This is a genomic window from Pseudoalteromonas sp. SWYJZ12 (genome assembly GCF_015864395.1).
Taxonomy (GTDB): Bacteria; Pseudomonadota; Gammaproteobacteria; order Enterobacterales; family Alteromonadaceae; genus Pseudoalteromonas; species Pseudoalteromonas arctica.
On record NZ_JADYXH010000001.1, the window covers coordinates 230,685 to 288,355 of the forward strand.

Genomic DNA, 57,671 nt, shown 5'->3' on the forward strand with positions numbered 1-57,671 from the left:
AATCTATCACCTAAGGCAATAGAGAAGTTCATAGCAGGGTCAACATCCTTTTCTGAAATACCTACATCCCAATCAAGCGATTGAATCAGGATTTTACGCTCAGCTAACGTAGTGTTTATATTGCCCTCAAGACCAGCATCACTGGTAAGCGCAGTAGTAAACACATCCGATAATGCTCGTGAACCATCATCTCGACCCATCCAGTCATCATCACCGCCACTGTAAAAGTAACCGGTATCGCTATTAGAAGTATTGTACGATGTACCCACTTGTACTTTTAATAAAAAGTCAGAAGGAATTGATTTAGTGCGAATATTTACATTACCACCACCAAAATGCGCTGGCATATCCGGTGAAAATGACTTTTGTACACTCAAGCTTTCAATAATTTCAGATGGAAATAAATCCAAAGGAACCACTGAGCGAGTAGGATCAGGACTTGGTACATACATGCTATTTAGCTGAGTACTAGAATAGCGTTCACCTAAACCACGCACATAAATAAATTTGCCGTCGACTAACGTTAAACCAGTAACACGACGAAGTGCAGAGGCGGCATCGCTATCACCAGTACGTGATATTTGGTCTGCACCCATAATATCAGCAACAAACGCTTGGTTTTGACGTTCTTGCAGTACAGCACCCGCACTGCCCTTTAATCGTTGCCCTACAGCAACAACTTCTTCTATTTCTTGCTCTTCTACTTGCTGCTCAGCAGCCGTGGCTGTATTTACTGATAAACCAAGTAACGCAGCCATTACAGCGTAGTTTAACTTTGATAAAGCAAGTGTAGAGGGTTTAAAAGATTTCATTTTTATACTCCGAAACAAAACAAGACATTAGCCGAGCTTTCGCTCGGCTATAATGTGGTTTGGGTTAAAGGCCTACTTTTACCCAACCTGCTGTCCAGTCTGTTTGTGCATCCATCGCACCAATGTAATCTACAGAATCAAAGTAACTATCTAAGCTTGATGAATCAAAGCCATTACCAAGTAATAACGACTCAGCAGTTGGCATATAGCCATTATCTGCTAGCCCAAGGTCAGCGGCTACTTGAACTGAATTGCCTGTTTGTCCTAAGAACCAAGATTCAACATTACCTGTACCAATTGCTTGTGTACCAAAGTTGTTAGCGGTTTCACACGCAACAACTGAGTGAGTAACAGTTAATGTACCGTCCTCTGCTCGCGGCGCTGAATCAGAGCCTACTCGTAAACAGTTTGAATAGTCTGCCCCGCCTGTAACCACTACGTTTTTAAGCATACCCGCAGTACCTGCACGTAAGCGGATACCATTTACACCCACATTACCAATAATTGTTACATTAGAGATAGTTGGCATTGTTAGTGGCGTTGCACTTGAATCAAACTCAGAGTTATCAGCTTCAATTGCATTGTCGCCCTCAGAGTCTGATTGTTTAATCAGTACATATTGCGCTTTACCCGTCCAACCGAATGACCAATCAAGTGAATCATCGCCTATGCTTGTTAAAACAAGGTGACTAATATTTGCAGTACCACCAAAAAATTCAACACCATCGTCTAGATTTTCATGAACGTGAATGTAATCTAGTTCAGTCTGACGACCAACACCCGCAAGTGTAATACCGTTAAGTTCATCGCCATTACCCAGCGTTTTACCCGCTTGCTTAACTGCAACATACTTTAGCGTACCTGAATTATCTTCAGGGTCATTACCACCGAACTGGCCTGCGTCACCTTCAGCAGACACACCACAGTTTGCAAGTTCATCTGCGGTAGCTTCACCTTGTTGGTCGCCACATGAGTTAGCAGGTGCATTACCCAATAATACTAAACCGCCCCATTGACCAATCGTAGTTTCGCCGCCCGTCATATCCTGGATTGACGTCATAGTAATTGGTTGATTTACACTGCCTACCGCTTCAATTTTAGAACCACGGCGAACAACTAAGAAGTCATCACCCGACTCACCAATTAACGTTGTACCAAACTGAACATAAAGTGTTGTGTTGTCAGCCCGGTCATTACCAACGGCTGTACGTCCTTTTAAAATCCAATGCGCATCGTTAGTCAGTGTTACATCAGATGTAAATACAACATCAGAGGTTAATTGATATACAGGTTTGTCTGTAATTGTAGGGAAGCTAGCAGAAACATCTGTTGCAAGTCCTTGTGCTAATGCATTAGCTATATCGTCAGGAAAGCTTGGTGTAATAGCAACTGTCCAACCATCCATCCAATTATTATCGCCATCGAATGCGCCGATGTAATCTGTTTTGGTAAAGAACGAGTCAAGCTCAGATGAATCCCCACCAGCACCTAATAAAGGTGAACCCGATTTTGGTGTAAAGCCGTCTGTCGCTAAATTAAGTGCTGAAGCCGTAAGCGTTAAGTTACCCGTTTGACCTTCAAACCAAGACTGCACATTGCCACTACCAATTGCTTGTGAACCAAAGTTATTATCTTCACTACATGCAACAGCTGAGTTTTCGATAGACAACTCACCCGATTCTGCATTAGCAGCAGAGTCTGAGCCTACACGTAAACAGTTTGAGTAACCTTCAGGGCCCGTTATAACAACATTTCGTAGAACGCCCGCTGTACCTGCACGTAAACGAACACCGTTAGTACCATCAGCACCTACAATTGTTACGTTAGAAATAAGCGGTTTAGTCAATGGTGTCGCATTTGAATCGAATTCTGAGTTATCAGCTTCTATTGCGTTATCACCCTCAACTGAACTTTGTTGAATATAGATATTTTGTGCACGACCCGACCAACCAAATGACCAATCGAATGCATCGTCGCCAATATCAGTTAGTACAATGTTACGAACATTAACTGTGCCACCAAAAAACTCAACACCATCATCTAGGTTTTGGTGAATTTGAATGTATTCAACTTTCGTTTGTGAACCAACACCTGCAAATGAGATACCGTTAAGTTCATCGCCATTACCCAGCGTTTTACCTGCATGTTTAACAACAATATAACGAAGAACACCTGAGTTATCATCGATAATATCACCACCAAACTGACCAGCGTCACCCTCAGCTGATACACCACAGTTAGCTAATTCTTCAGCTGTCGTTTCACCGGTTTGATCGCCACACGAGTTAGCGGGTGCATTACCTAATAATACTAAGCCGCCCCATTGACCAATCGTTGTTTCAGCGCCTGTTACATCTTGAATAGATGTCATAGTGATTGGCGCGGTTGCATTACCATTGGCATTAATTTGTGAACCACGACGTACAACTAAAAAGTCATCACCTGTTTCACCAATTAGCGTTGTACCCGCTTGAACATATAATATAGTTGCATCTGCACGGTCATTACCAACTGCAGTACGACCATTTAAAATCCAATGTGCATCGTTAGTAAGCGTTACATCTGCCGTGAACGTTGTATCTTCAGTTAAACGGTATACTGGTTTATCTGTAATTGCTGGAAATTCACTAGAAACATCTGATGCTAAGCCTTGTGCAAGCGCGTTATCAATATCAGTAGGGAAGCCGCCATTAATACCGACAGTCCAACCTTCCATCCAGTTAGTTGAACCATCAAAAGCACCAATTTGACCATTTGCGATAAGCGGTGAACCAGCAAGTGGCGTGTAACCGTCATCAGCAAGCATAAGCTCTGCAGGCGTAAGTACTTGGTTACCATCTTGTCCTTCAAACCAAGATTGTACATCGCCACCGTTAATTACTTCACTACCAAAATTATTTGCCGTTGTTTGACACGCCACAATAGAGTTTACAATCGTTAGTGTGCCATCTTCAGCGCGAGGAACTGAATCAGACCCTACACGTAAACAGTTTTCGTAAGTAGCAGGGCCCGTTACAAATACATTTTTAAGAGCGCCCGCAGTACCAGCGCGTAGACGAATACCATTATTACCTTCTGCACCGACGATTGTTACGTTAGATATAGTAGGCAGTGTTAATGGCGTGGCGCTTGAATCAAACTCAGAGTTATCAGCTTCAATAGCGTTATCGCCTACGTTAGCCGCTTGTTGAATGTAAACATTAGTAGCCGAACCCGTCCAACCAAAAGACCAATCAAGTGAATCATCACCAATGTTAGTCAGCACTACATTACTTACATTAACCGTACCACCAAAAAACTCGATACCGTCATCAAGGTTTTCATGAACCTGGATATAATCAACCGTAGTTGCAGAGCCAACACCGGCAAATGTAATACCATTTAACTCATCACCATTACCAAGCGTTTTACCTGCTTGCTTAACAAGTACATATTTTAGAGTACCTGAATTATCATCACTGATATTTCCACCGAACTGACCTGCATCACCTTCAGCTGACACGCCACAGTTAGCAAGTTCGTCTGCTGTTGCTTCACCTTGTTGGTCTCCACATGAGTTTGCAGGTGCATTACCAAGTAATACCAAACCACCCCATTGGCCAATTGCTGTCTCGCTACCCGTAACATCTTGAATTGATGTCATCGTAATTGGCTGGCTTGCAGTGCCGACAGATTCAATTTGTGAACCACGACGCACAACTAAAAAGTCATCCCCTGACTCACCAATAATCGTTGTACCTTGCTGAATATAAAGCGTTGTACTATCTGCGCGATCATTACCCACAGCAGTACGACCACTCACAATCCAATGTGCATCATTAGTTAGTGAAACATCAGCAATCAATGTTGTATCAGCACTTAAGCGATACACTGGTTTATCTGTTATTGCTGGAAATTCACTTGATACATCCGTTGCTAAGCCTTGAACAAGTGCATTGTCGATATCAGCAGGGAAACCCGTAGTTGCATTTTGCGAATCATCACGCGATGATTTTTCATCTACTGTACCACTGCCACCTTCAACAACATTAGTAACTGTGTCGCCTTCATTTATTGTTGTGTCGCCTTCAGATACTACTAAGTCACCACCACAACCCGCTAAAGATACTGCAGTTGCAATCAAACTAACTTTAAATAAGTCAGATAATTTCATTGTTCACTCCGTTAAAGTATTTAATTATTTTGTTAAGTGCTTTAAATAAACTCAAGTCACCTTAAAACATTAAGTAATGCTTTAAGGTCACTTGAGTTATCAGCAGCGCCTACCTTACGGTAGCTATATGACATTACAGTTACACTTTAATAAACATAAGATGACAAAGTTATTTACATAAAATTCAAGTAGTTAATTTATTAAAAACATAAAAAAACCACACTAAAAATAGTGTGGTTTGGATTTGCGATTATGAAATTATATTTAAACGTTATTACTAAAGCTTAAAGCAGTGCCGTTCTTAATGTTTCTGCATGCACTTTCTCGCGCTTTACATATTTAATCCATTGCTGCGCTAAACGCTGTGATTTTTTATGTTTTTCTGCCTGTTCGAACGCTAAAATTGATGCATCAAAATTTTGTAAGTTGTACTGAGCCATACCCAAGGCAACAAATGCATTTGATTCAAAATCAAGTGAGCCTTTATTAAGTGCTTTACGCGCTGCGTCGGCCGCTTCTTCATATTGCTCAGTATTAACATATACTTCAGCTAAGCGTTGGTCATACTTACCACTGGGTGATAAATCGGCTGCTTTTACAAAGTATTTTATTGATTTTTCGTCTTCTTTTGCTTGAATCATCGCCTCAGCTACAAAGGCATAGTTTTTAGCGTTTTGCTCTGCAATCCCTTTTTCAATCGCATCACTCATAACGTCTGCGGCTTTAAATGCTAAGCCGTTATATAAATACACTTGCGCTAATTGACGTAAATCAGACTTAGAGGTTAAAAATCCTTGCTGATAAGCCGCTTCAATTACCGCCAACTGCTGCTTTTCTTGCCCTGTTTCACCATACATACCTGATAACTGTACCCAATACTCAGGCTTGTTATAAAGCTTTACCATGCGCTCAAGTACTTCAACAACTTTGTCAGTTTGATTAAGTGAGTAGTACATGGCACGCTGTAGTACTAACCAATTTTCTTTAGGGGCTTTACCTTCGCTGTCGCTTAAAGCAATCACTTGAGATATGTACTCAAGGCCTTTTTTATAATCCTTTAACTGATAGTATGTTTGAGCCCTTAACAAGTAATAGCCTTCTGTTTTAGGCTTAGTGTTAATAGTGTCCCAGTCATCTAAAAATGCGATAACTTTAGTGTAATCACTATTAGCCATAGCTAGTTGCGCTAAACTAAAGGTAGTACTTAAACGAAGCGACTCAGGAATGGCTTCCTCTGCTACGACCTTTTCAAACGAAGCTATCGCTTTTGGTAAATCGTTTTCGTTGTAATAAATAAACCCATAAAAATTATGCATCATCGCAATTTCGTACGAGTTCATGCTCGATGAACGCTCATTAATGCTATCAAGCGCTTCAAGGCCTGCTTTAACATCGCCATCATCAGCGAGTTTTTGTGCACGTGCGAGTTGGCTGTAGACCTTTTCACGAAGCGCTGGTACACGTTTTGTTTTTTGCTCTTGCTCTGCATATGCCGTAGCTACACTTAGCCCTGGTATCAGGCTTAGAGCACTTGGTGTAACAATACTTGTACTGATCGCAGCGGTACAAAATAGTGTTAATTTAAAAAATTTAGCTGTAGGGCTTAATTTCATAACAGATTTAATAAATAGTTTCATAATCGCCTCGCATTACTGTCCGTATACTCGTGGTTAATTACTAAATTAACCGCTGATTTGGAAAGATATTTTGTTCTGAACACCCGCCACTTCAACGGCTTCACCGTTTACTACGCGGGGTTTATATTTAAATTTAAGGGCTGCATCCATCGCGGCTCTATCAAAGAGTGACTCAGGCTCTGCTTTAACCACTTGTGGGTCGCGTACAGTGCCTTGTTTAGTTACTATAAATTCAACAATAACGTAGCCTTCGATACCTCGCGATAATGCGCGACGAGGATAAACAGGCGCCACTTTAACAATGGGTAAATACTCACCATCACTTGTTTCAAGTGCTAACCCGCCGGCTAAATTTACATCCGCATCAACGTTTGCACCAAAGTCAAAGTTGTTAGCATTAGCTGTAGCATCACTATTTTGCATTTGCGGTGATTCCATTGGTGGTGGCGGCTCTTTTGGTGTTGGTGGCTTTTGTGGCTTACGCTCTTTTTTTTGTACGGTTTCTTCTTTTTTCAAGCGAACAAAATCAAGTACGTTCCCCTTTACCGGATCCGTCATAGCGCCTTCACCGCCAGTGATCAGTGCCTGCATGCCTAAAAACAACATAAAGGTCACTACACCGGCTATCACTAATGCAACTAAATATCGCAACATAACTAGCCCTTAAGACGCATCTTGTGCGGCAATTGATACATCAAATGCGCCCGCCGCGCGCGAGGCATCCATCACCTTTATTAACATTTCGGTAGTGGCTTTTTTATCCGCTTGAATCACAACGCTACCTTGTGGATTTTCTGCTTTTAAACGCTCGATATTGGCTTGTACTGCGCGTACATCAATTTGACGTTTATTAATCCAAATTTCACCTGTATCTGAAATCGCCACAAGGATATTTGCACGCTCTTTTTTAACCGCTGTTGCGGCTTCTGGGCGGTTAACATCAATACCGGCTTCTTTAACAAAAGAGGCAGTTACAATAAAGAAAATAAGCATGATAAATACAACGTCTAGCATTGGGGTCATGTTTATTTCTTCAGCTTCATCTTCTTGAAATAGGTTTCCTAACGGGGCTCTCATTTTTATTCTCCTAGGATGAGCGACTTTATATAAGCCGCTTATCAAAATTTTGCTTAATGGTCTAAAACCATGCTGTCTTGTAGTAGTTCTACTTCGCGCTTAGCTTTTCGTTGTAAATACGTTGAGGCAAATACCCCAGATAACGCACCTACCATGCCTGCCATTGTCGGGATAGTTGCTTTAGATACCCCTGACGCCATTGAGCGCGCACTCCCTGTGCCAGTAATTGCCATTACATCAAACACTTCTATCATACCCGTTACAGTGCCTAACAAACCAAGTAGTGGGCACAAAGCAACCATCACATTAATCAAAGAAAGATTGGTGTTTAAGCGCATACCTGCTCGCGATATCATCGCTTCGCGTATTTGCTCTGCATTCCAGCTATCACGTTCTGCACGGTTAATCCAATTGGCTTTTAGAGCATGTTTATAGCTTCGAAAACCGTTGAAAAAGTAAATAAATCGCTCGAGTATCAATAACCACATCGCGAAGATTAACACCCCGATGACCAAGAGAACTTGGCCACCAGTGTCGAGAAAATCACGGATAGCATTGATTGAGTCAATCAATAGCACCATGGTTTATGCTCCCTTCTCGCTTCGCTCTGCAATAATACCGGCGCTCTGCTCTTGAATAGTTAACAAAATATTTTTAGCGCGCGTATTAAGTAAGGTGTATAAAAATACCGTTGGTATTGCTACCACTAAGCCTAGTACCGTTGTTACTAGTGCTTGAGAAATACCACCCGCCATTAATTTAGGGTCGCCGGTACCAAATAAGGTAATTGCTTGGAATGTATTGATCATGCCTGTTACCGTACCTAATAAACCTAACAGCGGTGCAACAACAGAGATGATTTTGATAAGTGTTAAATTACGCGTCACTTTTGGCATTTCACGTAAAATAGCTTCACTTAATTTAAGCTCCAGTGTGTCGTGTGAAACACTTGGAAATTGATCTTTTACTTTCATTACGCGTCCAAGCGGATTGTCATCACGTGCAACTGAATCTTTAAGTTGACGACGAATTTTACCGCCCATAATCAATAATGAGAAAAAACGCTCTAGTGATATAAGGAGTGCAATAACACCCACGCCTAAAATCACATAACCCACTGTGCCACCTTGATGAACACGTTCTTGTGTATCAGGTGCTTGTACTAATAAACCAAGAATAGATCCACCTGTTGGGTCAAGTGCAAATTGCACTACACCACTTTTAGTGCTTTGTAGCTCTTCTGCTGTTGCAGTAAAGCGCGATACAGGTTGGCGTGTTAATTCACTCAAAGAATTAGTCGAGGAATTAAACTCTAAATATTTACCGTTTGATATAAGGTTAAATGCGCCCACTCGCACAACTTCTTGCTGTGCTTTAGTACCGCCTTCAACAATGACACTTGCGTTAAAACGACTTACTTTGCCTTGCTCGGTCATTTCGCGCTGTAGTTCAAACCATACTTTCTCAATATCTTCTATTGAAGCAAGTTTTGAAGTTGAACCCATTTTTTGAGCAAGGTCATCCATAAACGTACTACGCCCAGCAATCTGGGAAGATATAATTGATGTCGCAAACTTATTACTAGAATCACCTGCTACTTGCTGTAACACGCCAAACAATTCTTTAAGGGAACCCATTCGTTTAGAAAGCGTGTCTGTTAAGTTAGCAAGTTTTACTTCATTTTCTTCAAACTGCGTTTCTAAGCGCTCAGATTCCACCAGCATTTGATTACGCTTTGCTTGGGTATTTTTAAGCGTTTGTACTTGCTCGTTTTGACGAGCAGTAAACTCTTGTTCGCGCTGCTTATTTTGCTCGCTTTGAGCTGATTGACCATTTTCGAGCGTTTTAAGTAATGAATCTAAGTTCATTGGCTCTGCCGCTATACTTGCACCAGTAATGCTTAGGCTTGCAGCAAAAAGAGCTATTTTTGTCATTTGAGTAAACAATTTCATTTTTAACCTCTTATTCTGCTGCATGTACTGGCAGAGTTAACATATCTGGGGCAAGTTGCTTACGCGCAATACGTAAGCCTTTATTAATTTGGCTTATTGTAGAGTCTGGTAATGCTTCAAATGATTTTGTATCTGCATTCCAACTACCTGCTTTTTTACCATCGCGTGTTAAGTAAATAAGCTCTAAACGGCCAATGCGTAAAAAATCGACTTCACGCTCTTTGTCATCCACGTTTAAAAGTGCGGTATAGGCTTCAATAGTGCGCCCGTAGTCTACTTCTACTTGATAGGCTTCAAGTACACGGCGAAATTTTTCACTTGAATTGATATCTGCACGATTCATCATTTCATTTAAAGATGTAACGCGCTTAGTGCGCTCATCAGCTAAAAATGGAATATCTAAAGATACAAACTGCTCAAGGCCTTCAATCATTCTAAGCATTAGCGGCGTAATTTGACGTTCAATAATAGAAACCTGATCCATAGACAGGTTTAAAGATTCCATCTCTTCTACTTGATTATTTAACTGTTTAGTTAGCTGAGCGTTGTAAACAGCTAAACCGTCAATTTCTTTATTGAGGGTTTTAAATTGCTGTAAACGTCCTTGCATTGAATCTGCAATCTTGTCTATTTTTGTTTGTGATTGCGCAGCTGATTTATTAATTTCACTGCTTTTATCAATAACCTTATCTAAATCGTTTGCGTGTACTGCTGCACTTGCGGCCACAATACCAGCTAAGATTAATGGTTTAACGCCTTTCATCGCATACACCTTTACTCGTTAGTTAGCAGATTTGCTAGTTTGTTTTTTTAGGTCATAAACTTTGTTATATAAATAATTTATAACTTAATAATTTCAATGAGCAGGAGTTTATAGATGAAACATGACAAGGATGTTGCGCAAAAAAGTCGCTTTTATGACAATGGTAATAATTAAGACTTACGAGGGGGTTTTTAAGATGATAAGAGCATTTGTTAGCCAAATGCCCTATAAACAGGCTGGATTATTTTAAAATTGAATTAATTTGATTAAGGGAATAATGCCAATCAGTGTAATTTATTTCAATTGGGTATGCTTTATTACCTTTAATAAGCACTAGTGAGGGAAAACCTTGGATTGGTAGTGTACGAACAAAGGATAACTCAGCTTTAAATTCATCATTAAGCTCGCTTGACGTTAGCTGCGCGGTAAACTCATTTTTATCTAAGCCAATCTTTTCAGCCAAACTAATTAATGTACTTTCATCTGACGGGTTTTGCGCATTTAGGTAATAAGCATTTTGAATTGCAGCCACCATTTGAGCTTCTTTATCCGCTTTACGCGCTATAAGTGCGGCTCTACATGCGGGATACGTTGAACGCCTTGGCTGGCAATCGCGCCAAAAGTTATAATTAAATTGCGTACCTAACTGCGCTGAAATTTTATGCCAAGTACCCTCAAGCATCTCTTTCATATTTTGTGGCATTGGGTCTTGGCTATCGGGTGCTAGGCCACCTACTTTATATTCAATTGCCACTTTACCAGCAAGCTCTGATTTTAGCTTAAGCCAGGTTGGTGAGTAACCCCAACACCAGCTACACATTGGGTCATGAACATATATTAATTTACTTTGAGACATATTAATCCTTCAACTAGTTCGAGACGACACTATTACGACCAGCAGCCTTTGCACTATAAAGAGCTTCATCAGCTTGTTTTAACGAATCATCATAATCAGTTACTTTATTTACTTGGGAAATACCAATACTACAGGTGATTGAAATACGCTGCTTGTCATCAGTAAATATAACGTGCCCTGCAACAGCCTCTCGAAATTTGTTTGCTATTACAGTGGCTGTAGAAACAGTAACCTGCGGTAAAATAACAACAAACTCCTCACCGCCATAACGGGCCTTTAACGCAGTTGCCAAAAACTGAGATTCAAGGAGCTTGGTAAATTCAATCAATACCGTATCACCAAAATCGTGACCATGCGTATCGTTTAAAGATTTGAAGTTATCTAAATCAATTAACAAAATTGAAAAAGGTAAGTACTGCTCTGGGCGTGTTTGGGCAAGCTTTAAAAAATGAGAGGTAATAAAACGTCTGTTTGCTATACCAGTAAGGGGGTCGGTATAAGCATCTTGTTTTTGCTCGAGCGTAATATCGGCAATAGCCATGTGGCTTTTATGCCTAAAATACTCACCAATAAATGAGAATAAAAACACCATAGAAAAGGACGCTATAAATCGTGTTTTTTCTACATTGCCATAGCTAACTTGACCAAAATCAGGGCCGTATAAAATAACAATACAAGAAAACAGTAAAGTAAAACCTAACCAAGCACCTAATCTGACCCCTAAAGATGCAAACGTCACTACAGGATAAAACATAAGCCAATATAGCGCGGTGTTATCTTTACCACCGGTATAAACAAGTGCAATAAACATCATGCACACAATGCTCATACTTATTAATGCCACTACTTGAAGATTACCCGTTCTTATAAAGTAGATGGAACAGCTTATATTTGTAATGTTAACGATAATTAATGAAGCAGTGAGTATCGGTGAGTAAACCTTATAATTCAAAAACACTAATACAGCAATCACCACAATTGATATCCCAATCATGGTAAATAAAGAAAACGCTTTGCGTTGCATGTCTGAGCTATAAACACTGTCGATATTTATTAGACTGAGCCAGTTTGGTTTATTTACATTTTTTTTAGTCATTAATTTTATACTTTAAACTTTTGAACCATATTTTCTAAAGCACTAAACTGCTGTTTTAGTTTGGTACATTCGTTAAGCGTGTCATTTAAGTTAGCCTTGCCTTGTATAGAAAGCGCACTAATTGTTTGAATATCAGTATCTAATAACTTAACAACTTGGTTTTGCTCATCTGTTGCACTGGCCACAGAATGATTTGCATCGTTAATTTGCTTAATAGCTTGTATAACATGACTCATTAAATTGCCGACAGCATCTGCTTGTTGTACGCTTTTTTCACTGTCTTGAAGGCTTGTTTTCATAAGCTCTACAGCAAGGTTTGAGCCTTTTTGTAACTGGCTCACCGTGTCTTCAATTTCTTGCGTTGATTGTTGAGTGCGGTGTGCTAATTGGCGTACTTCATCTGCTACAACGGCAAAACCGCGTCCTGCCTCTCCTGCTCTAGCGGCTTCTATTGCTGCATTTAGTGCCAATAGATTAGTTTGCTCGCTTACACCTTTAATAACTTCAAGCACTTGCCCAATACTGGCTGTGTGCGTATTTAAACTGTTTATAGTTTGCTGAGCTTTCTCCATATTAGCTGAAAGCTGGTGAATGGTTGTAACACTGTGACTTAATGCTTCTTGGTTTTGTGTTGAGTGCTCATCTGCATTTTTAGCAAGCTGCGATGCACTCTCTGCATTATTTGAAATATCCATTGATGTAGCTGAAAACTGGTTAATAGCCGCTGCAACACTATCGGTTCGTTTACTTTGATCATCATACATAGACAGCGATGAATGTGTTTGTGATACCAAGCTCTCAATTGCTGTATCTAATTGCTCTGTGGACTCTTTTACTTGCTCTATTGAATGCTGAATTTTTTCGATGAAAATATTAAATGAATGGCTTAAGTCGCCAAACTCATCATCATTTTCAACGGTTAAGCGCCTTGTTAAATCGCCTTCGCCTTGTGCTATATCTTTAATGGCATCGTTTAAGCGGTTCATAGGCTGCATTAAATAGCGTAATAAAAGCTGCATCATAATAATGATAGTAATGATCCCTATCACCATAAAAACAGCCGCAGTTTGGCCAAAGTTAGAAACGCTGACATACGCTTTATCTTTATCTATGACAACACCTAGGTACCAATCTACGTTTTCAATACCACTGATTTTTGTAAACGAGATAAGCTTAGACTCTCCATTTATCTCGTATTGGGTAAACTCACTTTGCAAGGGCGTATTAGTACCAAAAATGTCTGATGTATTTTTTAAGTTTAACTTAGCATTAGGATGGCTTAACACTTGACCTTTGTTATCGAGTAAAAAACCATAACCGAGACCTAAAAAATCAATATCGTTAATAATTTTAGTCACGGTTTGCATATCAATATCGGCACCTGCAACGCCGCTAAACTGGCCATTTTGTAGCATGGGTACTACCGCTGAAATTGTAAGCTCGTTAGTTGTTACATCAATATAGGGAGTTGTAAATGCGGTATTTGATTTGTTTTCGACTAATTTATACCAAGGGCGAGAGGTCGCATCAAAATCAGCAGGTAAAACAACTGATTGATCGTTTAATATAAACGTGCCGCTGGATTTACCTATATACGTATTTTTAAAGCTTCCGGCAAGCTCTGCAGTATTTAATTGTGAAAGGGTGAGTGCTTTAGAATCATTAGCTTTATGGGTTTTAGCAATTGATATAACAATCGCCAACTTTGCATTTAACCAACTCGCTATATTTTGTGAAACAGATTCGGAATTTTGTTGTAATACTAGGCTTAACTGCTGCTCGGTTTGCTTGCGCATCGCAATGTAGTTATTAAAAGTAAATAACCCTAGCACCAAAACCAAAATTAAAGAGGCTGCAATAGTCACTTTGGAAGTAAATTTCAACGAGTTAAGCATATACATCCTTTTTATTATTTATCTTTATTATCCATACAGTTTTAGCAAAAATTTAGCTAAATGTCCTAATAAATAAGGCTTGCGACTAGGTTATTAGATAAAAATAAGGATAAAGGATTAAAAAACAAAAGTCTGTAGGGGGTAACTGACTAATATTGAAATAAATTGTGACTCGTATTAATTACTTGTGGAACGTTCCTATTAAATGTAGCTTTATAAGTGACTGAATACGTATTCAGTCACTCTTGTATAGTCTGTTATTTCCACTTATTTGCTAAGCGAACAACATTTAATCCGTACCATGCAATAAATACATAACATAGCATGGGAACAAAAAAGCTTTGCTGTATATTTACTGTGTCAGCTATAAACCCTTGCAGTAATGGTACAAGTGCACCACCTACAATAGCTAAGCACAACCAACCAGAACCCTTACTGGTCAATGATCCTAGTCGCTCGATTGCAACTGAAAATATAGTCGGAAACATAATTGAGTTAAATAAACCAATTGCCAATACTGAATATAAAGCGACGTCACCTTGAGTAAAAATGGTGATCAGCAATAGCGCAATAATACTAAATGCATTAAATGCGATCGCCTTAGAAGGCGCTATTTTTTGTAATAATACAGAGCCAATAAAACGCCCTACCATTGCCCCGCCCCAGTAATAACTAATAAGTGCAGCCGCAGTATGCTCTTCAAGTCCTGCTATGTGCGCCTCACCAAAGTAGTTAACTAAAAAGCTGCCAATGGCAACCTCCCCACCTACATAACAAAATATAGCAAGTACACCCATAGTTAAGTGCGGTGCTTGAGTTAATGAACGAGATTCTACTGCAGCATTATTTTCCTCTTTATGGGCTTCAATTTCTGGAAGCTTTATAAAGGCAAATATAATAGCGATAAATAATAAGGCACCAGCAAGCATTAAATAAGGCACTTTTACAGATTCAGCAGTTGCTGCAGAAGCAGCTAGACTACCTGCTGTACCAAAAAATAATAAACCACCTACATAAGGCCCAACGGTAGTACCAAGCGCATTAAGTGCTTGTGCCAAATTTAAACGAGAAGAAGCTGTTTTTTCGCTCCCAAGAGCAGCAACATAAGGATTGGCAGAAACCTGAAGCACCGTTACACCAGCGGCAAGTACAAATAAAGCGCTCAAAAATAGCCAGTACTCATGTACTACAACAGCAGGATAAAACAACATACAGCCAATTGAAGCCACAATTAAACCAGTTAAAATCCCTTTTTTATAACCAAACTGCTTAACTAAAATCCCCGCAGGGATAGAAACAATAAAATAAGCACCAAAAAAGCAAAACTGTACTAGCATCGCTTCAAAAAAGCTTAAATCAAATACGCCTTTTAATCGTGGTATTAGTACATCGTTTAAAACAGTAATAAAACCCCATAAAAAAAATAGGGTCGTCATTGCAGTCAGTGGAAACAGATAATTTTTATTTGGCTGTTCGTTGACCGCGAATGATTGATTTGTATTTATTTCACTCACGTCGTTTTCACTCCATTAACAAGTTAAAAACGATTCTACATGTTTATATATAAATTAGTCAGCGCAACAAAGGAACGTTCCAATTTTATGGCTTGCATTGAGTATTTGTCGTATTGATAATACGGTCTATCTCGCCACTATTATGAAACTGATAAAGCCCTTCATTTATGTCCTCTAAGACTAAAAGCCATTTAGGTGTAAGCTTACTAATAGCAAAATATAAAGGGTTGTATTGCAGAGGAATGCTTTCTTGCTCAATAGAAGAAAGCAAAGATTGTTTTTCAGGTTTAGTTAAAGAAGAATAAGTTACAGAGAATTTAAGAACTTGAGGGTCGCCTATAATCAAATCAACACGTTTAGCAACCAGAAGCTGAACAAGCTGTAAATCATCAACAGAGGTAATAACTTCAAACTCAGCATTGTCCATCATGGCATCAAACTCAGGCGTATTTTGATACCCACGAACAACACCAATCTTTTGCCCTTTAAGCGATTTTAAGTTTCCAGTGAAACGGTCTATATCGCCTTTCCTTTTTAAAAATGCAATTTCGCCACCTTTAAACGAATTAGATAAACCGAGTAATTCTCGACGTGTTTTACCATTAACATAATCGGAGGGGGCTGTATCTTCTATAAAATATTCAGGCATTAATATATCAGCCTTGCCTAGTTCTACATTTCGTACAGCTCTTGCCCAAGGCAAAAATTCAATATATACGCTGTAGCCCTTACTATTTAATAGAGCAATTGAAAATTGATAAACCCAGCCTTTATTACATAAATTATTACCAATATAAGGAGGCCAATCGAGTGTGGCTAAATGGAGTGTTTGTTTGGGGTTTTTCGCTTCATAGAGCACTCCTGATTTGTGGTAATGTCCAGTTAAAACATGTTGAGTACCATTTTGATAATACTCAACTGATGTTTCAGCAAAACAATTACTACTTGTCAGTAATAATATAAAATAAAACCAGCGCATTTTAGTATCTATTTATGATTTATAATGTTTTTAAGTTTAGCCAAAACTAACATTTTTGCACAAATAAACCTTAACTAATCAGCTTTTTTGCCACCTCATTTTATTGTTTGTATCACGAGAGCTAATAATAGTATCGTCACTACTCTCAACGCCGCCTAATTTAGCTAAGCGATCATACAAAACAACATTACAGGTAGCCGCTAAGTTCATGCAGCCAATAGTTGGAATATATACCACTTCATCACACCACTTTAAAACGTCTTTTGATACAGAGCCATCTTCTGGGCCAAAAACATAAAACGCATTTTCAGGATGCTTAAACTCAGGTAAAGGTGTTGCACCTTCAATAAGCTCAATAACAACAACGGTTGCGCCCTCTGGTTTTACCGCTTCTAAACTATTAGTTTCAGTTAAAGGGATACGCTCAAGTGCGTTCTTAGTATCGGTATGAAACTTTTTAGCGTTTAAGTAACGATTACCTGTAAAAAACACCTGTTTGGCATCGTAACAACCTGCTGCACGTAATACACCGCCAACATTAGTCGGGCTTTTAGGATTGATTAAACCAATTACCGCTTGTTGTTTGCTCATTACTCAGCGTCCTTTGTTGGCCACTCTGCGATGTACAAATCAAAGTCGTCTAGCTTTACATCGCAATCTTTTACTGTTTTGTCTTTTACAGAAATACCTAGCTCATGCATCTTTGTTTTATCGCCACTATTTAATAATGGGTGCCAAGAAGCCAAACCACGACCTTCATGTAAACGACGGTAACTGCAGCTTTGTGGCATAAAAAAGATGTCTTTAAGGTTTTCTTTTGTGAGTTTTACACAAGAAGGAACAAGCGTTTGGCGGTTTTCGTATTCGCTACAACCACAGGTGTTGTTATCAAGATACTGACATACAATATTAGTAAATATTAATTGCTCACCTTCGCGTAACTGATCGGTAGCGGTAAATTCGTCTTCGTCTTCGCTATCAATAAACGTATTTAAACAACATTTTCCGCATCCATCACAAATGGCTTCCCATTCGTTTTGACTCATGTCGCTTAAGCTTTTTTTAAGCCAAAATTGTGTATTTGCTAATTGTTGATCAAACATAGTTTACTCGTGCCCCCTAAAGAGCGCGCATTCTACCGTATTGCTGTAAATGGCGCAAAGCCAATACCCTTTCAAAGTACTGGCTTTGCGCTACAAATTAGCTTTGAGATTTAACCCAACGCTTAATTTTTTCCTCTAGAATTGGCATTGGCAATGCGCCATCAATTAATATTTGCGTGTGAAACGCTTTAATATCAAATTTATTGCCGAGTTCTTTTTTAGAAAAATCACGTAATTCTTGAATTTTAAATTGCCCTAACTTGTAAGAAAGCGCTTGGCCTGGCCATGCTATATAGCGCTCTACTTCAGCAATTACATCACTTTTAGCCATAGACGAATTTGCAAGCATGTAGTCTATACCTTGTTGACGCGTCCACCCTTTTGCATGAAAACCAGTATCAAGCACTAAACGCATTGCGCGTAATTGCTCATCCGATAAACGTCCGTACCACATATAAGGGTCGGTAAATAAGCCTAGCTCTTTGCCTAAGCTTTCTGCGTAAAGCGCCCAACCTTCTGCAAACACAGTGTAGCCACCAAATTTACGAAAATCAGGTAAGCCCTCTATTTCTTGCTGAAGTGCTATTTGAAAGTGATGGCCCGGGGCTGCTTCGTGAATCGATAAAGTTTCGAGTAAAAATTTAGGCTGCGCTTTTAAGTTATAAGCATTGATATAAAAAATACCAGGGCGAGAGCCATCAGGCGCCGGAGATGCGTATGATGCACCAGCTGCAGACTGCGCTCTGTATGCTTCAACAGCTTTTACAACATAAGGTGCTTTGGGTGCGATGTTAAAAAGCAGAGGCAAACGTGAGTCTATTTTTTTCTTAACGTTTTCATATGCCGCAATTAACTCCTCAGGCGTGTCGTAGTAAAATTCATCTGAATCGCGTAAATGGTCAAAAAATTCAGATAACTCACCTTTAAAGCCTACGGTTTCTTTTACTTTTTTCATTTCGCTTAAAATACGCGACACTTCACTTAAACCAATGTCATGAATTTCATCTGCAGATAAGCTAAGCGTCGTGTTTTTCTTAATTTGGTATTCGTACCATGCTTTACCGTTTGGTAAGTCACTATAACCAACGCTTTCTCGGCTATTTGCAATATACTGATTAGCTAGAAAGTCACTCATGCTTTTATAAGCAGGTACTAAGTGCTGCATAATCAATTGACGATACTGCGCTGTAACTTTTTGCTTTTGCTGTGCGCTAAACGATTCTGGTAATTTTTTAATTGGTCCCCAAAACAGTGAATCTTCGGCATTTTTAACTACATGAGCTGCAAATTGTGGCTGCAGTTTTTCAGCAAGTGGTTTTGGTAACGTAATACCTAGTTTAATGCCTTGCGCCATTGAACGCTCTACACTGGCTAGCCACTTTACAAAACCTTCGCTGCGCGAGATAAAAGCCGTGTAATCTTCAGCGGTATTAAACGGCTGAGCACTTTGACCTGAACCAAAACCTGCAAAGGTGTTATGCGCACCCGCCATTTGGTTAATTGGTAGTAAATAATCAGGAAACTGCATGCCTTCTAATTTAAGTGCAAGGTCGCGCTCTAATATTTCAAAACTTAAAAGCGACTGCCCTGTTAACTGTGCTTTATCTATAAAGTTTAAGCGCTGTTGATATTTTTTATAAAAAGCCGCTTTTTTAGCTCTATTTTCTTTTGAAATCTCAGGCGTAAATTGATCGTTAAACTCGTTACGACCATTATACGTTGCGCTGATGGGGCTATATGTAAGCGATTCATCGTAATACTGTGCAACAAGTACATCGAGCTGTTGCTCTGCCGAAAGCTCTGAAACAATACCTGCCGATGCGTTAACGGTGTTTAACTGCGCACTGGTATTAGTGTGTGTACTAAGCTCAGTATTCATACAGCCACTTAAAGCAAACATAACGCCACTGGCAACTAATGCTAATTTAATTGATTTCATGATAATCCTTTTTAATAACGTTTTTTGATTATGCGCATTAAGCCTTACTTAATAAAGTAATTACGATAGATTGCGTTCATCGTATTAATTTGCACTTTTATCTGAGCTTGTTACATTTCTATTAATTCAAATATGATTTAAAAGAAAAATAAAATGAAAAAACAACTACTCAGCACCTCTATTGCCTTACTTTGTTTAACTACTTTTAATGCCCATGCCGTTACATACCTATCGGCTAAAGCCATGGTTAATGTGGAAGATGGCAAACTCATTAAATCGCCCTTGATTACTATTGATGATGGCGTAATTACAAACATTGAACAAAATAAAAAACCAACGCTGACTAAAGATGATGAACATATTCAACTACTTGATTTAACCCTTATGCCAGGTTTAATGGATATGCATGTGCATTTGACAAGCGATCCGACAGTGCCGCGCAGTGAACGTTTAGGCCAATCGGTACCGCGTATGGCGATTAAAGCGGCTCATTTTGCTAAAAGAACCTTAGAAGCCGGATTTACAACTGTACGTAATGTTGGCGCAGAAGGTTACAGCGTTATAGCGGTGCGTGACGGCATAAATGCAGGTGACATAGTTGGCCCTCGTATTTGGGCTGCAGGCCCATCACTCGGAATTACTGGCGGGCACTGTGATAACAACCGCCTACCTCCTGAGCTTAAATATACTTCAAGTGGCGTTGCAGACGGTCCATGGGCTGCGCGTATAAAAGTACGCGAAAACATTAAATACGGGGCAAACGCTATTAAGTTTTGCGCCACAGGTGGAGTATTTTCAAAAGGGACTAAAGTAGGTGCACAGCAGTATTCTTTTGAAGAAATGAAAGCCATCGTTGATGAAGCCCATATGCGAGATTTACCTGTTGCAGCTCATGCACACGGTACAAGCGGGATTAAAACAGCCATTAAAGCAGGTGTTGATAGCGTAGAGCACGCCAGCTTTTTAGATGACGAAGCCATAGCCCTTGCCAAAGAGCATGGAACTTGGCTTTCTATGGATATTTATAACACCGAATACACTTTGACTTATGGCGAGCAAAATGGTGTTGACGAAGAAAATCTAAATAAAGAACGCCAAGTATCAAAAAGGCAACGTGATAGCTTTAGCCGTGCTGTAAAAGCGGGTGTGAAAATGGTCTTTGGAACGGATGCAGCAATTTACCCGCACGGAGATAATGCAAAACAGTTTAGCCGCATGGTTGAATTTGGCATGACAGAACTACAAGCCATTCAAGCATCCACTATTAATAGCGCTAAGTTATTAAAAATGGATACTCAGTTAGGACAAATTAAAACCGGATTTGCTGCTGATATAATTGCTGTAAAAGCAAACCCTCTTAAAAACATTAAAACCTTAGAGTCAGTACCCTTCGTAATGAAAGCAGGTGTTGTTTATAAAAACCAATTGTAAATACACGCTATTAAGGCTGAGCTTACTTAGCCTTAATAAACCCCTCACCCATCTCAAACATCCTATAAAAGGTACAACGTACCTTTTATAGGCTTAACTTTGTTTATTAATTATCCGAACAGTTTTATTTAATCAAATAAAATGAACTTTCTATTCACTTTAAAAACAATAACCATTATCATTCGCGCAAATTCAATAACGCGAATAGTTATCACTCTATGAAAACGTTTAAGTACTCTCTTATTACTCTTGCTTGTTTAAATGCAAATATGGCATTTGCCCAAAATACACAAGTTGATGCTGATATTGAACGCATCAGCGTATACGAAAAACAAAACCGCGTGGTGATGAGCTCAGGTCTTGCTACTAAATCAGACATGTCTTTAATGGAAACACCTGCACCGGTTGTGATTATTGACCGTGAACTTATTGAATCTCAAGGTGTAGATAGCCTACAAGATTTAGTTAGAAACGTAAGTGGTTTAACACAAGCAGGTAATAACTACGGTATTGGTGATAACTTAGTAATTCGTGGTTTAGATGCAAACTACACCTACGATGGTATGTATGGTGGTGCAGGCCTGGGTAATACATTCAACCCAACTCGTTCACTTACAAATGTTGAATCTGTTGAGGTTTTAAAAGGCCCAGCAACAGGTTTATATGGCATTGGTAGTGCGGGTGGCGTAATTAACCTAATTGAGAAAAAGCCAGAGTTTGAAGAAAAACACAAAGTATCGGCTGAGCTTGGCCAGTGGGATAGCTATTCATTATCGTTTGATAGCACTAACGCTATAACAGATAACTTGGCCTATCGTGTAATGGCTAAAACAGCGTCAAGTGACGGCTTTCGCGATTTAAAAGAAGATCGCGACGAAATTTATACTTCGCTTAAATACGTGCTAAACGACAGACAAAACATCATGCTTTCGGCAGCATATATAAAAGATGAAATAGCGGTTGATTCTATTGGCCACCCTATTCGTATTTACAATGCAGAAACTGCAAATGGTTTAAGCGCGGGTGAAGTAACCGGTGCCGATTTAGTAAACGATCCGACAGGAAGCGGCGTACAGTTAAGTGATGCACAACGCGACCAACTTGCTAATTCGCTATCTGCATCTGATGGATTAACACCTTATAGCTTTGGCACAAATGGTATTATTTCACCAATGGCTGATGCTAACGAAGGTGAAGAACTGCGTTTTAAATTAACGCATAACTATTACATTACTGACGATTTGTTTTTAAACCAGCAGCTACAGTACCGTAACTACACATCAAGTTTTGCGCGCCAAACAGGTGCTTATAACTACGTATATTCAACACGCGATGGAATTATTAATAACGACCCTCGTGCTCCATTAGTTGAAGACGGTGTACTTTACCCGTATGCAGCACGTCGCCAAGAATACCGACAAGTAGAAGCAGATGAAAAATCATGGCAGTACTTTTTAGATTTACGTTATGACTTTATGTTAGGCGACGTAGATAACGAATTGCTTGTTAACGCAAACTACGAAGATAGAGATATTCGTTTTAAACAATTCTCAATATGGGATCAAGATTACGTACTCACAAACGATGCTGGTGATGTAACGTACCAAGGTTCATTGCCGTATATTTACGATATAAGAGAACCAAATTGGCCATCTGGCAGCTTTGATGACTTCGATCCACTTAAAACCAGCGACTACAATAAAAAAGTACAAGCATGGGGCTTAGGCATTCAACATGTTGGTTATCTTACTGAAGAGCTTACAACGCGTATTGGTGTAGCATATAACCGAATTGAGCAAACTTACGAGCACTTTGGTGTAGATGAGCGCTATAGCTCAAGCCGCGCAGAGCCAACACCTGAAGCGAGTACATCAGATTCTGGCTTAACGTATAACCTGGGTGCGACGTATCAGCCATCTGAAGATTTATCTGTATTTGTAAATCATTCAAAAGGTCGAACGGCGTATAGTGTATTAGGCTCAGTTGCGGGTAATGAAGCAGACAGAGAAGATTCTGAATCAATGAGTAACGATTTAGGTTTTAGATTTAAAGCGTTTGATGATCAACTACTAGCTTCTATTGTTATATTCGAAAGCTCTCGTACTAATTTAGAATACGCAAATCCGCTTTATGACGCTTTAACATCAGGCTCAAATGTACCTGAAAGCTATTATGATGGTAAAGAAGAAACAACAGGTATTGAACTTGATTTAAACGCTTACTTAAATGATAAATGGAAAGTAAACGTAAACGGTATTTATCAAGATGCACGTGACAAAAGTAATCCTAACAGCAGCAGTTACGACACACGCCAAAAAGGTGTGCCTTACGTAACAGCAAGTACATGGGTAACCTACTACGCGGATATGTTTAACTTACCTGAAGCTGTAAATATAAGTGGTGGTATTACATTTGTAGATAACAGAAGTACTAATTCAAGTTCATTCTCGATTCCTGATGGTTACGTACCAAGTTACACGATTTACGATACAGCGGTATCGTATACAACTGATAAATGGCATATGCAGTTAAACTTAAATAACTTGTTCAACAAAAAGTATTACTCAAAAGCGATGTTTTTAGGTGGTATGCCAGGGGAAGAGCGTAATGCAAAACTAAGTTTTAGTTACACTCTTTAACTAGTTAACCTGAACTCTGGATAATAAATCTATCTCAAGCGAGCTCAGGTTAGTTAAATACTTAAAAAGCACGGTTTTCTAATTTAGAAGCCGTGCTTTTTTGTGTTTTATAAACGCTTAATCTAAATTAAATAGTAACCACTATGCGACCGTTAATTTCACCTTTGAGCATATCATCAAAAATCTCGTTAATGTCCTCTAAGCGTTTTTCTTCAATAATCGCTTTTACTTTACCTTGCGCTGCAAATTCCAAGCATTCTTGCAAATCTTTACGTGTACCAACAATAGAGCCCACTACTGACACGCCATTAAGCACAGTATCAAAAATAGGAAGCGGCATATCCTCTGGAGGTAATCCCACTAATACACATTTACCGCCACGGCGTACACTTTTATAAGCTTGTTCAAACCCAGCTTTAGATACCGCAGTACACACAACGCCATGCGCGCCACCTACTTGTTCAAAAATAGCTTCGCTAGGAACAACTTCTTTAAAGTCGAGTGTTATATCTGCGCCAAGCTCTTTAGCAAGCGCGAGTTTTTCTTTACCTGTATCAACAGCTATTACATTAAAACCCATTGCTTTAGCGTACTGTACTGCTAAATGACCAAGCCCGCCTACACCAACAATAGCAACCCACTGCCCAGGTTTAGCACCGGATACTTTCAATGCTTTATAGGTTGTAACACCTGCACAAAATAATGGAGCAGCTTCAGAAAAGCCTAATCCCTCAGGTATTTTTACAACGTAATCACCGTTAGCCAAACAATATTCTGCATAGCTACCATCAATAGAATAGCCAGTATTATGCTGCGATAAACACAGTGTTTCTTTGCCATCTAGGCAAAACTCACAGTGCCCACATGCACTATAGAGCCAAGGAATACCCACTCTATCGCCAACTTCTAAGTGCTTAATGTTGCTTCCAACTTTATCAATAACACCAACTCCTTCATGCCCTGGAACTAATGGCATTTTTGGCTTTACCGGCCAATCACCATGACAGGCATGTAAATCGGTGTGGCAAACGCCACAAGCGGCTATTTTTACTAAAACGTCGTTTATTCCAACCTCAGGAATTGGCAGATCTGTTATTTGTAATTTACCTTTGTATTCATTATTAATTGCAGCTTTCATAGTCATTCCATCGTATGTGAAAAAAATTAAAAATAAGGATTTATTTACGTATTGTTGTGTACAACATACCCCAATATAGATGTATAAATATTAATCTAAATCATACTTTAGTCGTTAAAATCAATTTATAAAATGGCTAAGAACTTGCTATCCAAAATGAGCGTGCTAGCATTTACTTTCTGAAATTACTGAAAGTTACTAAGCTATGAGTTTATCCGAAAAGAATTTTGCCTTTGTAATGCATTGTGGTGAGATGGGCAGCCGCTGGGGATTCAATCGTACGATTGGGCAAATGTGTGGTTTGCTGATTATTACTAAAAATCCAATGACAGCCAATGAGATTGCAGATGCGCTTAGTATTTCTCGCGGTAATGTAAGCATGGGTATTAAAGAGTTGCAATCGTGGCAATTAATTAAAGTGCAGCATATTCCTGGCGATCGAAAAGAGTACTACGCCCCTGCTGGCGATATTTGGGATATGGCAAATCGCGTATTTGAAGAACGTAAAAAGCGCGAAATTGAGCCCACCTTAACATTACTACGCGATAACTTATTAGATGAAGCCAGTAACGACGATGAGCTTTATGCACAAAAACAAATGGGGGAAATTCACAACCTACTTGAAACCGTAACTAAATGGTCATCAGAGCTGCAACGTTTAACGCCAGAGCAACTTAATAAGCTGATGAAGCTAGGTTCTGGAATTGGTAAAGTTATTGACTTAAAAGATAAAATATTCAAAAAAGAATAAAGCCGCAATTGCGGCTTTATTTATAGGTATATTTTAAAATTAGATTTTTGGATAACCAATTCTATCCGACAAGTAACCTACGCTAGTAGCAAAGTAATACGAGCGATTCCAATGCATAAATACTTTGTAGTTGTCGTACGCTAAGTACATACGGCCATTTATATCATCAGGCATAACCAGCGCAGCACGCACGTCCACATTAGGTAAATCAGAGCCATCAGCTTTACGAACACCCAGTGCTTGCCAATCAGCTAATGAGCGCTCAGAATCATTCCAATATTCTAGCCACTGCTTGCGCGTTTTTGTACCACGCACTAAAACGTATTTACTATCAAAGTTTTCAGGTAACTGTACTTGGCGACCCCACGTAAGAGAGTCGTTCCAGCCTTCTTGCTTTAAATAGTTAGCAATTGAAGCAAAAGCATCTTCCTTTGTGGTCCAAATATCTTTACGGCCATCATTATTGTAATCAACCGCGTAAGCATTAAATGAAGTTGGCATAAATTGCGTTTGCCCCATTGCGCCTGCCCATGAGCCTTTAAATTTATCAAGCGTGATATGGCCCGATTTTAAAATGTCGAGTGCAGCCCAAAGTTGGCGTTTATAAAGCGCTTCTCGGCGTCCATCAAAAGCAAGCGTTACTAACGATGCGATAACGTTATGACCACCTTGAATAGCACCAAAGTTACTTTCAAGCCCCCAAAGTGCCACTATAAAGCGTGCTTGTACGCCAAACTCTTTAGCAACTTTTTCAAGTACATCTTTGTTTTCTGCATAAAGCTTGCGGGCGCGGTCTATTTTCCACTGAGGTACGCGTTTTGGTAAATACGTTTCAAGGGTTTCTTTTACTTCTGGCTGGTTTTTATCAGCCGAAACCACTTTTTCTTTATATGTTGCTGTTGCAAAAGCATCATCAATAAGTTTTGCTTCATAGCCTTTTGAGATGGCTTCTTGCTTTAAATTTGCTAAATAATCTTGAAATTCGGCCTGTGTTTTTGCCATCACAGATGAGCTTAAACATACACCACATAATATAACGATAAGTTTTTTAATCACTATCAACTCCATTTTCTTTTCGTAACTGACTTAGCAAATTTTGTTCCGGTGGAGGAAGTTGTAAATAATACCCCTGATCACTTAGTGCACCTTTTACTGCTTCTAAATCAGACCCACCTAAATGCTCACGTTTTGCTAAGTTGATGATCATCACATAAAGAGGTTGACCAAACATAGCCATTAAAGGTTCCGGAACTTTGTCAAAATCATCTCTTTTTTCAACAAATAAGAACGTATCCGCTTTTTTCTTACTTTTATATACTGCAGTGAGCATTATGACCCTATAAATTCTTGCTTAACAATGCCGCACACTATAACATGAGAGTAATAATAAGTTAGAAAAATTAGATTAGAAATTTCAATAAAGGCCCTATTCAGCCTACGTTTATCTAAAATTAATTTCTAATCAGACAATTCAATTGAGCGTGTATGTCGGACCAAATTTTTGAGTTAAAAGGGAATCTTTTTACGTTATCAGTTTTGCATCTTTATAGTACTGATATAAACCTTTTAGCAGAACAACTATATATAAAAATAGCCCAGGCCCCTAAGTTTTTTGAGGGTGCTCCTATTGTTGTTAATTTAATTGAAATTAAAAACAGTTCACTTGATTTTGTACACTTAAAGTCATTAATCGAGCGTATGAGCTTTAACGCTGTTGGTGTATGTAATGGCTCAGATGAGCAACATACACAAGCTAAAGCTGCTGGCTTATCTGTTTTGAATTATTCACAAGACGTTAAGAGCGAACCTGTTAAACAAGAGGCTAATACGTCGATTGTAGAAAAAACAGTGCATTTACCAGCGCAAATTATTAGCGGTACAGTTCGCTCTGGACAACAAGTGTATGCAAAAGATAGAGATTTGATAGTACTTGGCGCGGTTAGTCATGGTGCTGAAGTTATTGCCGATGGAAATGTGCATATTTATGGCACGCTACGCGGTCGCGCTATTGCAGGCGCAAAAGGTTTTAAAGAAGCACACATTTTTTGCCAAAAACTTGAGGCCGAGCTGGTTTCAATAGATGGTAACTACTGGATCAGTGATTCACTACAAGGTGAACATTGGGGAAATGCAGTGCAAATACAACAAAAAGACGAATCATTAGAAATTTCAGCTTTGGTTAAAGGATAAATCTCATGGCAAAAGTAATTGTCGTTACCTCAGGTAAAGGCGGTGTTGGTAAAACAACATCAAGTGCTGCAATTGGCACAGGGTTAGCGTTAAAAGGCTATAAAACAGTTATTATCGACTTTGATATTGGTTTACGTAACTTAGATCTAATTATGGGTTGTGAACGCCGTGTTGTTTATGACTTTGTAAACGTAATTAATGGTGAGGCAAACCTTAACCAAGCGCTTATTAAAGATAAACGTGTAGATAAATTATTTTTACTACCCGCTTCACAAACTCGTGACAAAGACGCATTAACTCGTGAAGGTGTTGAACGCGTATTAAACGAATTAAAAGAAGACTTTGATTACATTGTGTGTGATTCACCAGCAGGCATTGAAGCTGGCGCTATGATGGCAATGTACTTTGCTGACGAAGCAATCGTGACAACAAATCCAGAAGTGTCGTCAGTTCGAGATTCAGATCGTATTTTAGGTATTTTACACAGCAAATCAAAACGTGCTGAAGAAGGCCTAGAAAACATTAAAGAACACTTACTATTAACACGCTATAATCCTAGTCGTGTTGAAAAAGGTGAAATGCTATCGGTAGAAGATGTGCAAGATATTCTGTCAATCCCACTATTAGGTGTTATTCCTGAATCGCAAGCGGTATTAAGTGCTTCAAACTCAGGCCAACCTGTTATATTGGATACAGAATCTGATGCAGGCCAAGCTTATTCTGATGCAATTAACCGCTTACTAGGTGAAACCGTCGATTTTCGCTTCTTAGACGTTGAGAAAAAAGGCTTATTTAAACGGATTTTTGGAGGTTAACGTGTCTTTACTTGACTACTTCCGCTCAGAAAAGAAAAACAGTGCGTCACTAGCAAAAGAGCGATTGCAGATCATTGTCGCGCACGAGCGTTCTCAACGAGGAACGCCGGATTACTTACCACAATTAAAACAAGACATTTTAGATGTGATCCGTAAATACGTGAACGTAAGTACCGATGCAGTTCAGGTTCAGTTTGATCAGAACGAAGACGATTTAGCCGTACTTGAGCTAAACGTTACACTACCTGATGAAGAAAAGAAGTAATTGAAGAAAGGGCGCTTTATAAGCGCCCTCTTTATTTTCGCAATAACTTTCTAAATATCTACGTTTTAATCCCCTTCGTGCAACTAAAACTTTTAACTATGTAACACAAAAATTATAGATAATACCAATTCGCTTAATTAAGTGATCAATTTTGAGGATGGAAAAACGTGTTGATAGCTAGGCAAAAAAATCGCTATTTAGTTGTTCTAAATGAGATTTTTTTAACACAGGTAACGACACGTTTAGCGCCGCAAAATGATTAAGTATTATTGCGGATTGGTATAAGTATTACACAGTAAAAAAATATCTAGTCTTAAGTATCCCATTCTTTTAAAGCGTCTTTAACGTAGGTATATCGCCAAGAGCTAAGTAAATCAGGCTTTATATGACTCTGTTTTTGCTCATTAGTTAACTTCCAATTCCAACTAATCAGTTGATTGACTTGCTTTTTAGAGGCCATAACATCTTCTGGTATATTGTGTTCTTTAGCTACTTTAGTGATTTTTTGTTTTATATCTTTTGCTACTTTTTTATAAGTAGGAAAATCAATTAAGCGCTTAAGTACATCAGGGTGCTGAGCATCTGGAACTTCTTTGGCAGCTTCAATACACTTTATTATATCTACACCAGAGCGATTAACTTCAATAGCTTCAACCCCTGGAATTTGACGTAGAGCGTTTAAACTTGAAGGACCACGTTTGGCAATTTCAGTCATGTTATGTTCTTTTAACACAAAATTAAGCGCCAAATTTTTCTTGATAGCTTTATTTCTTCGCCATACAGCAAGCTCTTTTAACACCGCTAGTTCGTGCGGTTTAAGTTGCCATGCATTTTTAATATCTTTATATAAAAGCTCGTCAGGTGTTTGAAATGCACGTTTTTTGGCAATCAATTCACTTTCGTTTATTACAATGTCAAAGAAGCCAGCGGCATTAATGCGATCGATAATCAGCTCAAAACACGGTAATAAGTAAAAAGTATCAGCAGCCGCGTAGTCTAATTGTTTTTTAGTTAACGGGCGTTGCAGCCAGTTAGTGCGTGACTCGCTTTTATCTATTTCAATACCTTGCAGCTCTTTTACCATAAGAGCAAAACCCATACAGTTACCTTCACCGAGTAGCTGCAACGCAAATTGTGTATCAAATAATGGGGCTGGGACAAAGCCTGCGTACTTTTGAAAAACTTCAATATCTTCTGAAGGAGAATGGAGTACTTTTAAAACTGCAGGATCTTTAAGTATTTCCCAAAAATCAAATAGTGAAAGTTCCGCTAATGGGTCAATAAGCGCTAAATGCTCACCATCAAAAACTTGGATAAGTGCAACTTCTGGATACAAAGTGCGACGACGCATAAACTCAGTATCAATAGCTAAAATAGGTTTATTTTTTATTTGTTCAACAAAAGTGTTCAGTTGATTTTGGGTTTCGATCAATTGGTATTGCACTTAATCTCCTACAATAAAAAAGCCGACATATGTCGGCTTTTTTATAGGTTGCTAATCTTTCAAGGCTCTTCGGAGTATCTTACCTACGTTAGTTTTAGGTAACTCATCCCTAAACTCTACCAGCTTGGGGACCTTGTAATTAGTTAAATTATCACGACAGTGACTTATTATATCTTTTTCAGTTAAAGAAGGGTCTTTTTTCACAACAAAAACTTTAACTTGTTCACCACTTACATCGTGAGGAATACCAATAGCAGCTACTTCAAGCACACCTTCGTGCATAGCCACTACTTCTTCAATCTCATTAGGGAAAACATTAAAGCCAGATACGATGATCATGTCTTTTTTACGATCTACAATAAAGAAGAAACCTTCGTCATCATAAGTCGCAATATCGCCTGTAGCAAACCAGCCGTCTTTTAAACATTCAGCGGTTGCATCTGGTCGCTTGTAATAGCCAACCATTACTTGCGGGCCTTTAACACAAAGCTCGCCAGGTTCACCTTTAGCAGCTTCTTCGCCGTTATCTAAAACTAATTTAATATCAGTGTTAGGCGCAGGTAAACCGATAGAGCCATTGTATGCTTTCAAATCAAAAGGACTAATAGTAACTAAAGGAGAACATTCTGTAAGGCCATAACCTTCCATTAATTTTGAGCCAGTCACTTTTTGCCATTTTTCAGCAACAGGACGTTGAACGGCCATACCGCCGCCTAAAGACATTTTTAAATGACTAAAATCAAGTTCAGCAAAACCTGGTGTGTTTAATAAACCATTAAATAATGTATTAACCCCGGTAATAGCTGTGAAATTGTGTTGACCCAGCTCTTTAACAAACCCAGGCATATCTCGTGGGTTTGTAATTAATATATTTAAACCACCGTACTTCATAAATGTTAGGCAGTTAGCTGTTAAGGCAAATATATGATAAAGCGGTAAAGCAGTCACAACCACTTCTTCACCACGGTTTAACACTTTGTCTAAACAACCTGAAACTTGTTCAAGGTTACCAACCATGTTGCCATGGCTCAGCATTGCCCCTTTAGATACACCTGTTGTGCCGCCGGTGTACTGTAAAAATGCAAGATCAGACAAGCTCATTTCAGGGCGCGTATATTTAGCTTCATCTGCAGCTAAAACGTCTGAAAATTTAATTGTGTTAGGCAAGTTGAACTTTGGCACCATTTTTTTAATGTGCTTAACAACAAAGTTAACTACATGCTTTTTAAGCCCGCCAACCATATCGCCTACTTGCGTAACCACAATATGTTTAACATCAGTATGAGCAAGTGACTTTTCAAGTGTGTCAGCAAAGTTTGCTAGGATGAAAATAGCCGTAGTGTCAGAGTCTTTTAGCTGATGCTCTAATTCACGTACTGTGTAAAGTGGGTTAACATTTACAACCACACAACCTGCACGCAAAACACCTAAAATTGTGACTGGTGTTTGTAGTAAATTAGGCATCATTACGGCAACTTTGTCGCCTTTTTTAAGACCCAAATCATTTTGAATATAGGAAGCAACTTTTTTTGTTGCTGTGTCTATTTCATCGTAAGACATCGTTTTACCCATATTCGTAAATGCAGGTAAATCGGTGTAGTCACTAAAACTTTTTTCGAACACTTCGAGTAACGAGTTGTAATGCTCAGGATCGATTGTTTCAGGCATACCCTCTGGGTAGCGCTTAAGCCAGATTTTTTCCACTCTTAGCCCCTGTTTATAATTATATTTTTATTAACCTTAATCTAAGTAAGGCGCTTTAACAATTGAGCAAATACTCTAATGCAGGAATAATCCCACATTTAACACAAACTTACAATTAACATGCACCATTTTGCAGCATAAAGTCTTGAATATGCTCAAAACAGTGTTCACTGCTTTGCATGTGGCAATGATGCCCACCGTCTACATTAATGACCTTCAAGCTATTGTAATAACTAATATACTTTGCCAAATTTTGTTTTACAAACGAATAACCTTCGTTACCTAAAATTAATTGACATGGTGCAATTAAATCTTTTATTGCACCAATACATTGCGCCTCATCAAACCTAAAACCTGAGTGATTTTTGAGCTTTGGATCTGTTGTTAGCACAAAACCATCTAGAACCTGTTTTATATTTCGCTGCATTAATAGCGTAATAAGCTCGCTATTTAAATCGGTTGTTTGAGCGCGTGCTTCATAAATAAGTTCTTTCGATTTATAAATTCTCGACTTTTTATTTTTTAAACGCGCTCTATTTAGTACCGCACTTTTTAACTGTTCACACACGCCTTCACTAGGGGTTGTAACACAACCAATCCCCTCAATAAAGGTAACAGACTTTACATAATCGCTAAAGCAGCTAGCAAAAAGTCCTGCAACCATAGCCCCCATTGAATGACCTACTAAATGTACTTTTTTAACACCAAGCGCATTTATAAGTTGGTACACATCATCAATATAATCAATAAAATAATAGTGTGCATCATCACTTCGCCAAGACGATAAACCGTGCCCAACAAAGTCAATGCAGTACCAAGTGTGTTTTGGGTTAACGTTGTTTAACATTGGCATAAAGCTATGGCAGTTGTCTAACCACCCATGCAACGCTATTACTATTTCGTTCCCTGAACCTACTTTTAAGCCATGAATATTTAAATTATTGGTTTCAATATTAAATGGCTGCACGGTAAGTCCTTTATTAATTTAGAGCATCATTATTTATAGCATACAAGTTGTCAGACCACTAACTTAGAAAATGGTGCCAAATTCACGCTTTAATTATCTTCCTGGTATCAAATATAGCACTGAGTAGAAAACCAAACTCAATATTTTCAATAACTTAAAAATGGAGTAATAAGCGAAGTTTTTTTAACATATTAATTTTGAGTACCTTTTAAACAAATAAAAGGTGAGAGCACCATATATAGATAGCTTATAACTAGTATAATTTAAATAAATAGAACTAACAGCGTTAACTACAATTCTATGTATATAAAATCAAAGTATAAATTATAAATATCTCAGATATTCATTTATTTATCATCCTATCTGTATACAATATCAGCGGCTATTAAATAAGGTACACTCATAAGGTACACTCATAAGGTACAACCATGAAAAAACAGATCAGCTTATTGGCACTTTTATGCACCGCTTCTGGTGCTTACGCAGAATCAGCACCTAAAAATGTAATTTATATGATTGGTGACGGCATGGGTCCGGCTTACACCACGGCTTATCGCTATTTTAAAGACGACCCTGCAACAAAAGAAGTAGAAGGTACGGTTTTTGACACTATTTTAAAAGGCATGGCTCATACCTACCCTGACGACCATACTTATGTAACAGACAGTGCTGCGGGTGCTACAGCGCTTAGTAGCGGTCATAAAAGTTATAATGGCGCAGTTGCTGTAGATACAGACAAAAAACCAGTTAAAACTATGCTTGAAATAGCAAAAGAGCGTGGTATGACAACAGCGCTTGTTGTAACGTCACAAATAAACCATGCAACGCCTGCTAGCTTTACAGCTCACAATGAATCTCGTTACAACTACGATGATATTGCTAACGATTATATTGATAATAAGATTGCTGGTAAATTACCCGTTGATTTAATGCTAGGTGGCGGTACTAAATATTTTATTCGTGATGACCGTAATTTAGTTGAAGAATTTAAAGCGGCAGGTTATCAATACGGTGACGATATTAATAATCTGGGCCAAATTACACAAATACCTGCCATTGGTTTGTATGCAAGCAAAGGCCTGCCATTTGCACTTGATATAAACCCAACTCGCCTTACTCAGTTAACATCTAAAGCGCTTGGTTTACTAGATAACCAGAACGAAGAAGGCTTTTTTGTGATGATTGAGGGCAGCCAAATTGATTGGTGTGGTCACTCTAACGATATAGCCTGTGCGATGGCTGAAATGGACGACTTTGCTAAATCAATCGAAAAAGCAAAAGCGTACGTTGATAAAAATAAAGACACTATACTTGTAGTTACAGCCGATCACTCAACGGGCGGCTTAACTATTGGTTCGCACGGCCAATTTAAATGGGAAACAGACGTAATTAAGGGTGTTAAGGCAACTGCTAGTAAGTTAACAGACAAACTTATGGAGTCTAAAGACTTAAAACCAGTATGGACTGCTAACACCAATATTGAATTTACAACTGAAAACCAAATCAAACTTGAGCAAGCTAAAAAAATGGGCGAAAAAGCGCTTAATTTAGCTGTTAAAAGTATTATTAGTGATGCGAGCTTTACTGGCTGGACAACCGGCGGACACACCGCTGTAGACGTTCAAGTATTTGCCTATGGCAAAGGCAGTGAGCAATTTATTGGCTCACAAAATAATACTGATATTGCCGATAAGCTAATTGGCTTTATTGAACAGTAATACCAATCCGCAATAATACTTAATCAATTTGAGGGGTTAAATCTGACGCTAACTACGTTAAAAACTTCTGATATAGAACAACTAAATAGCGAAATTTTTGCCTTGTTATCGACACGATTTTCTTCCCTCAAAATAGATCACTTAATTAAACGAATTGGTATAATTTCACCTCGTTTTGAACATAAAAAGCCCGAACACATGTTCGGGCTTTTTATTGAATTTTATCACTGTATTTATCTAAACGTTTGAATGAGCTTTAAGCGTATATATCAACGCCTATTAAATTTTGTACTTCGGCTCTGCGTTCTAAATTGGCAAATTCAGTATAAGTAGAAATCGCTTTACTTACTTGAGCTGTCGGTTGGTCGTAAATTGTTTGGCTGTATTCATTGCTTTTAGCACTGCTTTTAAACAGTTGATTAGCCAGTTCGACGCCCTCGACACTGCTTTTTACATAATCGGTATTCGTTTTTTGAGCAGCCGGCTGGTCTAATAAACTCTGTGGTTTATTAGTAACAACTTTAGTAGGGCTAACCCTACCCGGAATATCTCCGGTAAAAAAACCTGAACCAATAGGCAGCGTCATTACGCATCTCCAACCTTAATATTGCATAAAATTATGATTTAAAAACAACCAATTTGCAAATAATATGATTACTCACGTCCTGGTAGCTTTTTCCACGTTACCGTATCGCGCACATATTTAGGTTGAGCGTCACTCGCTTTTACAACGTCACCCGCTAAAAACGCGGCTTCAACATGCGCTAACATATAACGCGCATCAGGCAATGTGATATCAGTATTAATTGTCACGTTTTCAAAGTCATTTAGCGCATCAGGATAGGTTTTAAAGCCCGTGCCTACCGCTACAGATGGCTCACTGGTCGCTATATAATCATTGTTTAGTAAATCAGGTTTTATAACGCATTCTTGGTTAACTAAAAGCATTAGATTATTTTGCGCTTGGTAATGTGCAAAGTATATCTCACCCATGCGTGCATCTATGCTTGGATAAACACTAAGACTACCGTTTTGTTCAAATGCTTGTTGCGCCATAATAGCCAAAGTAGACACACCTACAAGCGGCAAATTAGTTGAATACGCTAAACCTTGTGCTATTGCTACACTAATACGTACACCAGTAAAACTGCCCGGGCCTTGCCCAAAACCAATGACATCTAAGTCTTTTAATTTACAGTTTGCTTTAGTTAATAGCTCATCCACAAGTGGAAGTATTTTTTGGCTATGTTGCTGCGGACATTCTTCAAAATGATGAAATGTTTGGCCCTGAAAATGTAAAACAATTGAAAGTGCTTCAGTTGAAGCATCAAGGGCAAGAATATTACTTTTGATCATTTTATTACTCTAATTAATTTGTTTTAAAAATGTATTGGCATCTTCTAAGCTTCGCGTGCGGCGCATCGGCGGTAAGCTTTTTAAAAATACTTGGCCATATTGGCGTGTAACTAAGCGATTATCGCATATTACAAGTACGCCTTTGTCTTTACTATCTCGAATTAAACGCCCTACACCTTGTTTTAGCGCAATAACAGCCTGCGGTAATTGTATGTGTGAAAAAGGGTCTTTTCCCTGCATTTGGCAATCTTGCATTTTAGCTTGAAGCAATGGATCGTCAGGGGCTGCAAATGGCAATTTGTCTATAATAACACAGCTTAATGTGCTGCCGCGTACATCAACACCTTCCCAAAAAGAAGCCGTGCCGAGTAATACCGCATTACCATGGCGAGTAAATTTCTCTAAAATAATACGCTTAGACATTTGCCCTTGCATATAAACTGGGTAGTCTATTTGTGTGGTGAGCCCTTCGGCAACTAAGTGCATCATTCGATAGCTCGTAAATAACACAAAACAACGCCCTTGCGCTGACTTTATAAGCTCAAGTGTTAATTTTACAATCGCATGCGGCATATTATCAGCGTGCGATTCAGGTAAGTAACGCGGTAAACACAGCAACGCCTGATTAGGGTAATCAAATGGGCTATCTACCATCATGCTTTGCTTTGGTTTTAAACCAAGGCTTGCATTAAAGTGCTCTAGTTTGTTGTCGACCGAAAGTGTTGCTGATGTAAATACAAAGCCTGCGCCCGTGTCTTGCATCATTTGAGCAAATTTAGCTGATACATTTAATGGCGTTATATTAATAGTTAAATAACGGCGCGTTGTTTCATACCAGTAACTAAAACCAGTTTGAGCAGTATCAAAAACCCGTTCTAACTGCCCTTTAAACGCAAGTGCACGTTCAAATGGATGCTCAATTTTGTCGCTTCTATCTAGGCAAAGTTTAAGTACTTGATAAACAAAATCTAAATCACTAATGACGCGGTGAAGTGCCGCGCATATTTGTTTATCGCTTAGCTTTTCTCGCCAATCGCCTCTACTGCCATCAACACCAAACTGTAATCGTAAATCAGCAACGCTTGTTTCAAGCTTATTTAAGCTTTTACCTAGCTGCAGCATATCGGGAATTTCGGCTCTATAAATAGCACGTAAATCATTAATTAAATCCACCAGCTTTTTAGTACTAATACTCTCACCAAAATAATCACTGGCAATTTCGCTTAACTGGTGGGCTTCATCAAATATATACGCGTCAGCTTTTGGCATAAGCTCAGCAAAGCCACTTTCTTTTACAGCCATGTCGGCAAAAAATAAATGGTGATTAATCACAACTACGTCGGCATCGGCCGCAGTTAAACGTGCTTTGCGTATATAACAGCTTTGAAAATCTGGACACTCTTTACCTAAGCAATTATCGGCTGTTGAATTTACATAAGGCAGTACTTTCGCGTCATCTTCTATACCAATACAATCGGCCAAATCGCCTGATTGCGTTTCACTGGCAAACTTAGCCACCATCGCTAGTTGATGCATTACGTCGGAGTCATCAGTAGGTACATGCGCAACATGCTGATTAAGTCGGTAGGTACATAAGTAATTGGCACGCCCTTTTAATAAGGCGGTTTTTTTAGAAGCACCAAGCGCTTTCACTAATTGAGGTAAATCGCGGTGGTATAACTGTTCTTGTAAGGCTTTAGAACCAGTCGATATTATCGTTCGGCCTTTTGATTTAAGTGCAGGGGCTAAATATGCAAATGTTTTACCAGTACCCGTGCCTGCTTCAACAACTAATTGCGAACTGTTTTTTAATGCATCTGCAACAGCTACTGCCATATCAATTTGTGGTTGGCGAGGCGTATATCCATCTAACGATGACGCCAAAGGCCCGGTTGCACTAAACAGCTGTTTGATAATACCAATCACTTTAAAATAAATAATAGCGGGATTTTACGTAAGCAAAGCATTTAGGGCAAGTAATTACAAAATCGACTTTTATTTTATGATGCAACACACGTTTCAATAATGTGATTAACCACTAAAGTTTACAACAAACACTGTATTTATAACGTACATTTAATTTAATAATGACAATATTTACAAAGCCTAATTTCCTATTAACTCTTACTAAAAACAATCCGTATTAAAAGCTATATTTAGGCATAAATACTGTGACTCTCAAATATTACAGGAGTAACATACGCGGGTTTATAATCCTCCTTTTTGTGTGTCGTTTAAAAAATAGTTAAGGTTAATCAATGAATGCTTGGTACCTCATTTGTTTTCTCTCTGCAATTGCAATTTTTATAGCCTTTGCAAACCAGTACATCCTCAAAATGCAAACTACTATTGCCATTACTACCGGCTCTGTGGTTATTTCTTTATTACTGATTATTGCAGTAAAATTATTAGGCGATCAGAACGCATTAGCAATGACCCAAATTGTTTCCAGTATTGACTTTAACGAGTTACTACTTAAAGGCATGTTGGGGTTTTTACTTTATGCGGGTGCGCTCGAAATAAACCTACTTGCCCTGCGTAAGCAGCGGTGGGAAATTACTGCCCTGGTATTGTTTTCAACCATTGCTTCCACATTTATAGTGGGTTATTTGAGCTTTTATTTATTTTCAGTTTTTGGTTTTGATGTCCCTTTTATTTATTGTTTACTGTTTGGTGCGCTTATTAGCCCAACCGACCCTATCGCTGTACTTGCTATTATTAAACAAATGCGAGCGCCAGAAGGCATCTCAGTTCAAGTAGAAGGTGAGTCGCTATTTAACGATGGTATTGGTTTAGTTATATTTACCACTATATTTTCTGTTGCTTTTTATGGCACAGATGCACAATTTGGTGACATAGCAGAGCTATTCTTTGTTGATGCAATAGGGGGCATTGCGTTTGGTTTAGTCATTGCATTAGTTGGCCACTTTTTAATTATTAATAGCCGCGATGTAAATATTCGCTTATTAATTACCTTAACTATCCCAACAGCAGGTTTTGCTGCAGCAAATATTTGGGAAATATCTGGCGCACTTGCCATGGTAACCAGTGGCATATTAATGGGTAATATTACCCGCACTAAAGCAACCGAGCGTACGGGTCCCGAAGACACGCGCTACGTAAAAGATTTTTGGCATGCAACCGACAGCTTTCTAAACGCTCTACTGTTTTTAATAATAGGTATGCTAATAGTCACTATGCCAATCACGCTTGGCGAAATTGGTTTAGGGTTATTAATGGTACCTGTTGTACTGCTAGCACGCTTTATAAGTGTAGGTGCACCATTTGTAATTTTTAAACGCTTTAGAACTTACGATAAACACAGTGTTAAAATTTTGACCTGGGGTGGACTACGTGGTGGCCTTGCTCTGGCAATGGCGGCAGCAATCCCACGCGAGCAAGTTTTTGTAGGCGGTTCAGACCTACATAACCTAATCGTTATTGTTACTTACGTAGTGGTTATATTTTCTATTATTGTACAAGGCTTAACTATTTCGCCGCTTATTCAAAGCAGCATTAAGTCAGCTGAGCAAGCCAAGTAATAAATGCTTTGTCTGCAACCATTCAGTAACCAAGTTATTATAAAAATCACTTGGTTACTGTTACTCACGTGTTACAAAAACACTTTAAAGTTCTATAAATTGTTATCCTTTTTATTTATCTGCTTTGTTTAAATTAATCCGCTTGAAATGCAAATGAAAACAATTATAATTTTGACTTTTCCTCTACAGGGCTTTTCGATGTCCATAAATAATTCTCACATGTTTTTAAATTTGGTGTCTCTGAGCAAACGACAATTTCAATGTTTTTTTATGCTTTTTATAATGGTCATGGCAAGCTTTAGTGTTTCAGCCTCGCCTAATGAGCAAACAAAAATAAAACAAATTGCACAGCTTGCAGAGTATGTAGGTGTTGATTACGTGGCAGCTGTTGGGAATGGTGAAATACTTGATCCTGACGAATATCAAGAAATGACTGAATTTTCGCACGTTATTATTGAGCAAGCTGGACAGCTATCAAGCCAAACAAATGAGTTTGATACAGTAAAGGCACAAGCTAAAGCCCTGCATACAGCGATTGCCAATAAAGCGAGTGTTGCCGATGTACGTGCAGTAAGCTCAGCGCTTCGTGAGTCGCTACTGACCTTTATGCCGCAACTATCGTTACCTACATCACTACTTCCTGTCGAGCAAACCAAAGCGCTTTTTGCTGCTAACTGTTCAATGTGTCACGGCCCAAGTGGTCAAGGCGACGGCCCGCTTGCAAAAAACTTATCGCCAGAGCCTACCAATTTTACCGATGAAGAACGCGCAACTAACCGATCATTAATGGGTTTATTTGACGCTGTAAGTAACGGTATTAACGACACGCCAATGGTTGCTTTTACTCAATTTAATGAACAACAACGTTGGTCTTTAGCTTTTTATGTAGGTAGCTTGGCATTTAAAGATGTTCAAAAACCACAAAATCTAGAGCAAAACATTACCGCTTCGCAGATTGTAAACTTAAACCCTGCACAATTATCGGCAGGTCAAAGTGAAGTACAAGCTCATTACGTTAAATGGCTTCGTGGTAATCCAGAGCAACTATTTACCGGTAAAAAGAATCCGATAACGGTTACTCGCACGCAGTTACTTGCAGCACAAGCCGCGCATGCTAAAGGCAATTACTCACAAGCAAGTGATTTAGCAATTAGCGCTTACCTAGATGGCTTTGAGCTTGTTGAAAACAACTTAAATGCCTACGACGAAACACTGCGTAAAAATATCGAAGTACAACTGATGAACCTGCGCCAAACATTTAAAAACGAGAAAGATACAGCCATCGTTGGCGAAAAAGTAAGTGCAGCGCTAGCTCAACTCGCTAAAGCAGATAGCATGCTAAACGAAACCAAACTAACTGATGGTGCACTCCTCTCAGCGAGTTTAGTTATATTACTACGCGAAGGCCTAGAAGCACTCCTCGTTATTATTGCCCTTATGACCGTACTTATTAAAACTAAACGCCAAGACGCGCTTAAATATGTACATGTTGGTTGGGTAACCGCACTTATTGCTGGTGGTTTAACGTGGGCTGCGGCGCAAACATTAATAGAAATAAGTGGTGCAAGTCGCGAAGTTATGGAAGGTGCTGGTGCATTGTTTGCCGCTGTAATTTTACTTTATGTTGGCGTATGGATGCACAGTAAAACAAGTGCTCAACAATGGCAAAAATATATAAAAGACAATATAGATAAGCGTCTTGAGTCGGGGACACTTTGGGGATTAGCGGGGCTTTCTTTTATTGCCGTATACCGTGAAGTATTCGAAACCGTATTGTTTTATCAGTCTTTATTAACGCAAAGCTCGCCTGCTCAATATTCATCTATTGCATCGGGTTTTGCGATAGCTATTGCAATACTGGCTATTATCACGTGGGTATTAATTAAGTACTCAATTAAATTACCGGTTGCTAAGTTTTTTGCAATTACCACTTACCTATTATTTGCACTCTCGTTTGTGCTTATGGGCAAAGCCGTTATTGCATTACAAGAGGCCGACATAATAGGTATTGCGCCGCTACCAATGAGCTTTGATATAGCATGGCTTGGTATTAAGTCGACATGGCAAGGTATTGTGGCTCAGGTATGTGTGTTCGCTATATTTAGCTTTTATATATTAAAAAGTAAAAGTCAGAACTAATTAGTTCAACAGAAAAAGGGAAGTCTATTTATAGGCTTCCCTTTTATAATTCTAGCAATATACAGTAACTGTAACCTATGCCCATGTATCTAAATGGGGGTTTTCGTCATCGTCTACGTTAGACTTTTTTTTACTATTTTGGTCGTCAAGCATATTGAGCTTTTTCTTTTTTTGTAACTCACGCCTTTTTTTATTCTCTAGCTCAACTTTTTCAGCGGCCGATCCACTTTGCACACCCGCAATATGAAAAGCACTTTTTGACTCCACTTCTAGTCTGGTTATTCTTCCTAAATAAGGGATCATAATATCCATAAGTACTTCCTTATTTTTTCATTTTATTCGTTAACCATTTGGTTTGAGTGATAAATAACCAATTGTTGGCGAAAATTGCGCTTATTATCTTAATATTATCGACAGTTATAACATATGCTTTAATTAAGCTAAAAAAAACTTGCCATAATATAGCTGTTTATGTTTTTATGAATGCGAAATTTATTTAAACAGATAACAACTGCACGTTAAAAAAACAACGGGCAGTTACATAGGATAAAAAATGCGCTTAAACCTGACAACAGTACATCATCACCACCATTCACCGGAATAACCTGTCAGGTCTTTCGCTGAGAGGTTATTCCTAAAAGGAACCTCTGGCGATTCAAATAACATTGATTCATTTTCGCCCTGAGGTTCCCCTCGGGGTTTTTAGTTTTTAAATTAAAGGAAAATGAATAATGAACAACAGTAATCGTCTACGTATCGCCATCCAAAAAGGCGGCCGCCTATCTAAAGATTGTCAAGATCTGCTTAAACAGTTAGGTGTTAAACTTAACCTTCGTGAACAACGCTTAATTGCACACTCAACTAATATGCCAATTGACGTACTACGTGTGCGCGATGACGATATTCCGGGTTTAGTAATGGACGGTGTATGTGACTTAGGCATAGTTGGCGAAAACGTACTTGTAGAAGTTCAAGCAGAACGTGAACGACAAGGTGTTCCAAGTGAAGTAACCAAACTTTCAAAACTAGACTTTGGTTACTGTCGTCTTGCACTTGCATGGCCACAAGAGCTTGGCGCTCGCGATAAGAGCTGGTTTGAAGGCAAACGTATTGCTACTACCTACCCAGAAATCTTAACTCAGTGGTTAAAGCGCGAAGGTATTAACGCAAGTACAGTAATGCTTACGGGTTCTGTTGAAGTAGCACCGCGTGCGGGTTTATCTGATGCAATTTGTGATTTAGTATCTACTGGCGCAACACTTGAAGCTAACGGCTTGATTCAAGGCGAAACAATTTTAGAATCAAACGCGTGTTTAATTCAAAATAAAGATCTTCAAGATGCTGACAAACTAGCACTAATCAATAAGCTTATGCCGCGCCTACGTGGTGTTAGACAAGCTAAAGAAAGCAAATACATCATGCTACACGCACCAAAAAACAAACTTGATGAAATTTGTGAAATCTTACCAGGTTCTGGTCAACCTACTCTACTTGCCCTTGCTGGTAACGATGAATACGTAGCACTTCACATGGTAAGCAGCGAAACATTATTTTGGGAAACAATGGAGCAGTTAAAAGCCTTAGGCGCTAACTCTATTTTAGTTATGCCAATTGAAAAAATGATGGAGTAAGTGCCATGCTTCGTTGGAATGAGGAATCTTCACAAGTACAAGCAGCGGCGCTAATGCGCCCTGCAGTTTCTGCCAGTGCCAAGGTTGAAGCTATATGTAAAACTATTTTAGCTAACGTAAAAGAGCAAGGCGATGAAGCCTTACTTAGTATGGCTAAAGAGTTTGATAATAGATCTAACCCTCGCTTATGTGTTCCGCTTGATGAAATTAACGCATCAGAGCAAGCACTAAGTGCAGAGCTTAAATACGCAATTGATACCGCTTATGCAAACGTTAAACGTTTTCACGAAGCACAATTGCCAAAAGATATTAAATTATCGACCCAACCAGGCGTTGTATGTGAACTGAAATATCAAGCCATCGAAGCAGTCGGTATTTATGTACCCGGTGGCAGTGCTCCACTGCCATCGTCGGTTATTATGCAGGGTGTATTAGCGCAGTTAAGCGGCGCAAAAACCGTTGTACTTGCTACACCGGTACAAGGTGATAAAGCGATTAACCCTGCTATTTTATATGCAGCTAAGTTATGTGGCATTACTACTTTAATAGAAAGTGGTGGCGCAGGCGCAATTGCAGCAATGGCTTATGGCACCGAATCGGTTCCTAAAGTGAACAAAATATTTGGCCCAGGTAATAGCTTTGTAACAATGGCTAAACAGCTCGTTGCGCAAACTATTCCAGGTATGGCAATTGATATGCCAGCAGGTCCGTCTGAAGTACTTGTTATTGCAGATGAACGTGCAAACCCAGAATTTATAGCCGCCGATTTACTCTCACAAGCAGAGCACGGTGCAGACTCGCAAGTTATTTTATTATGTAACAGCGAAAGTATAATAAAACAAACTCAGCAGGCACTTACTCGCCAGTTAGCTAATTTGAGCCGCAAAGAAACAGCCGAGCAAGCGCTCGCCAATTCTTCACTTATTTTAGTTGATTCAATTGAGCAAGCATTTGATGTATCGGCGCAGTACGGACCAGAGCACTTAATTTTACAACTAGGCGATGCAACACCATACCTAGATAAAGTTAAAAACGCAGGCTCAGTATTTGTAGGTGACTACACGCCAGAATCTGCAGGCGATTACGCATCGGGTACTAACCACGTGTTACCAACGTATGGTTACAGTGCAACATATTCTAGCTTAAACTTGCTTGATTTTTTTCGTACATACACAGTGCAAACAATTACTAAAAGTGGTTTAACGCAGCTTTCAAAAGCTATTTTACCACTTGCAGATGCAGAAGGCCTTGATGCCCACGCTAATGCGGTTTCAATTCGTTTAGAGGCAATTAAAAATGAGCAATGAGAGCGCACAAGCGTCTAGCTTATTACCTAAGAATATTGCAGCCCTTGCTGCATACAGCTCTGCAAAAAGTGAAAAGCTAACCGGTACTACGTGGCTAAATGCTAACGAAAGCCCGTATGCTAAAAACCTTGAACTGAGTATTGAAGATTTAAATCGCTACCCTGATCCTCAACCGCAACTGGTTATTGACCGTTACGCCGCTTATACAGAGCTTGAAAGCGAAAATGTATTAATGACGCGCGGCGCAGATGAAGGCATTGAGCTTTTAGTGCGCACATACTGTGAGCCAGCTAAAGATAGTATTGCGCTATTTTTACCAACCTACGGTATGTACAAAGTAACCGCCGATACACACAACGTTGGCATTAATGCGCTTACCCAAGAGTTATTACTAAATGGCAGTGTTGACGAAATAATCGCAGCTGTTGGCAGCTCAAAACTGGTATTTATTTGTAACCCAAATAACCCAACGGGCAGCTTAACGCCACTTGATAAAGTAAAAGCGATTGCTACAGCACTTGCGGGTTCTGCATTAGTTATTGTTGATGAAGCCTATATAGAGTTTTGCCCAGAGCAAAGCGCGACTAAGCTTATTAACGAGTTTAGTAATGTAGTGGTTTTGCGTACGCTTTCTAAAGCCTTTGCGCTGGCAGGCCTTAGAACAGGCTTTACGCTTGCACAAGCAGCAACTCTTGCGCCAATTCGTAAAGTCATTGCGCCGTATCCGGTATCGGGCGTAGTAGCAAGTATTGCAGCGCAAGCAATTGCACCCGATGCAATTACATCAATGCGCCGCCAAGTCACTATTTTAAATAGCTTAAAAGCTAAGTTGGTAGATTGGCTAAACGCCTCCCCTGCTGCATTAAAAATTCTCACTGGTGAAGGTAACTTTGTTACTTTAAAATTAGCCGATAAAAACTACTTTAAAATTGCACTTGAGCAAGGTTTGGTTATGCGCGCTTTTACGCTATACGGTGAAGACGACTGGCTACGAATTTCAATTGGCAGTGAACAAGAACTCGAACAAGTAAAAATTTGGTTAGATGGCTTACAAACGCCAGCTTCCACAGCATCTTTAGCAGGAAACGAAGTATCATGAGTAACCCCTATTTATTTATCGACCGCGACGGCACTATCATTGAAGAGCCAATTACCGACAAACAGGTAGATAGCCTTGAAAAGCTAGCATTTTTACCTGGTGTTATTCCTGCGTTGTTACAATTACAAGCTGCAGGTTACCGTTTAGTTATGGTATCTAACCAAGATGGTTTGGGCACAGATAGCTTCCCTACTGCTGATTTTGACATAGCACAAGACAAAATGATGGACATAATGCAAAGCCAAGGCATTAGCTTTGACGAAGTATTAATTTGCCCTCACTTTAACGAGCAAAACTGCGATTGCCGTAAACCTAAAACAGGCTTACTTACCGAGCTTATGCGCTCAGGCAAAGTAGACTTAGCGCGCTCTTTTGTTATTGGCGACCGCGAAACTGATATTGGCCTTGCTCAAAACTTATGTTGTGAAGGTATTTTATACGACGGCGATTGGAGTGCGATAGTAACTAAATTGACCACTGCAAACCGCGAAGGTCGTGTTACACGCAACACAAAAGAAACCCAAATTGATGTAGCCATAAACTTAGATCAAACTAAAAATGGCAGCATAGACACCGGACTTGGCTTTTTTGATCACATGCTTGATCAAATTCGTACGCACGCAAACATTGGTTTAAACATTAAAGCCAAAGGCGATTTACACATAGACGAGCACCACCTGGTTGAAGACATTGGTATTGCTCTTGGTGTTGCACTTAAACAAGCCCTCGGGACTAAATCGCAAATTGCGCGCTATGGTTTTGCTCTTCCTATGGATGAATGTAAAGCCGAAGCACAAATTGATTTATCGGGTCGTGCATCATTTGTATTAAACGCTAACTTTAGCCGCGAAAAAGCCGGTGATTTAGACGTACAAATGGTTGAGCACTTTTTCAAAAGCTTAAGTGATAATGCCGCTATTAGCCTTATTTTATCGGTAAGCGACGGTAACTGTCATCACCAAGTAGAAGGTTTATTTAAAGCATTTTCACGTGCTCTTCGTATGGCAGTAGCACAAGACACGACCCAACAAACAGCCAGCTCTAAGGGATGTTTATGATTGCCATAATTAATACCGGTTGTGCCAATATAAATTCAGTACGCTTTGCGTTTGAACGCTTAGGGCAAAAGCCAACAGTAATTACTTCACCAGAGCAACTAGCGGGTTTTGAGCGCGCTATATTGCCAGGTGTTGGTCACGCGTCGGTTGCTATGAAACGCCTAGTAGATAACGGCTGGCAACAAGCTATAAATGAATACCAGCGCCCGCTTATGGGAATTTGTTTAGGTATGCAGTTACTGTGCGAAAGCACCGAAGAAGGTAACGTACAGTGCCTAGGTAAAATACCAGGACAAGTAAAAGCACTTGATGTAGGCAACTTAACGTCGCCGCATATGGGTTGGAATAACTTAAGCGTTAACAAAGAGCATGCATTAACTAAAGGGCTGACGCTCGATGAGCAAGTGTATTTTGTTCACAGCTTTGCGCACACCATAAACGACGCCACACTCGTGAGCGGCGAATATGGTCAAACCTTTTCAGCCATTGTTGCTAAAGACAATTACGCAGGCATGCAATTTCACCCAGAGCGCAGCGCAAAAGTTGGCGCACGTTTATTACAAAATTTTGTTGATTGGCAGTTATAAGCTGCCCATTAACTAACAAAAAAGAGATTATTTGTGATTATTCCAGCATTAGACGTATTACAAAATCAAATTGTGCGCTTGTACCAAGGTAAATACGACACAGCACAGTTTTACCCTTTCGAACTTGGTGCGCGTTTAAAAGAATACGCCGACAGTGGCGCAGGTAAACTACACCTTGTTGATTTAGAAGGTGCACGCGATCCAAGTAAAAAGCAGTGGAAACATATCCAAGCTGCAACCAAAGCACTTAACGTACCTTACCAAGTGGGTGGCGGTATCCGCTCAGAGCAAGATGTAAGTGATTGGCTAAAAGCCGGTGCAAACCAAGTTGTTATTGGTTCAATGGCAGTAGAAAAACGCGAACAAGTAAAAGCGTGGATTGAGCAATTTGACGCAGAACACTTTGTAATTGCCCTTGATGTAAATAAAACAGCCACGGGCTGGGCACCTGCTACGCACGGTTGGTTAAGTGAATCTGAATTTGGTTTACTTGAGCTGGTAGATTTTTATGTAGGCTTGGGTGTTATCGACTTTTTATGCACGGACATCAGTAAAGATGGCACCATGACGGGTCCATCGTTTGAGCTTTACGAAGATCTAACTCGCCACAACAGCACAATTAAAGTGCAAGCCTCAGGGGGCGTAAGCTCACTTGACGACATTAAAAAGCTTAAAGAGCTTGGTGTGGGCGGCGTTATTTTAGGTAAATCATTGCTTGATGGCGCATTTAGCGTTGAGGAGGCATTGGCATGTTATCAAAACGCATAATCCCATGCTTAGACGTTAAAGACGGCCAAGTAGTTAAAGGCGTTAAGTTTAAAGGCCATGAAATTGTTGGCGACATTTTGACAATGGCTAAAGCCTACAGCGAAGCCGGTGCCGATGAACTGGTTTTTTACGAGATCAGTGCAAGCGTTGAAAAACGCCTACTTGATGTAAACTGGGTAGAGAGCATTGCACGCAATATCGATATTCCATTTTGTGTAGCTGGCGGTATTAAATCGGTCGCTGATGCAGCGCGTGTTTTAGAGCGCGGTGCTGACAAAATAAGTATTAACAGCCCTGCTATTGCACGCCCTGAACTTATTAAAGAATTACACGATGAGTTTGGCAAGCAATGTGTTGTTGTTGGCATAGACAGCTTTTTTGATGAAACGACTGGTGAATATTTAGTTTACCAATTAACTGGCGATCCTAATGCATCAAGCCGTACGCGTTATAAAACACAAGAATGGGTTAAACGCGTACAAGACTTAGGCGCAGGCGAAATTGTATTAAACTGTATGAACCAAGATGGCGTTCGTAACGGTTACGACAACGAGCAGTTAAGTAAAATTCGCGAGCTATGTAACATTCCTTTAATCGCCTCTGGCGGTGCGGGATCAATGCAAGATTTTGTTGATGTATTTAAACAAAGCAAAGTAGATGGTGCATTAGCCGCCAGCGTTTTTCATAAAAATGTGATTAACATTGGCGAACTAAAACAATTTTTAACAGATAACCAAGTGGCAGCAAGATTATGCAAGTAACACAACAAAACCAAGCTCAAGTCGATTTCGCTAAAAGTGAAATGATCCCTGCTATTATTCAAGATGCCCGCTCTGGTGTTATTTTAATGCAAGGCTTTATGAACAGCGAAGCACTAAACGTTACGCTTGAGAGTAATAAAGTGACGTTTTACTCGCGTTCAAAATCGCGTTTATGGACTAAAGGTGAGTCATCAGAAAACTACTTAAACGTAGTATCTGTGCATACCGATTGTGACTACGATTCAATTTTAGTACTTGCCAACCCAGAAGGTCCAACGTGCCACTTAGGCACACAAAGCTGTTTTGGTGATGAAGCAAAACCAAGTTTAAGCTTTTTAGCACAGTTAGAAGATGTGATTGTTGCGCGTAAAAATGACAACCCTGAAAAAAGCTACACTGCCTCATTATTTGCAAAAGACTTAAGCCGTAGTTGTCAAAAAGTAGGTGAAGAAGGCGTAGAAGTTGCCCTTGCCGCTATGAAACACGATAACGATGAGCTAACAAACGAGTCTGCTGATTTAATTTATCACCTTACAGTATTACTACAACGCCAAGGCTTAGCCCTTGAAGATGTAGTTAAATGCTTGCAAGGTCGCCATAAATAGCATTAGTTGTGACTAACAAAGAGGCTCATATTTATATGGGCCTTTTTATTTTTACAGTAAATCACGTGTGATATAGTGCGTGGCTAAATTAATCGGTTACTGTGAACTATGAAAAACTATATTACTCCTTCTATTGTCGCATTTATTTTAGTTATCGCGTTTATTTTAGCGGGCTGTACCAGCAAAACTAATCAGACTACAACTACAGCAACCACTACTACAACGAATCAGTCTGTAAAAACCATAGTAACACCCAATGAATGCAGCATCATAAATAACCTTATAACCAGTTATGAATCTGGTTTTAATTCAATCAAAACAGATAAAGTAGATAACCAGTTCACTATTCAGTGGCGTACTAATACTCATATTATTGGAGCAAGCTGTACGGTTACTTTAAATAAGTCAGAGCAAGCAAGCTACCAATGCCAAACGCCTATTAAAACACAAACGCAAACAGTCAAATCTCATCAAAAACTGGCTAAGCAATTACGCCAATGCTTAACCAAAACAGGTTGGTTTGAAAGCCAAAAAGAAACAGCAAGTTCAATTTACAGCACCTTTGTACTTGATACCAAAACCCCTGTCATTACACTCTCTACCAATCAAGAAGGTAATGGGTTTTCTACTCGCTTTGAAATTGCTCCACCGTTAGGACTTTAATAATGCGCCAATTAAATCAAAACAAAAAACCATCTAAATTTAAAACTGATTGCCTAGGAATATGCGAAAGGCGCAGCGGTTACTGCACCGGGTGTGGGCGTACCAACGAAGAAATTTTTGATTGGATAATATTATCTGAAGATGAAAAAAAAGCGATTTTAGAAACACCACGAGCAGATGCTAACTCATAACAAATAAAGCCCCTAAATGTTAAAAGTAACAGTTAACTGATTAACTAAAAACTTTTTACTTGTTGTGGCTATTCATTTTAGTTGCGCTAATACAACTTTCGACTACTTGCTCAAATGAGTTATTAATATCTATATTTATAACATTGGGCTCATCTTCTTTTGGTACTTCTAGCGTTTCAAATTGGCTTTTGAGTAAATCAACAGGCATAAAATGCCCTTTTCTGTCCTGCATACGGCTTTTAACCAGTTCAAAATCACCATAAAGATGTAAAAAGGTAATACCTATATTTCCGTCACATATTTGTTCTCGGTATTTCTTTTTTAATGCAGAGCAGACTATTACCGCAATTTCATTTTTCTTTTCAATGCTAAATGCAGCATCACGTATTCTTTCTAGCCAAGGCACACGATCAGCATCGTTTAAAGGCTGCCCAGATGACATTTTTAATATATTAGCCTTGGGATGTAAGTCGTCTCCGTCGATAAATTTAGCGCCAATGCGCTTTGCTAATGCATCACCCACACTTGACTTTCCTGTGCTTGAAACCCCCATTACAATATAAACACGACCTACATTTGTGTTACTCATGTATTTACCCTCGCCTTAATTTAATAATTAATTATTTTCAATGTATATATTATATTGAGTTACGGGTAACATGTTACCCGTAACAAATACGGAAGTGAAGTTAAACACACACTAAACATCATAATTCACACTGAATATAAGTAGGGAAAAATGTCAGATTTATCATTAATACTAACAGCGGCAGGCTCCATATTTTTATTGCTTTTCTTAGTAATGAAAGTGCGACTACATGCTGTCGTCTCTTTAATCCTTGTTTCTATGATTGCAGGATTATTCTCAGGAATGAGCCCTGAAATAATTGCCGCTACAATTCAAAAGGGAATGGCCGGAACACTAGGCTTTGTAGCGGTTGTGGTCGCTTTAGGTGCCATGTTTGGCAAAGTAATGGAAGAAACCGGCGCGCTGGATCGTATTGCCCACACACTTTTACACCGTTTTGGAGAAAAAAACGCTAATTGGGCGCTTACCTTTACGGGCTTTATTTGTGCCCTCCCCCTGTTTTTTGATGTAGCCGTTGTACTTTTAATCGGTATTGTTTTTGCTGTGGTACGAAAAGGCGGTGGCAGCGTTGTTAAAATTGGTATTGGGCTACTTGCTGGGATAGCGTCTTGTCAGGCGTTTCTTATTCCTGCGCCAGGGCCGATTTTGGTTGCCTCTCAATTAGGCGCTGACTATGGTTATATGATTTTATTTGGCCTTATTGCTGCCATACCAGCAATGATTATAGGAGGTCCAATTTGGGGCTCTATTATTTCTAAATCTATTCATGTAGAACTCCCACAGCACGAACAAATCGACGATAACCAAAGAGTTGGTAAAGGGACGCCTAGTTTTGGATTAGCATTAGGTTTAATTGCTTTGCCATTAATTATGATTAGTTTAAATACTATTGGTAGTCGCTTTGTTGAAAAAGACTCTGATTTATATAATTGGTTAGCCTTTATAGGTCATCCATTTACTGCAATTTTAGTTGCCTGCCTAATGGCATTTTATTTGCTCGGCGCAAGGCGCGGTGTCCCTAATGCTAGAATCATGGAAATTTGTGGTAGTGCCTTACAACCTGCGGGAATTATTATTCTTGTCACTGGTGCTGGTGGGGTATTTAAACAAGTATTAGTTGATTCAGGAGTAGGTACTGCACTGGGTAATTACTTAGCTGGCTCAGGATTACCGATTGTAATACTCGCTTTTGTATTATCAGCCGCTGTGCGGGTTATTCAAGGCTCTGCGACAGTAGCTATGCTTACAGCGTGTGGCTTAATTATTCCAATGCTTCAGCCTTTAGGCCTTGATGGAGCGCAGCTTGCCGCTGTCACCATCGCTATTGGTGGGGGCTCTATTGTGCTCTCCCATGTAAACGACTCAGGATTTTGGTTAGCGAGTCGCTATCTCGGTTTGAGCGAAATGCAAACTCTTAAAACGTGGACAGTAATGGAAACCATTATTGGTACTGTTGGCGCACTTGTCGCTATGATTATTTCTCTGTTTTTGTAAATTTATAGTCTGTAGAGTTATCATCACACATATAAAAATTACCTGAGCCTTATGTTATTTAGGCTCATGTAATTAAGCTCAGGTAATTAGGCTCATATAATTAGAGTATTTAAACACTCTCACCTAGATGAACTATATAACCAGTATCAATTACTTGCTTATAATTAATGCTAGCATCCAAACCTGAATTTATCCGGCTCAACAACTCTCTTCCCGCAACATTACCAATCTGATAACGAGGGGTGATCACACTTGCTAATTGAGGCACCATTGCGTGGCCAATATCATGACCATGAAAACCCACAACCCCCATTTGGCTAGGCACTAAAATGTTGTTTCGCTGGCACTCAAAAATAGCCCCAATTGCTAAATCATCATTAGTACAAAACAAACAGTCAGTATTTGGGTAGTCAGTACGCGCTTTTTGTAAAAGTTCAGCGCCTAAACTATAAGATGAAGCTTGATCAGTCATCACACTTTTAGGCGTAAAGCCTTTAGCTAACATAGCTTCTGAATAACCTTGAAATTTTAGGCGTGTTCGTACATCGAGCCTTGCACCTATATAAACAATATTGCGATAGCCTTTATTTAAAAGTGCTGTCGTCATATCAAAAGCGGCTTTAACGTTATCAAAACCAACCGCTTGCTGCATAGGAGAGTGATGAGTATCCATTATTTCAATCACAGGTACGCCTGACATCTCAATCATTTTTAGCGTTCTGTCTGTGTGTGTGGTTTCTGATAAAATTAAACCATCAACGTGGTACGACAATAAATACTCAACCCGTTTTTCTTCAATTTCAGGGTTGTAACCATAATGGGCCAACATTGTTTGGTATCCTGCAGGCCCTGTTACATCTTCAATGCCTTTTATAACTTGAGCAAATACGTGGTTCGTTAACGATGGAACGAGTACACCAATAGAGTAGCTTTTAGCATTAGAGAGTAAATCAGGGGCTTTATTTGCAATGTAGCCTAGCGTATCAATAGCTGCACTAATTTTAGTGCGAGTAGACTCTGATACTTTTTCGGGATTACGTAAATAACGACTCACCGTCATTTTGGTTACACCAACCGCATCGGCAATATCTTGAAGAGAAGAACGTTTGTTTTTTTTCATCACACACAATTAAATAAAATGTTACTTGTAACATACCAACTATTGTGAAAAATCACTACTTTTAGCCCATTTTATTTAGGTTAAAGTAATAAATATTTAGCCTACCGCCTGTATTTAAACTGTAGCTAAATGAATGGCTAAAAAGGTTTAGAAAACCTAAACCTTTTTAACAAACAATACTGTATTTACAGTAAAGCTGAACAAGCATTTCTAATTAATGTAATTTTAAGCTTTATCGAGCGCTTGGCTTACATCGGCAATTATATCTACAATGTTTTCAATACCGACCGACAAACGAATTAAATCGCGACTTACGCCCGCATTAGCAAGCTCTTCATCATTTAATTGGCGGTGTGTGGTTGACGCTGGATGACATGCAAGCGACTTGGCATCGCCAATATTAACTAAGCGTAAAATCATGTTTAGCGCATCAATAAAACGAGTACCCGCTTCTAGGCCACCAGCAATACCAAAACTTAAAATACCGGATGCTTTACCACTGGTAATTTTTTGGCTCATTTCGTTATACGGGCTTGATTTAAGCCCTGCGTAATTAACCCAAAGCACTTTTGGATGATTTTCTAAATACTCAGCTAACTGCTGTGCATTTTCGCAGTGGCGATCCATTCTTAAGCCTAATGTTTCAAGCCCGATTAAAATGTCAGATGCGTTTTTAGGGGCAAGCGCTGCGCCAGTATTTCTAAGTGGCACTACTCTGCAGCGACCGATAAATGCAGCTTCAGCAAAAGCTTCGGTATAAACCACATTGTGATACGACGGATCGGGCTCGTTCATCATTGCAAAACGCGTGGCATTTGCTTTCCAATCAAACTTACCAGAGTCGACAATCATGCCGCCAATGGCAGTACCGTGCCCGTTTATATACTTTGTCAGTGAGTGAACCACTATATCAGCGCCCAGCTCAAATGGGCGGCATAAATACGGCGTAGCCACGGTATTATCAACAATAAGCGGCACACCTTTGCTGTGTGCAATACGTGCTAAACGTTCAATATCAACAATATTACCTGCCGGATTACCAATAGATTCACAAAAAACAGCGCGGGTGTTGTCGTCAATTGCATTCTCGAACGCGGTAAAGTCATCGGCCTTTATCATGCGTGCTTCAATACCTTGCCTAGGTAAGGTATGTGCAAATAAGTTATACGTCCCACCATATACTTGGCTGGTGCTTACAATATTAGTACCGACTTCACACAAACATTGAATAGCATACGTAATAGCAGCCATCCCAGAGGCCACGGCTAGCCCACCAATGCCCCCTTCCATCGCGGCAATACGTTGTTCAAGTACGGCATTCGTTGGGTTCATTATGCGGGTATAAATATTTCCAGGTACTTTTAAATCGAATAAATCAGCGCCATGCTGCGTATTATCAAATGTATAAGAAGAAGTGTGATAGATAGGCACGGCTGCCGACTTGGTCGTAGGCTCAGATTCGTAACCGTGGTGCAGTGCTAATGACTCTAATTTCATAATTATTTCCTTCGATTAATTTACCACTAAGCTAGCACTTCTTGGTTATAAAATGCACATGAAATATATTAAAGGGTGTTGAGCTGAGGTGATTTGATTTAAGTTAAAGGCAGATGAGAGCGATAACCGGACATTGCAGCTGGATAAATATAAGAGGTAATTGATTGCACAAACTGTGTCGTTCGCGCATATATTCAAGCAAACGCGCGACGCGTGTATATTGTCCCATTCAACTTTACTCAAAAGTTTTAGAAATCTTATAGATAGTAATACTTTAGGTTATTTGTTAAAACTATATAATGTAGAAAACCTAGATTGGCGTCGTCATAAATATACGCGATGAGCGCACTAATGAATTGTTATGTACCTATCAAAATGGAGTATTCAATTGGAACATTTAAAAAATATTTTAGAGTTACTTTACCTATTAAGTGGACCAGCCCTGGTGCTTTTTGCTTATAAGGCTTTAGAGCAAATAAAAGTAACTAAAGACTTAGCAAAAATCAATGCTAAAAGGGAAGCTTATAAGGTGACAGCAGATGAATGCCGGTATTATTCAGAAAAGATAATCCCTTTAATTAATACCCTTGATAAAAAAGTAGATGAATTAGGCGCTCAAATATTTCAAAAATCTGTTGTAAAAGTAGGAGCTAATTCTATAGAAGTTAAGCCGTTCACTAATTACATTGACCATGATGATGTTATCGAAAAATTGACAGGTGAATTTGTAGATGTCGCAAATGCACTAAGTGGCTTTTCAACTTATTTTGTATCGGGGATAGCGGATGAAAAACTTGCTTATAACACCTTAGGGCGAACATATTGTAATACTGTAAAAAAGTACGCACCACTTCTTGTTCTAATATCAAAAGAAAACAATAGTGCTATTCAGCTTTTTGTTATTTGGAGTAATAGGGCCATTAAAGATAAAGCACTTCTTGAAAAACGCAAAATTGAAGAAAAAATCAAAAACACATCTGAAATGATAGTAAAGCCAATCGGTACATAACAAGCTAACTTTTACTTGCATAATGCGGGTTCGAGACCCAGTAGACTATTCGAGTGTTGTGCTTGGAGTCCTTTGTCGCGTTCGTTCTTGTTATCGGTCTCTCAATAGAGGAGCCATAGCTTAATCGAACTACGACAAGGAAAGCTTTAGTTGCTGCTAAAGCCTAGTTCTCACATTACCCGAACCTGCTATAAATATTAATTAATTTATGGGTTTATTATCCATACAAGTGATTAAAGCAGGAAAATTACAGTTGGCTGTTTACATTGCGTTCAACATTTTAGCCAACTATAAATGTTCTCTTAATGAGGCGTTATGATTTTTCGAGGAAGTTATGGAATCTTTAGTTAGCGAAGAATATATAGTACCCGCAGTATCTGCTCTTATTTCAATCATTTCTGCCATAATTGCTTTGGTTGGTTTATTCTTTACTTATCGTAAAAACCAGTTTGATAAGCGACTTGCACTCGACAAAGAGCTTTTCGAAGCAGCTGTCAGAAAACTTGAATCTGCTTTCGAAATGCTGACGCGTGGTATGGGAAAAAATGCTCTTGTTGTAAGTGAGCGGTTAAATTGGATTATGTGTGCAAGAGAAATAGAAAAATTTAAAGTATTTAAATCAAAACTGGGTACCGAGCACTACCAGCTAGTACTTGGTTCAATTGAGGAATATTGGAGTCATAAGTTTTATGATGCTGTTGGTAAAAATAACTTAATCCAAGAAGGTTACTACAAAGGGCTTCATACTGGTTCGGTGTTAGTCATATATGCGTTTGCGAGTTGGAAAAGTGATCAAAAATGTCCAATTGATACTGTGAATTATGAGCAACTAATAGAGTCATCATCTGTTTTTCAGGGACGACATGGGCTTAAAGCATATGTCCAAAACGACAGACATTACTCCCATTTAGCACAATCATAACAATGCGTTTAAGACGAATTCTCAACGCTTGGCTTTCTCAGTTTGATTCAGCTTTAGTGTTTACGGCGCAATGGTTTAGATAGAGTGGAAACGTTGCTCACTACTTAACGCGGCGTTACCAATGCCCGCTATTAGCACTCTCCAGCAACTCGACAACATAAAATGTTGATAATAATTGGCAAGGTATTTTACTGTGTCGGATGGCACTTAGCAGTCATAAATATACGAATCAAACACCAACAAAAAAGGTAAGAAAATGAGGTCGTCTTTGCTAATTTCTATTTATATGACAGCAAGTGATACTTTGCTTAAGCGTGCTTTGAGCGAGAATTAGTCATTGAGTGAGTAATTAATTAATGACTACTTCCCCCCTTTTTTATATGTTCAAATAACCCATCATAAGCATAATATATATACCTAGCAATAACTTATGCTTTTTGCTATTAATAGAAGCTAATAAAATAAGGACGTTTTCGCTTAAAAATAGAGAAAGAG

General features: G+C 39.1%; 51 protein-coding genes (1 of these 51 only partly in view). 22 read left to right on the plus strand and 29 right to left on the minus strand.

What is annotated here, in order from left to right; all coding sequences use genetic code 11:
• From I6F42_RS00955 to I6F42_RS01030, 16 genes are all read right to left on the minus strand, one after another.
• A protein-coding gene (locus tag I6F42_RS00955; protein WP_197150088.1) for a TonB-dependent receptor domain-containing protein crosses the window boundary here: on the minus strand, nt 1-812 show its 5' portion. The gene continues 1,891 nt to the left of window position 1, outside the view; the window shows 812 of its 2,703 coding nt (coding positions 1-812); the start codon lies at nt 810-812; its stop codon lies off the left edge, out of view.
• Between the two features lie 64 nt (nt 813-876).
• A complete protein-coding gene (locus tag I6F42_RS00960; protein ID WP_197150091.1) occupies nt 877-4,965 on the minus strand; it encodes a hypothetical protein in 4,089 nt (1,362 codons plus the stop codon).
• A gap of 284 nt (nt 4,966-5,249) precedes the next feature.
• Nucleotides 5,250-6,578: a lipopolysaccharide assembly protein LapB gene (locus I6F42_RS00965; RefSeq protein ID WP_197150660.1), complete on the minus strand. Its 1,329-nt coding sequence runs from the start codon at nt 6,576-6,578 to the stop codon at nt 5,250-5,252.
• Between the two features lie 69 nt (nt 6,579-6,647).
• Complete coding sequence (locus I6F42_RS00970) at nt 6,648-7,253, minus strand: energy transducer TonB (protein ID WP_193371817.1); 606 nt, start codon at nt 7,251-7,253, stop codon at nt 6,648-6,650.
• Between the two features lie 12 nt (nt 7,254-7,265).
• Entirely contained in the window at nt 7,266-7,679 is a 414-nt protein-coding gene (locus I6F42_RS00975) for a biopolymer transporter ExbD (protein ID WP_004334764.1), read from the minus strand.
• Between the two features lie 53 nt (nt 7,680-7,732).
• Nucleotides 7,733-8,260 carry a MotA/TolQ/ExbB proton channel family protein gene (locus I6F42_RS00980; protein WP_010552929.1) on the minus strand — a complete coding sequence of 176 codons (528 nt, stop codon included), beginning with the start codon at nt 8,258-8,260 and terminating at the stop codon, nt 7,733-7,735.
• A gap of 3 nt (nt 8,261-8,263) precedes the next feature.
• A complete protein-coding gene (locus I6F42_RS00985; protein ID WP_010552930.1) occupies nt 8,264-9,631 on the minus strand; it encodes a MotA/TolQ/ExbB proton channel family protein in 1,368 nt (455 codons plus the stop codon).
• Between the two features lie 10 nt (nt 9,632-9,641).
• Nucleotides 9,642-10,394, minus strand: coding sequence for a DUF3450 domain-containing protein (locus I6F42_RS00990; RefSeq protein ID WP_008169959.1), 753 nt, complete (start codon nt 10,392-10,394; stop codon nt 9,642-9,644).
• A 241-nt stretch (nt 10,395-10,635) separates the two neighbouring features.
• Nucleotides 10,636-11,250: a DsbA family protein gene (locus tag I6F42_RS00995; RefSeq protein ID WP_024591046.1), complete on the minus strand. Its 615-nt coding sequence runs from the start codon at nt 11,248-11,250 to the stop codon at nt 10,636-10,638.
• Between the two features lie 13 nt (nt 11,251-11,263).
• Nucleotides 11,264-12,346, minus strand: coding sequence for a GGDEF domain-containing protein (locus tag I6F42_RS01000; protein WP_197150094.1), 1,083 nt, complete (start codon nt 12,344-12,346; stop codon nt 11,264-11,266).
• Between the two features lie 5 nt (nt 12,347-12,351).
• A complete protein-coding gene (locus I6F42_RS01005) occupies nt 12,352-14,241 on the minus strand; it encodes a methyl-accepting chemotaxis protein (protein ID WP_024591048.1) in 1,890 nt (629 codons plus the stop codon).
• A gap of 257 nt (nt 14,242-14,498) precedes the next feature.
• On the minus strand, nt 14,499-15,755 hold the full coding sequence (locus I6F42_RS01010) for a sugar MFS transporter (protein ID WP_197150097.1): 1,257 nt from the start codon (nt 15,753-15,755) through the stop codon (nt 14,499-14,501).
• Between the two features lie 85 nt (nt 15,756-15,840).
• The gene (locus I6F42_RS01015; RefSeq protein ID WP_197150099.1) at nt 15,841-16,734 is read right to left on the minus strand and encodes an ABC transporter substrate-binding protein; all 894 of its coding nucleotides are present in this window, start codon (nt 16,732-16,734) and stop codon (nt 15,841-15,843) included.
• Between the two features lie 78 nt (nt 16,735-16,812).
• Complete coding sequence (locus I6F42_RS01020; protein WP_024591050.1) at nt 16,813-17,325, minus strand: RNA methyltransferase; 513 nt, start codon at nt 17,323-17,325, stop codon at nt 16,813-16,815.
• Nucleotides 17,325-17,837 carry a YcgN family cysteine cluster protein gene (locus tag I6F42_RS01025; RefSeq protein ID WP_024591051.1) on the minus strand — a complete coding sequence of 171 codons (513 nt, stop codon included), beginning with the start codon at nt 17,835-17,837 and terminating at the stop codon, nt 17,325-17,327. The genes I6F42_RS01020 and I6F42_RS01025 overlap by 1 nt, the downstream gene beginning before the upstream one ends.
• 97 nt (nt 17,838-17,934) lie before the next feature.
• Nucleotides 17,935-19,776 (minus strand): DUF885 family protein, encoded by a 1,842-nt coding sequence (locus tag I6F42_RS01030; RefSeq protein WP_197150102.1) that lies wholly within the window; start codon nt 19,774-19,776, stop codon nt 17,935-17,937.
• Between the two features lie 153 nt (nt 19,777-19,929).
• On the opposite strand from I6F42_RS01030, the gene I6F42_RS01035 reads away from it, so the two are divergent.
• Both I6F42_RS01035 and I6F42_RS01040 read left to right on the plus strand, forming a co-directional pair.
• Nucleotides 19,930-21,207 carry an amidohydrolase family protein gene (locus I6F42_RS01035; RefSeq protein ID WP_197150106.1) on the plus strand — a complete coding sequence of 426 codons (1,278 nt, stop codon included), beginning with the start codon at nt 19,930-19,932 and terminating at the stop codon, nt 21,205-21,207.
• Nucleotides 21,208-21,425: 218 nt separating this feature from the next.
• The gene (locus I6F42_RS01040; RefSeq protein WP_197150120.1) at nt 21,426-23,846 is read left to right on the plus strand and encodes a TonB-dependent siderophore receptor; all 2,421 of its coding nucleotides are present in this window, start codon (nt 21,426-21,428) and stop codon (nt 23,844-23,846) included.
• Nucleotides 23,847-23,973: 127 nt separating this feature from the next.
• Here the strand turns inward: I6F42_RS01040 and adhP are convergent, their stop codons facing one another.
• Nucleotides 23,974-24,984 carry an alcohol dehydrogenase AdhP gene (gene adhP, locus I6F42_RS01045; protein WP_197150138.1) on the minus strand — a complete coding sequence of 337 codons (1,011 nt, stop codon included), beginning with the start codon at nt 24,982-24,984 and terminating at the stop codon, nt 23,974-23,976.
• A 205-nt stretch (nt 24,985-25,189) separates the two neighbouring features.
• On the opposite strand from adhP, the gene I6F42_RS01050 reads away from it, so the two are divergent.
• Nucleotides 25,190-25,735, plus strand: coding sequence for a GbsR/MarR family transcriptional regulator (locus tag I6F42_RS01050; RefSeq protein WP_010552940.1), 546 nt, complete (start codon nt 25,190-25,192; stop codon nt 25,733-25,735).
• Between the two features lie 39 nt (nt 25,736-25,774).
• On the opposite strand, the gene I6F42_RS01055 is transcribed toward I6F42_RS01050, so the two are convergent.
• Nucleotides 25,775-26,791 carry a lytic transglycosylase domain-containing protein gene (locus tag I6F42_RS01055; protein WP_024594339.1) on the minus strand — a complete coding sequence of 339 codons (1,017 nt, stop codon included), beginning with the start codon at nt 26,789-26,791 and terminating at the stop codon, nt 25,775-25,777.
• On the minus strand, nt 26,784-27,065 hold the full coding sequence (locus I6F42_RS01060) for a YcgL domain-containing protein (RefSeq protein ID WP_007583270.1): 282 nt from the start codon (nt 27,063-27,065) through the stop codon (nt 26,784-26,786). Before I6F42_RS01060 ends, I6F42_RS01055 begins: the two co-directional genes overlap by 8 nt.
• A 155-nt stretch (nt 27,066-27,220) precedes the next feature.
• Between I6F42_RS01060 and minC the strand changes: the two genes are divergently transcribed.
• Genes minC through minE form a run of 3 tightly spaced genes read left to right on the plus strand, consistent with a single transcriptional unit; the run spans nt 27,221 to nt 29,005 of the window.
• Nucleotides 27,221-27,925, plus strand: coding sequence for a septum site-determining protein MinC (minC, locus tag I6F42_RS01065; RefSeq protein ID WP_007583271.1), 705 nt, complete (start codon nt 27,221-27,223; stop codon nt 27,923-27,925).
• 5 nt (nt 27,926-27,930) lie between these two features.
• Nucleotides 27,931-28,740 (plus strand): septum site-determining protein MinD, encoded by an 810-nt coding sequence (gene minD / locus I6F42_RS01070; RefSeq protein WP_007583272.1) that lies wholly within the window; start codon nt 27,931-27,933, stop codon nt 28,738-28,740.
• 1 nt (nt 28,741) lies between these two features.
• Complete coding sequence (gene minE, locus I6F42_RS01075) at nt 28,742-29,005, plus strand: cell division topological specificity factor MinE (RefSeq protein WP_004334706.1); 264 nt, start codon at nt 28,742-28,744, stop codon at nt 29,003-29,005.
• 313 nt (nt 29,006-29,318) lie between these two features.
• Here the strand turns inward: minE and rnd are convergent, their stop codons facing one another.
• The 3 genes from rnd to I6F42_RS01090 all read right to left on the minus strand — a co-directional run bounded on the left by rnd (nt 29,319) and on the right by I6F42_RS01090 (nt 33,120).
• Nucleotides 29,319-30,449 carry a ribonuclease D gene (gene rnd, locus I6F42_RS01080; protein ID WP_007583273.1) on the minus strand — a complete coding sequence of 377 codons (1,131 nt, stop codon included), beginning with the start codon at nt 30,447-30,449 and terminating at the stop codon, nt 29,319-29,321.
• 51 nt (nt 30,450-30,500) lie between these two features.
• A complete protein-coding gene (fadD, locus tag I6F42_RS01085) occupies nt 30,501-32,153 on the minus strand; it encodes a long-chain-fatty-acid--CoA ligase FadD (protein ID WP_007580629.1) in 1,653 nt (550 codons plus the stop codon).
• Nucleotides 32,154-32,268: 115 nt separating this feature from the next.
• Nucleotides 32,269-33,120 (minus strand): alpha/beta hydrolase, encoded by an 852-nt coding sequence (locus tag I6F42_RS01090; protein WP_197150140.1) that lies wholly within the window; start codon nt 33,118-33,120, stop codon nt 32,269-32,271.
• A gap of 428 nt (nt 33,121-33,548) precedes the next feature.
• On the opposite strand from I6F42_RS01090, the gene I6F42_RS01095 reads away from it, so the two are divergent.
• Complete coding sequence (locus tag I6F42_RS01095) at nt 33,549-34,838, plus strand: alkaline phosphatase (RefSeq protein ID WP_007580632.1); 1,290 nt, start codon at nt 33,549-33,551, stop codon at nt 34,836-34,838.
• Between the two features lie 256 nt (nt 34,839-35,094).
• Here I6F42_RS01095 and I6F42_RS01100 read toward each other — a convergent pair whose 3' ends face one another.
• The 3 genes from I6F42_RS01100 to I6F42_RS01110 all read right to left on the minus strand — a co-directional run bounded on the left by I6F42_RS01100 (nt 35,095) and on the right by I6F42_RS01110 (nt 38,120).
• Complete coding sequence (locus tag I6F42_RS01100) at nt 35,095-35,424, minus strand: hypothetical protein (protein WP_007580633.1); 330 nt, start codon at nt 35,422-35,424, stop codon at nt 35,095-35,097.
• A gap of 68 nt (nt 35,425-35,492) precedes the next feature.
• Nucleotides 35,493-36,194, minus strand: a complete 702-nt coding sequence (gene tsaB, locus I6F42_RS01105; protein WP_024591060.1) for a tRNA (adenosine(37)-N6)-threonylcarbamoyltransferase complex dimerization subunit type 1 TsaB — start codon at nt 36,192-36,194, stop codon at nt 35,493-35,495.
• Between the two features lie 9 nt (nt 36,195-36,203).
• Nucleotides 36,204-38,120, minus strand: coding sequence for an ATP-dependent DNA helicase (locus I6F42_RS01110; RefSeq protein WP_101163490.1), 1,917 nt, complete (start codon nt 38,118-38,120; stop codon nt 36,204-36,206).
• Between the two features lie 332 nt (nt 38,121-38,452).
• Between I6F42_RS01110 and I6F42_RS01115 the strand changes: the two genes are divergently transcribed.
• Nucleotides 38,453-39,736 carry a sodium:proton antiporter gene (locus I6F42_RS01115; RefSeq protein ID WP_007580638.1) on the plus strand — a complete coding sequence of 428 codons (1,284 nt, stop codon included), beginning with the start codon at nt 38,453-38,455 and terminating at the stop codon, nt 39,734-39,736.
• Between the two features lie 282 nt (nt 39,737-40,018).
• Complete coding sequence (locus tag I6F42_RS01120) at nt 40,019-41,875, plus strand: cytochrome c/FTR1 family iron permease (protein WP_197150662.1); 1,857 nt, start codon at nt 40,019-40,021, stop codon at nt 41,873-41,875.
• Between the two features lie 75 nt (nt 41,876-41,950).
• On the opposite strand, the gene I6F42_RS01125 is transcribed toward I6F42_RS01120, so the two are convergent.
• Nucleotides 41,951-42,187 carry a hypothetical protein gene (locus I6F42_RS01125; RefSeq protein ID WP_002960256.1) on the minus strand — a complete coding sequence of 79 codons (237 nt, stop codon included), beginning with the start codon at nt 42,185-42,187 and terminating at the stop codon, nt 41,951-41,953.
• 419 nt (nt 42,188-42,606) lie between these two features.
• Between I6F42_RS01125 and hisG the strand changes: the two genes are divergently transcribed.
• The 10 genes from hisG (at nt 42,607) to I6F42_RS01175 (ending at nt 50,545) form a co-directional block, all read left to right on the plus strand.
• Nucleotides 42,607-43,506 carry an ATP phosphoribosyltransferase gene (gene hisG / locus I6F42_RS01130; RefSeq protein WP_007580644.1) on the plus strand — a complete coding sequence of 300 codons (900 nt, stop codon included), beginning with the start codon at nt 42,607-42,609 and terminating at the stop codon, nt 43,504-43,506.
• A gap of 5 nt (nt 43,507-43,511) precedes the next feature.
• The gene (gene hisD, locus I6F42_RS01135) at nt 43,512-44,813 is read left to right on the plus strand and encodes a histidinol dehydrogenase (protein ID WP_165741015.1); all 1,302 of its coding nucleotides are present in this window, start codon (nt 43,512-43,514) and stop codon (nt 44,811-44,813) included.
• The gene (gene hisC, locus I6F42_RS01140; RefSeq protein ID WP_197150143.1) at nt 44,803-45,912 is read left to right on the plus strand and encodes a histidinol-phosphate transaminase; all 1,110 of its coding nucleotides are present in this window, start codon (nt 44,803-44,805) and stop codon (nt 45,910-45,912) included. Before hisD ends, hisC begins: the two co-directional genes overlap by 11 nt.
• The gene (hisB, locus tag I6F42_RS01145; RefSeq protein ID WP_007580650.1) at nt 45,909-46,970 is read left to right on the plus strand and encodes a bifunctional histidinol-phosphatase/imidazoleglycerol-phosphate dehydratase HisB; all 1,062 of its coding nucleotides are present in this window, start codon (nt 45,909-45,911) and stop codon (nt 46,968-46,970) included. Before hisC ends, hisB begins: the two co-directional genes overlap by 4 nt.
• Complete coding sequence (gene hisH / locus I6F42_RS01150) at nt 46,967-47,557, plus strand: imidazole glycerol phosphate synthase subunit HisH (RefSeq protein WP_197150146.1); 591 nt, start codon at nt 46,967-46,969, stop codon at nt 47,555-47,557. Before hisB ends, hisH begins: the two co-directional genes overlap by 4 nt.
• Before the next feature lie 33 nt (nt 47,558-47,590).
• Nucleotides 47,591-48,325 (plus strand): 1-(5-phosphoribosyl)-5-[(5-phosphoribosylamino)methylideneamino] imidazole-4-carboxamide isomerase, encoded by a 735-nt coding sequence (locus tag I6F42_RS01155; protein ID WP_197150148.1) that lies wholly within the window; start codon nt 47,591-47,593, stop codon nt 48,323-48,325.
• On the plus strand, nt 48,307-49,086 hold the full coding sequence (gene hisF, locus I6F42_RS01160; protein ID WP_007580654.1) for an imidazole glycerol phosphate synthase subunit HisF: 780 nt from the start codon (nt 48,307-48,309) through the stop codon (nt 49,084-49,086). Before I6F42_RS01155 ends, hisF begins: the two co-directional genes overlap by 19 nt.
• Nucleotides 49,077-49,691 (plus strand): bifunctional phosphoribosyl-AMP cyclohydrolase/phosphoribosyl-ATP diphosphatase HisIE, encoded by a 615-nt coding sequence (gene hisIE / locus I6F42_RS01165; protein ID WP_197150162.1) that lies wholly within the window; start codon nt 49,077-49,079, stop codon nt 49,689-49,691. Before hisF ends, hisIE begins: the two co-directional genes overlap by 10 nt.
• Before the next feature lie 108 nt (nt 49,692-49,799).
• A complete protein-coding gene (locus I6F42_RS01170; RefSeq protein WP_197150164.1) occupies nt 49,800-50,354 on the plus strand; it encodes a hypothetical protein in 555 nt (184 codons plus the stop codon).
• Between the two features lie 2 nt (nt 50,355-50,356).
• Nucleotides 50,357-50,545 (plus strand): DUF1289 domain-containing protein, encoded by a 189-nt coding sequence (locus I6F42_RS01175; RefSeq protein ID WP_002960277.1) that lies wholly within the window; start codon nt 50,357-50,359, stop codon nt 50,543-50,545.
• Between the two features lie 55 nt (nt 50,546-50,600).
• Here I6F42_RS01175 and I6F42_RS01180 read toward each other — a convergent pair whose 3' ends face one another.
• Nucleotides 50,601-51,134 carry a gluconokinase gene (locus I6F42_RS01180; RefSeq protein WP_029769909.1) on the minus strand — a complete coding sequence of 178 codons (534 nt, stop codon included), beginning with the start codon at nt 51,132-51,134 and terminating at the stop codon, nt 50,601-50,603.
• 150 nt (nt 51,135-51,284) lie between these two features.
• Here I6F42_RS01180 and gntU point away from each other — a divergent pair, with 150 nt between their 5' ends.
• Nucleotides 51,285-52,628 carry a gluconate transporter gene (gene gntU / locus I6F42_RS01185; RefSeq protein ID WP_010552956.1) on the plus strand — a complete coding sequence of 448 codons (1,344 nt, stop codon included), beginning with the start codon at nt 51,285-51,287 and terminating at the stop codon, nt 52,626-52,628.
• Between the two features lie 109 nt (nt 52,629-52,737).
• Here gntU and gntR read toward each other — a convergent pair whose 3' ends face one another.
• Nucleotides 52,738-53,748, minus strand: a complete 1,011-nt coding sequence (gntR, locus tag I6F42_RS01190; protein WP_197150173.1) for a gluconate operon transcriptional repressor GntR — start codon at nt 53,746-53,748, stop codon at nt 52,738-52,740.
• Nucleotides 53,749-53,973: 225 nt separating this feature from the next.
• A complete protein-coding gene (locus I6F42_RS01195) occupies nt 53,974-55,245 on the minus strand; it encodes an O-acetylhomoserine aminocarboxypropyltransferase/cysteine synthase family protein (RefSeq protein WP_165722041.1) in 1,272 nt (423 codons plus the stop codon).
• 388 nt (nt 55,246-55,633) lie between these two features.
• On the opposite strand from I6F42_RS01195, the gene I6F42_RS01200 reads away from it, so the two are divergent.
• Nucleotides 55,634-56,254, plus strand: coding sequence for a hypothetical protein (locus I6F42_RS01200; protein ID WP_197150179.1), 621 nt, complete (start codon nt 55,634-55,636; stop codon nt 56,252-56,254).
• Nucleotides 56,255-56,588: 334 nt separating this feature from the next.
• Nucleotides 56,589-57,176 (plus strand): hypothetical protein, encoded by a 588-nt coding sequence (locus I6F42_RS01205; protein WP_197150182.1) that lies wholly within the window; start codon nt 56,589-56,591, stop codon nt 57,174-57,176.
• Nucleotides 57,177-57,671 lie beyond the last annotated feature (495 nt).

Bases quoted from the DNA above. Each gene is read 5' to 3' on its own strand.
- I6F42_RS00960 (WP_197150091.1), bottom strand. From the start codon at position 4,965: ATGAAATTATCTGACTTATTTAAAGTTAGTTTGATTGCAACTGCAGTA.
- I6F42_RS00965 (WP_197150660.1), bottom strand. From the start codon at position 6,578: ATGAAATTAAGCCCTACAGCTAAATTTTTTAAATTAACACTATTTTGT.
- I6F42_RS00975 (WP_004334764.1), bottom strand. From the start codon at position 7,679: ATGAGAGCCCCGTTAGGAAACCTATTTCAAGAAGATGAAGCTGAAGAA.
- I6F42_RS00980 (WP_010552929.1), bottom strand. From the start codon at position 8,260: ATGGTGCTATTGATTGACTCAATCAATGCTATCCGTGATTTTCTCGAC.
- I6F42_RS00985 (WP_010552930.1), bottom strand. From the start codon at position 9,631: ATGAAATTGTTTACTCAAATGACAAAAATAGCTCTTTTTGCTGCAAGC.
- I6F42_RS00990 (WP_008169959.1), bottom strand. From the start codon at position 10,394: ATGAAAGGCGTTAAACCATTAATCTTAGCTGGTATTGTGGCCGCAAGT.
- I6F42_RS00995 (WP_024591046.1), bottom strand. From the start codon at position 11,250: ATGTCTCAAAGTAAATTAATATATGTTCATGACCCAATGTGTAGCTGG.
- I6F42_RS01000 (WP_197150094.1), bottom strand. From the start codon at position 12,346: ATGACTAAAAAAAATGTAAATAAACCAAACTGGCTCAGTCTAATAAAT.
- I6F42_RS01005 (WP_024591048.1), bottom strand. From the start codon at position 14,241: ATGCTTAACTCGTTGAAATTTACTTCCAAAGTGACTATTGCAGCCTCT.
- I6F42_RS01015 (WP_197150099.1), bottom strand. From the start codon at position 16,734: ATGCGCTGGTTTTATTTTATATTATTACTGACAAGTAGTAATTGTTTT.
- I6F42_RS01020 (WP_024591050.1), bottom strand. From the start codon at position 17,325: ATGAGCAAACAACAAGCGGTAATTGGTTTAATCAATCCTAAAAGCCCG.
- I6F42_RS01025 (WP_024591051.1), bottom strand. From the start codon at position 17,837: ATGTTTGATCAACAATTAGCAAATACACAATTTTGGCTTAAAAAAAGC.
- I6F42_RS01030 (WP_197150102.1), bottom strand. From the start codon at position 19,776: ATGAAATCAATTAAATTAGCATTAGTTGCCAGTGGCGTTATGTTTGCT.
- I6F42_RS01035 (WP_197150106.1), top strand. From the start codon at position 19,930: ATGAAAAAACAACTACTCAGCACCTCTATTGCCTTACTTTGTTTAACT.
- I6F42_RS01040 (WP_197150120.1), top strand. From the start codon at position 21,426: ATGAAAACGTTTAAGTACTCTCTTATTACTCTTGCTTGTTTAAATGCA.
- adhP (WP_197150138.1), bottom strand. From the start codon at position 24,984: ATGAAAGCTGCAATTAATAATGAATACAAAGGTAAATTACAAATAACA.
- I6F42_RS01050 (WP_010552940.1), top strand. From the start codon at position 25,190: ATGAGTTTATCCGAAAAGAATTTTGCCTTTGTAATGCATTGTGGTGAG.
- I6F42_RS01060 (WP_007583270.1), bottom strand. From the start codon at position 27,065: ATGCTCACTGCAGTATATAAAAGTAAGAAAAAAGCGGATACGTTCTTA.
- minC (WP_007583271.1), top strand. From the start codon at position 27,221: ATGTCGGACCAAATTTTTGAGTTAAAAGGGAATCTTTTTACGTTATCA.
- minD (WP_007583272.1), top strand. From the start codon at position 27,931: ATGGCAAAAGTAATTGTCGTTACCTCAGGTAAAGGCGGTGTTGGTAAA.
- I6F42_RS01095 (WP_007580632.1), top strand. From the start codon at position 33,549: ATGAAAAAACAGATCAGCTTATTGGCACTTTTATGCACCGCTTCTGGT.
- I6F42_RS01100 (WP_007580633.1), bottom strand. From the start codon at position 35,424: ATGACGCTGCCTATTGGTTCAGGTTTTTTTACCGGAGATATTCCGGGT.
- tsaB (WP_024591060.1), bottom strand. From the start codon at position 36,194: ATGATCAAAAGTAATATTCTTGCCCTTGATGCTTCAACTGAAGCACTT.
- I6F42_RS01115 (WP_007580638.1), top strand. From the start codon at position 38,453: ATGAATGCTTGGTACCTCATTTGTTTTCTCTCTGCAATTGCAATTTTT.
- I6F42_RS01120 (WP_197150662.1), top strand. From the start codon at position 40,019: ATGGTCATGGCAAGCTTTAGTGTTTCAGCCTCGCCTAATGAGCAAACA.
- I6F42_RS01125 (WP_002960256.1), bottom strand. From the start codon at position 42,187: ATGGATATTATGATCCCTTATTTAGGAAGAATAACCAGACTAGAAGTG.
- hisG (WP_007580644.1), top strand. From the start codon at position 42,607: ATGAACAACAGTAATCGTCTACGTATCGCCATCCAAAAAGGCGGCCGC.
- hisD (WP_165741015.1), top strand. From the start codon at position 43,512: ATGCTTCGTTGGAATGAGGAATCTTCACAAGTACAAGCAGCGGCGCTA.
- hisC (WP_197150143.1), top strand. From the start codon at position 44,803: ATGAGCAATGAGAGCGCACAAGCGTCTAGCTTATTACCTAAGAATATT.
- hisB (WP_007580650.1), top strand. From the start codon at position 45,909: ATGAGTAACCCCTATTTATTTATCGACCGCGACGGCACTATCATTGAA.
- hisH (WP_197150146.1), top strand. From the start codon at position 46,967: ATGATTGCCATAATTAATACCGGTTGTGCCAATATAAATTCAGTACGC.
- hisF (WP_007580654.1), top strand. From the start codon at position 48,307: ATGTTATCAAAACGCATAATCCCATGCTTAGACGTTAAAGACGGCCAA.
- hisIE (WP_197150162.1), top strand. From the start codon at position 49,077: ATGCAAGTAACACAACAAAACCAAGCTCAAGTCGATTTCGCTAAAAGT.
- I6F42_RS01170 (WP_197150164.1), top strand. From the start codon at position 49,800: ATGAAAAACTATATTACTCCTTCTATTGTCGCATTTATTTTAGTTATC.
- I6F42_RS01175 (WP_002960277.1), top strand. From the start codon at position 50,357: ATGCGCCAATTAAATCAAAACAAAAAACCATCTAAATTTAAAACTGAT.
- I6F42_RS01180 (WP_029769909.1), bottom strand. From the start codon at position 51,134: ATGAGTAACACAAATGTAGGTCGTGTTTATATTGTAATGGGGGTTTCA.
- gntU (WP_010552956.1), top strand. From the start codon at position 51,285: ATGTCAGATTTATCATTAATACTAACAGCGGCAGGCTCCATATTTTTA.
- gntR (WP_197150173.1), bottom strand. From the start codon at position 53,748: ATGAAAAAAAACAAACGTTCTTCTCTTCAAGATATTGCCGATGCGGTT.
- I6F42_RS01195 (WP_165722041.1), bottom strand. From the start codon at position 55,245: ATGAAATTAGAGTCATTAGCACTGCACCACGGTTACGAATCTGAGCCT.
- I6F42_RS01205 (WP_197150182.1), top strand. From the start codon at position 56,589: ATGGAATCTTTAGTTAGCGAAGAATATATAGTACCCGCAGTATCTGCT.